Genomic DNA, 55,613 nt, shown 5'->3' with positions numbered 1-55,613 from the left:
ATGGTGACGCTGTTGCCTCGTCCGGGGTCGAAGGTGTACCCGGTTGCGGGGACGAGGGTGTCGAACGCCGTGCCGTCAACGGAGCCGGACAGGGCCAGCGTCTGCGTCCGGGCGCCCCACGACGGCGGGACCGCTACCACGATCCGCGTCGCCGTGGCCGCCGCGCCCAGGTCGGCCTGCAGCCACTGGGGGAACGCGTTGTTCGCGCTTTCCCAGTACGTGTCGGGGTTTCCGTCGACAGCGTTCCCCGCCCCGTAGTTCTGGGTGTGACTGCTTTCGGTGGTCGTGCGGCCGCGCGCCAGGTCGGTCGGGCCGCCGCCCGTGGTCGGCAGGGGAGAGGTCGGGCGGATCGCCGTGAGGGGCAGTTGGCCTTTGAGCATGCGGCCGCCGTCGGCGGTCAGCCGCAGGTAGTAGTCCGACGAGCACGCCGTCCCGTCTTCGTCGAGGGCCAGCAAGCCGGAACCGGCGGGGGTCATCGCGGCGTTTTCCGCGGTCTTCGCGATCTGGTTGCCTTCGCCGTATTCGTCGAACATCGAGATGTAGATGCCCTGTACGCCGGCGCGCACCATGTTGTAGAACTGGCGCCACATGAAGTCGCCGTGGGCCCGCTGGCGCGCGGAGACGTCGCCGGGCAGCACGCACGGCTGGTAGTCGATGCCGTGGGCGGTGCAGTCGGCTTGGTCGGGCACGGTGAGGTTCTGGTACGTCCAGTCGGAGCCGGCCACGTCGCCGATGGCGCCGACCATCCACGGCGAGAGCATGTCGAATGCGTGGTAGACGCCACTGAAGCCGGGGCGCGAACCGCCGTCGCTGGTGCGCCATTCCCGCGGTACGCCACCAATGACGTAGCAGCCCTGTGCCTTGAACCAGTTGACGACGTCAAGGCAGGTGGCCGCGTCCCACGGGTGGTTGCCGTCGTTGTAGCCGAAGCCCCAGATGCAGACGACCGGTTTGCCGTTCTGGCGGGCGTAGGCAGGCGACGCGGTGTGCGCGGACATCTTCGCCGACCAGTCGGCCTTCATCTCCGTCTGCATGTTCGCCCAGCCGGTGGCGTCGTACATGATGTAGAACTTCCGCCCATGCGCCTCCGCGGCGCTGCGGACCTTGGCGGCCATCGCGTCGCGTGTGGAGCCCTCGCTGCTGTTGGGGTTGAAGCGCTGCAGGGCAGCGGTGTCGCAGCCGTTCTGCTGCATCCACAGGAAGTGCGTGTCCACGGTCTGCTGGTCGTAGGACGAGAAGAGCGTGGCGGGCCGGCCGTTGCCGAGGTTGCCGTAGGCGGTCGGGTACGTGCGGGTGTATTCGCGCATGTCCGGCCAGGCCTTGATGACGTTGTTGCCCGGCGACGGGGTCCGGCTCCAGTCCTGGCTCCAGTGCCACCAGCCGTTGATGGGCGCGCCGTCGCCGGCGCAGGCGAACCAGCCCTGGTACCCGACGGTGATCTTGCCGACGACGTCTCCCGGCGGACTGGTCGCGGCGCCGGCATCTCGCGCTCCGGCGAGGGTCAGCGCGCCCCAAGCCGACGCTGCCGCGGCCGAGCCGATGAATGTCCTGCGCGAGATCGCCACGTCGTTCCTCCAGTCCGCTGCTCACGTCCCTCGTTCGGGTGGACTGTATGCGGCCGGACAGATTGGTGCAATAGACGTACGAGTTTCCGAAATTTTCGTCGCAAACGACGCAAATTGTGCTCATTCGACGCGCCTGGGGAGTGGTCAATTCGGCCACTCCGGTCGCAAGAGGCCAGGGCCTTGGCGTTCGGTCCCGGGGGACGACCGCGCGTCCGTGGCCGAGTCGGCGATGACCCCGACGGAGTCGAGCGTGGCGGCGCGGCACGCGGTACAGCCAGTGAGTGTTGCTGTGTCGACCGGCTCGCTGTCGGGCAGTGCTCAGTCCGACAGCTCATCATGCTGGCGGTGGACGGATGTGCGCCGATGACAAGCCTCTGCTCGGTGCTGGTGCGGGTTAGGATCCGTCAGAGTGTTCGGCGGATGAGGGCCGGGCGACGCGGACGGTTTGAGCTTCTTCAGTGTCCGCCGCGGAGCACTCGGGACAGGCCCAGTGCTGCAGTGCGCACGGCGGGGGCGAGGTGGGCCGGCCGGAATCGCTCTCGCGGTACGGCGACTGACAACGCTGCGATGGCGAGGGCGCCGTCGAATACTGGTGCCGCGATGCAGCTCACGCCGAGGGCGGCTTCCTGATCCTCGTAGGCGAGCCCGGAAATCTGGGTCTGTTCGATCTCGGTGCGCAGCCGTACCGGGTCGGTGATCGAGTGTCGGGTCAGCTGCGGTAGCGGCTTTGAGAGGAGATCGTCGGCAAGTTCGGCCGCGGAGAATGCCAGCAAGGCCTTGCCCACTCCAGTGCAGCTGAGCGGCAGCCGGCCGCCAACCCGGGAGGGCAAGGGGAGCGGGTCGTGGCCGTGGATCCGCTCGACGTAGATGACCTCGTCGCCTTCGCGGATACCGAGGTGCACCGTCTCTCGCGTGGTCTCGAACAGGTCCTGCAGGAACGGCAACGCGGCATCCCGCAGGTCCAGCCGCCGCGGCACGAGCGATCCGAGCTCGAACAGCTTGCCGCCGAGCCGGTAGCCGTCGCCGCTGCGTTCGAGCAGCCCGACCTGGACGAGGTTGCTGACGAGGCGGAACGTCGTTGTCTTGCTCAGGCCGGTTCGTGCCGTCAGTTCCGTAAGACGGAACACGCCGCCGGCAGGATGGAACGTGTCGAGCAGTAACACCGCCTTTTCGAGCATGTTGCCCTCGGCACTGTTCCGTGTCATGGAACAGATTTTGGCAGATGGCTGCGACTTCGCCTATACCGATCTCGCAGCTGTCGTCGATTCATTGTCCTGGAGGTGGCCCATGTCACGCCGAAGCGCCGGAGCGATGCCATGAGCCTGGCTCCGGAAATCGGGAAAGCCGCCGATCGCCTCACGGAAGCCGGTGCGACCGGTCGGCCGTGCGCGCCGGTGCGGGAGCTGTTCGCCGACGGCGATATCGAGTCCGCCTACGCCGTGCAGCGGGTGAACGTCGAACGCGCGCTGACGGCGGGTCGGCGGCTCGTTGGCCGCAAGATCGGCCTGACCTCGCCTGCCGTGCAGCGGCAACTGGGAGTGGGGCAGCCGGACTTCGGCGCTCTGTTCGCCGACATGGCCGTCGTCGAGAGCGGTACGGTGCCGAACGGGCGGCTGCTGCAGCCCAAAATCGAGGCCGAGGTAGCGCTAGTCCTCGGTGCTGACGTGCCCCACCCCGACTGCACCCTGGTGGAGCTGTTGCGAGCGACCGAGTTCGCGCTGCCGGCCCTGGAGATCGTGGACAGCCGGATCGCAGACTGGGACATCTCGATCGTCGACACGATTGCCGACAACGCCTCCTCGGGGCTGTTCGTCCTCGGCGGCACGCCGGTCCCGCTGGATCGGGTCGACCTGCGCTCGGTGGACATGAGCATGTCCCGCAACGAAGAAGTGGTCTCCCGCGGCAGCGGGGCCGACTGCCTCGGGAGTCCGCTCAACGCCGCTCTCTGGCTGGCCTCGACGCTGGCTCACCGGGGTGAGCCGCTGTGGGCCGGCGACGTCGTGCTGACGGGGGCGCTGGGACCGATGGTCACCGCCGGCCCTGGTGACGTCTTCCGTGCCGACATTTCCGGCCTGGGCGCCGTCGAGGTCGGATTCGCCCACGATGGAGGATCACTGTGAACGCAACGAAAGTCGCCGTCATCGGGTCGGGCAACATCGGCACCGACCTGATGATCAAGATTCTTCGGCTGTCGGAAACCCTGGAGATCGCCGCCATGGCGGGCATCGACCCGGAGTCTGACGGTCTCGCCCGGGCGCGCCGCCTGAAGGTCGCCACCACACACGAGGGGGTCGAGGGCCTTGTGCGGCTGGACGAGTTCAGCGACGTCGAGTACGTGTTCGACGCGACGTCCGCCGGCGCGCACCGGCGTCACGACGAGGTCCTGCGCGCGGCGGGCCGGACGGTCATCGACCTCACCCCAGCCGCCCTGGGGCCTTACGTCGTGCCGCCGGTCAATCTGGACGCCCATCTCGATGCCCCGAACGTCAATATGGTGACCTGCGGTGGCCAGGCCACGATCCCGATCGTCGCGGCGGTCGCGGCGGTCGCGCCGGTGCACTACGGCGAGATCGTCGCGTCGATCTCCTCACGCTCTGCGGGGCCGGGCACTCGGGCCAACATCGACGAGTTCACCGAGACGACCTCCTCGGCGATCGTGCAGGTCGGCGGTGCCGCCCGCGGCAAGGCGATCATCGTGCTGAATCCCGCGGAGCCACCGCTGATCATGCGTGACACCGTCTACTGCCTGGTTTCGGCTGCCGACACCGAGGCGATCACGGCGTCGGTGGAGACGATGGTGGGCCGGGTCCAGGCTTACGTGCCCGGCTACCGGCTCAAGCAGAAGGTGCAGTTCGAGGCGGTGGCCGCCGATGACCCGCTGCGCACATTGCTCCCCGCCGGCACAGCGGACGAACCGGTGAAGGTGTCGGTCTACCTGGAGGTCGAAGGCGCCGCGCACTATCTGCCCGCCTACGCCGGGAATCTCGACATCATGACGTCCGCGGCCCTGCGCACCGCCGAGCGCATCGCCGCCCACCGCGCGACCGAGGAGACCGTCCGATGACCGGGTTGTACATCCAGGACGTGACGTTGCGGGACGGAATGCACGCCGTCCGGCACCGCTACAGCATCGAGCAGGCCCGGGCCATCGCGGCAGCACTGGACGCCGCTGGCGTCGCCGCGATCGAGATCGCGCACGGCGACGGGCTGTCCGGCTCCAGCATCAACTACGGCGTCGGTGCCCACACCGACTGGGAATGGATCGAGGCGGTCTGCGCCGTGGCCCGCCGCGCCGTGCCGACCACGTTGCTGCTGCCGGGCATCGGCACCCTGCACGACCTGCGCCAGGCCCACGCGCTGGGCATCCGATCGGTGCGGATCGCCACGCACTGCACCGAGGCCGACATCTCCGCCCAGCACATCAGTGCCGCGCGCGATCTGGGCATGGACGTCGCAGGCTTCCTGATGATGTCTCACCTGGCCGAGCCCGCCGAACTCGCCCGCCAGGCGAAGCTGATGGAGTCCTACGGCGCGCACTGCGTGTATGTCACCGATTCCGGCGGCCGGCTGACCATGGACGGGGTGCGCGATCGGTTCCGCGCATACCGGGACGTCCTCGACCCCGGAACGGAACTGGGCATCCACGCCCACCACAACCTCGCGCTCGGTGTGGCCAACAGCGTCGTTGCGGTCGAAAACGGCGCCGTTCGCGTCGACGCGTCGCTGGCCGGGCAGGGCGCCGGCGCGGGCAACTGCCCGCTCGAAGCGTTCATCGCCGTGGCCGACCTGATGGGCCTCGACCACGGCTGCGACCTGTTCCCCTTGATGGACGCGGCCGACGACCTCGTGCGTCCGCTGCAAGATCGCGAGGTCCGCGTCGACCGCGAAACCCTGAGCCTGGGCTACGCGGGGGTCTATTCCAGCTTCCTCCGCCACGCCGAGGCCGCCGCCGGCCGCTACGGCCTGGACACCCGCACGATCCTCGTGGAAGTCGGCCGCCGCGGCATGGTCGGTGGTCAAGAGGACATGATCACCGACATCGCGCTCGACCTCGCCGCGGCCAGCAAGGGGCGGCCATGACCGGTCCGAGCGCAGTCGAGGAACTGCTGGCCCGCGACGCCTGCGCGCACGCGCACGGCATCGTGGTGGAGCACATCGAGCCCGGTTCGGCCCGGGTGAGCATGTCGGTACGCGCCGACATGCTCAATCCCCACGGGACCTGCCACGGCGGGATCGTGTTCCTGCTCGCCGACACGGCACTGGGGCTCGCCTCGAACGCCCCCGACGCCCATGGCGAGGCGCCGGCGCCGGCCGTCACGACAACGGCGACCATCACCTATCCCGCCGCGGCGCGGGAAGGCGACGTGCTGGTCGCGACCGCGACGGTGGTCCAGGAGGCCACCCGGACCGGGATCTACGACGTGCGGGTCGAGCGTCGCGATGGTGCAGGCGCCGACGTGCCGGTCGCATTGTTCCGGGGCAACACGCATGCTCGGCGACATCGCCCGCCGTGTCCGCGCCGGCCAGGACGTGCCCGAGTGGGCCGCGCAGAAGGCCGTCGCGGCGCGCAAGCTTCGGCTAGGCGGTCTCCTTCTACTTCCCGAAGCCTTGTCCCGCCTATCACAACCCCCCTCGGAGCTTTAGGCCGTTCTACCCAGGACGGCGTCGGTGTCGTCATGCCTGATCGGGCTGACGTATTAAGCGACACCGGGCTCGGTCACCGATCCGACGCAACGACAGCGTTTCTCCCTGAGGGAAGCAAGTCACACTGTCGACGGGCCATCGTTGACCGTGCACGCCTACGAGGTCTCCTGCCAGACCGCGTAGGTGCTCAGGGGTTCACCTAAGCGAGTGGTCAATTCCGCCTCCGCGGCTGTCACCCCGTTGTCCCGGTAGAGCTTCAAGGCCGCGCGGAATTGGTTTGCCGCCTCCATCTCGTGGCCCATCATTGTGCTGATCTCGCCGAGATTGCGCAGCGCGTTCGCCTCTCCCTGAGCGTTGCAGTACCTGCGCTGCAGCGAGAGTGCCGCTTCGCAGTGGTGGCGAGCAACGTGGTGATCGCCGAGCCGGGCCGCGTACAAGCCGGCCGCGTTGAGGGCGTCCGCTTCCCACACCGGCAGATCCGCCGTGCGGCACAAGTGCACCGCACGGACCGCGTGATCCAGAGCCAGCCGGTCGGAGCCGCGGCGTCCCCAGGCACACGCCAGCTGGTAGTGAGTGTGGGCTTCGTCGCCGGCATTTCCGTGCTGTCGCGCCAGTTGCATGGCCAGGTGTAGGTGTTCGGCGGCCTCGTCGTGCCGGTCGAGCTCGATGAAGGCGGCACCGAGCCGGCGGTAGACCACGGTGCGGGCCGCAGGGTCGGGCAGGTGCCGCGCGGAGTCCAGCGCCGTCCGCCACACCGCGGCCTGCTCGCGGTGGTAACCCCGCCGCGTTTGGAAGGTCAACAACGCGTAGGCCAGCTGCCACACGACCGTGTGCCTCCCTGCGTCCGCCGCGGCCTGCTGAACGGCCAGCAGGTTGGCGTGCTCGGTGTCTAGCCAGGACATGGCCGCCGCGCCGTCACCCAAGGGATGCGACCGGGCGACGGCTGGGGCGAGCCGGATCGGCAGCGCGTGTGGGTTCAGCAGACGCTCGCAGGTGTAGGCGGTCTGCAAATAGAAGTCCGTGAGCCGACCCAGGGCGGCCGGGTCGGGGTCGGCACTCTCGTACTGGGAACAGGACCGGATCAGCTCGTGCATTCGGTACCGGCCGCGGGGGTGCTGGATCAGCAGGGACGCTTCTTCGAGTCCGCGCAGAGCCGCGCCGACTGCGGCGGGGCTGAGGCCGGCGAGGGCGACGGCGGCAGGCAGGCCGATATCGGCCCCGGGCGCAGCGGCCAGCAGCCGGAAGATGTTCCGGCGCTCGACGGAAAGCGCCTGATGAGACCAGGACAGGACCGCGGGCAGGCTGGCGGCCGGATCGTCGTCGGCGAGGACGGCCAGGCCCAAACGGCGCAGTTCGGTGGCGAGTTCGGTAAATGACACATCGGGGTGCATCTGAGCGCGAGTGGCGATGATGCCCAGCGCGAGCGGGAAACCGCCGCACAAGGCGGTCAACTCGGCCACCGCCGTCGACTCGGTCCGCGCTCGCGGGCCCAGCCGCCGGGCCAGGAGCGCGCGGGACTCGTGCTCGGTCAGAACGTCGAGGTGCAGCTGGCTGGCTCCGTCTGCGGTGGTCAGCCCGGCCAGCCGCCGCCGGCTGGTGACGAGAACGACGCAGCTCCCGCTTCCGGGTAGCAGCGCGCGGACCTGATCGGCGTCGGCCGCGTTGTCCAGCACCACGAGCAGGCTCCGGTCGGCCGTGATACTCCGGAACAGGGCGGTCCGGGCGTGCGGGTCGGCAGGCAGCCGGTCCGGATCCGCCCCCAGCGCGTCGAGGAATCCTCGTAGCGCCACCGCCGGCTCCATCGGGCCGCTGCGGTCGGCGCGGAAGCCACGAAGGTCGACGAACAGCTGGCCATCAGGAAACCGCCCGGTGTTGCGGTGTGCCCATTCGAGCGCCAGCCACGTTTTGCCGATTCCGCCGGCTCCGCTGACGACGGCGATCGGGCTCGTGTCCGCCGGCGTGGAAGGCTCGGCCAGGAACTCCGTCAAACGGGCCAGAGAGCCGTCGCGGCTCGTGAACGGGCCCGGCCGGGGCGGAAGCTGCCGCGGTATGGGCGCGGCCGGCTGCGGAGCCGTACTCGTGAGATCGGCATCGGCGTTGAGCATGCGCTGGTGCAGTTCCCGTAGCGCGGCGCCCGGCTCGACCCCCAGTTCGTCGACGAGCCGGCTGCGCACCCGGTGGAACTCCGCGAGGGCTTCCGCCGGTCGGCCGGCGTGGTAGCGAGCCAGCATCAGCTGCCCGGCCACCCGTTCGTCCAACGGATGTGCCGCGGCGCGGGCTGTGAGCTCGGCCAGCAGCCCGGCGTGCCGGCCCAGGCGGAGCGCCAGGTCGATGCGGTCGGCGTCGGCGGTGAACCGTTCCATCGCCAGGCCTTCGCGCACCGCGGCGAGCCACGGAGTGTCGAGGTCGGCGAAGGCGTCGCCGGACCACAAGGCCGAAGCCTGCTCCAGGAGGCTCAGAGCGGTCTGCTCGTCAGGTTCGCTGCGGACGCGACGGACCAGGTGGCGGAACTCATGCAGGTCGACGCGATCGGGTTCGACCAGCAATGCGTACCCGCCGCCCCGGCGCTGCAGGTCCACGCCGCTGCCTGGGGGCAGCTGCCGCCGCAATCGGGACACGTAGTTGCTGATCACCTGCCGGGTGCGCAGCGGCGGCCGGTCGCCCCACACCCGGTCGACCAGCTGGTCGGTCGACACGACCAGGTTGGCCTCCACCAGCAGCACCGCCAGCACGCACCGCTGCCGGGCGTGGCCGAGGGCCAACCGTTCGCCGTCGACCCAGGCTTCGATCTCGCCGAGCACCCGGAAACGAAGCATGTCGTCAGCCCCGCGCCTGGCGGCTGACCAGGCGATTCCGCCGGGATGGTGTGTTCACGATGAAACCGACAACCAGGATCTTCGACGTACTCAGTACATCCGGCATCTGAATACCTCCCCAGCTACGGGAGTAGCAGGTGCGACGCTGTCGGGGGTGATCTCCTGCTCGATTCACGCTAACGGCGGAGTGGTCCGGCCGGCACGTGGGGGTGTAACGCCGAGAACGAATTCAGTAGTGAAATATTGTTTGCGAGAGGGAATCCATGAAGCATCGACTGACGCGTTCCGCATTCCTCGTCGCGTTGGCCGCATCGGTCATCGCGGCGCCGACCGCCATGGCTGAGGACACGGCATCGGCAGGCACCGCGCAGAACGGCAAGTACTGTTCGTTCCAGCTCGACAAGGCGCCAGCGGGAGAAGTTTCTCCCGTGGCGGCTAAGGCCTGTTCCGACGAGTCTATCGAGCAGGCCAGAACCGAGATGTACCGGCAGTACGCCGCGAAGAGGCGAGCCGACGGCGACGGCGTGGCAGCCACCTACACGCTCATGCACTGGTACCAGAATGTCAACTACAACAGAGATCGACAGGGCGCCTACTGGGAATTCTGGGCAGGCGCTCCCTGCGACACGGCTGGATACCGGATTGATCCGGACACTTTCTGGCAGTTGAATCTGAGTTCAATCGCGGGCAACTACGACTGCTTCGTGGCACGGGTCTACAACATCGCACTGAACAGCGCCGCGGACTTCAACGTCCACGTCGACCGCGACGGCCGCTGGCTGGGGGCTTACAGCGACAACGTTGGCCGGATACAGATTCACGCATAGCGCAACGGAGCGAATACAAATTAGATCGCGATGCACCGGAATCATCAGTCTGCGAGAAAGGAATGACGATGGGAAGGTTGCTGGCAAACGTCGCGCTGACGGCCACAGCGGCAGGCGCGCTTCTTCTAACAGGCGCCGGTGGCGCTCAGGCGTATCCGCAAGGCTGTTCGACCGTGAGCGGGTCGAACTGGGCTTCGGCGTTCTGCACGGTCGGTACCGGCGCGTTCCGCATCAAAGTGACCTGCCGAACGCCGTCGGGAAGCACCTACTTGCGCTACGGTCGTTGGGCGACGCCGGCGCTCGATGTCAGCGATGCCGGCTGCAACGCCGATGATTGGGTCACCAACGTCACGGTGGAAAAGCGCAATCCCTGACCGCTCCGCCGGATCACTGACCGCTGGCCGGCAGCGGAGACCAGGCCTGGGCCCTTGAGACTTGGGTCGCTGTCGGCCGAGATCGTCGCGCAAACGCCGGTCACGCATGAGAGGTTCGACGAATTGTCGCACTGATCTCCGGTAAGCTCGCTTGCGGTCATTGGGCCAGATCTCGCAGCCGACCACCTGACCTGCGGCTGGGTCTCGGATCGCGACGGTGAAGCCAACGGCCGACATGACGAGCGCGTCTGCCCCCGTTTGTCGTGCATGGCCGCTGCCACTTCGCTGGTCTCACGAATCAGTGCTGACCGTGGTTGAGATTTCGCCTGGGGCGAACACCGTTCGCCAAGACGTCAGGCTCGAAGGGCATGCAGCTCTACGCCGCCATCGACGCCGACGACCCCGCTGTGCCCTCGGCGTACGCGAAGAAGCTCGCGCAACAGGCCCGGTAGCCGTCCAGTTTGTACTCATACGCCCAGTCCGGGCCTTCGCGCAGCCGGCCGCCGTCGGCCTTGGCCAGCATCGGCTCGACCCAGTCCGGCACGCGGGAGGAGTTGCGTGCGGCCATGGCCAGCCTCCCGGGTCCGAGACGTCGTCGCTTGGGTTTTGACGGTAACCCGGTTGGCCTAGCTCCGCTGTGTCTGCACTGGTCAACACCCTGATCGGTGACCTTAGGTGCGCCTCTCCAGCGCGAGGGTTAGTGGCTCGCGATGCGGTCAAGCACGATGAGGTCCCAGCCAGCCGCGATCATGAGCTCCCCGCTAGGTCCGAACGCTACGGCGCTGATCACGCTGAAGTCGAAGACGGCAACTTCTTCGCAGGCGGCGAGGTCCCAGACCCGCGCCGTGTTGTGGTGGTCGGCGGTGACGGCGACGGGGCGACCGCCGATGTGGGTACAGGCCACCGCACGCACACGACTGGCGTGGCCGGTGAAAGTGGTGAGCTCGTCCCCGGTGGCGAGATCCCAGACCCGTACGGAGTGGTGCCGGTCGGCCGTGACGGCGACGGAGTGGCCGTCGAGGTGGCTGCAGGCCACTGCCTGCACCGGGCCGGTGTGGCCGGTGAAGGTGGTCAACTGCTCCCCAGTAGCCAGGTGATGGCCTGATGCTGCACGGGCAGTGCTTCGTCGAACTGGCCCGCCGCCCGCAACAAAAGCGAGGTTGCCCAGCGCCCGCGCTACCCGGTGGTCGCCGGTTTGACGGTAGAGCACCGCAGCGTCCCGCTGCGCTACCAGGGCCTCCTTGAATCGCCCGAGCTGCTGGTACACGTCCCTAGATTTGTTCAGCGCCTGCGCCTCGATAGAGCTCTAACCGGCCTCGCGACTCAGCGAGCCCGCCTGTTGGTGGGCCTCGACGGCTTCATCGAACCGCCCGAGCGCGGCGAGTACTAGCCCGAGATTGCTGAGCCCTTGCCGTTCAGCCCGGCTGGAGCCGAGTACACGGTTGATCGCGGCGGCCTCTAGGTGCGCCGCCGCGGCTTCGTCGAACCGTCGCGCCGCGCAGCGCAGACCGATGTTGTTCACCGCCAAGGCCTCTTTGGACCGTCTCCCGCCTCCGGCAGACAGCCACGGCGCGTTCATGCCGCGATCATTTCCCCGAACTGCCGCCGCTCCGCAACGCCATGCCGAGGTTGCTCGGCACCGCTCCCTCCTGGCGCCGGTCACCGAGCACTTCGCGAGCGAATTCCGATCGCCGCACGCGAGGCCGGAACTTAGGCGGGCACGTTCGGGATCGCGGCCAGGCCACATTGGCGCGACGTTGACTATCGCGCCGCCGCGTTGGAGCGCAATCAGCGCGTGCATCAGGTACAGGAAGGTCCGCACCAGGTTGACGTGAACCATCCGCTCGAACTCGTCCAGGGTCGTCTGGTCGAGCAACCCGTGCGAGGACATGCCGGGGTTGTTCGCCGCGAAGTTGAGGCCGCCGTAACGCCGCGACTGTGCGCTCGACGGCAGCCCGGACCGATTCTTCGTCGGCGATGCCAACGGCGGCAGGCAATGCTTCGCCGCCGTCCTTGTCGATCATGGAGGCGGTCTCGGCCTCGGCGTTCCCGTCCGATCTCGAGCACGGCGACCGACGTGCCTTGCCGAGCGAACTCGACTGCGACCGCGCGGCCGATCCCGCTGCCTGCGCCGATCAGCAGTCCACGCTTGCCGGGCACGGCGCTCACGACAGCGCGCTCACCTGGTGCGGGCCGGGCGCGGCGAACGCCTCCGCCAGTGTGTCGGTGTCGGCCACGGCGAATTGCAGGATCGCGGTGGCAATCAGCGGCGGGATGGCCTCTTCGCCGGGATCGGACATGCCGCTGGGCCGTGCCCGACTGCACGAAACCAGTGTCGAGTTCGCCCTTAGAGTCGCACACTCAACCATTCGTTATCTTTTGCAGATTGTCACACATGAAACCCTTCACCGGGAAACTGTTAGATAAAATCGGCCAGCTCGGCTCGAATTTGATCGATCTCGCTATCCGCTGCAACGCAAACAGTCCGAAAAGAGACGTCAGAATTTCCTGGCTTATTTAGAGGATTCGCCCAATGTTTCGCTGCCTGCAAAAGAATTCGGAAGAGGTCCTGCCTGTAGCTTGGTTCCTTACTCAGAAGTCGCGTCGCACCCTCAATGATAACCACGTACCGATCCGCTGGCAGCCACGACAGGTCGCGCAAACAGTCGGACAGGGCATTCCAATTCCACCCAAACCAGGCCGGAAAATTAAATGCCGCCGAAAATTGAGCAAAGACTCCGTCGGCATCTACGGCACTTGCGCCATCAATTCGGGCGACCGCAAGAAGACCCGAGGGAGGTAAGACCTCCGCAATCGTCGACCTTTGAGTGCCAGACAGGAGCGTTACACCCGCATTCGACTCTTCCCACATACTTGTTTCCTCATCGTCCCGGTCGTGCCACGATAAAAGTCTGGTAGTGCGTCGGCGTGTAGTAGATCGAACCGTCAGATCCGGTCACTATTCGTTCACCGCCAGGCTTCGGGTTATTGGCCGATTGTACCGTACCCCACTCTCGGTAAGTAATTGGGTTTCCCCTGTTGTCAATCAATGGGAGGCGATATGCAGTGCTTCCGGGTCTGCCATTTTCATAGGTTCTTGGAACAATAGGGCCCATGTGTTGAGGGCCTGCGCCTTGAGCTTCGACACCATACTTTTCAATATCACTGATTACGGCGCGAGATTCGGCGGGGATCTCAGTCGGCAGCCAACCCCCAAGTCGCGACGGATCGCCCAGGATATCGCCGATATTACATCTACATCCGCGGATTCCGGCGATCGCGTCTCCGACGATGTTCGCCTCAGTTGCCTCTGTACTTATGAACAGATCCTCATAGAAGCCACCGATTCGTGCCGTGACCAGCGCGTCGCCGGTTGCGATTGCCATCCAGGAGGTAAAAACGGTTCCTTCGGGAATAATAGAAAGGGCCAGCAGTCCACAAGGCTCGAATGCAGCGCAAAGGGCAGCGCCAAGAACGGCCCCTTCCACTATCGCCAACGAGCCATAGATCGCACTCAGCTCGTTGAGCGCCTGCGCTGCTGCGTTGAAGGCCAGGTCGGTGGCGAAGGTGGGGCTGGTCTCGGCGGCGATGCACTCACGTTGGAACGCCTGTCCCATGTTTTCGGTGTGCCGGCAGAGCCAGTCGTTGTCCAGGATGCGCATCGCTTTGTCGGCGTCGGACATCTGCGCGAACTGGATACATTCGTCGTAGCCGATGCCGCCGGGGAGGCTCTTGCAGTGCAACAGGATGATGCCGTTCGCTTCCTCCTGCTTCCGCTTGACGGTGGCCAGCGCCGCGGACACCGCGTCGCTGGCCGCGGTCTTCGCCTTCTCAGCACTGTCTCCCGCCGCCAGAGCACTGTTGAAGGCGTCGCGGGCGGAGTTGTAGGCGTCCGAGGCCATGCGTGCGGCGAAGTTTGCCGACGAGTTCGCCCACGCCGCCGACATCGCGGCACTGCGCGAAGACTTCTGCGCGTTCGCCGCGGCAGTGTTGGCAGTCGCCGCGGAACGCGCCGCCCGGGTGGCGGCGTCCTGGGCGGCGAGGGCCGACTCGTGCGCCTGCTGCGCGCTGGCCGCGGCTTGCTGCCGGTCATTTTCGGCCTGTTGGGCGTAGCCGGCGGCTTCGGCGGCGGCGCCGCGTGCGGTGGCGGCGACCTGCTGGGCCAGATCGGCGTTTTGTGCCGCGGTTTGCGCGGTCTGCATAGCCTGGGCTAGGTAACCGGAGACCTGGGCGTCGTGGGCGGCAGCATCCTGGTCCTGCTGGGCCGCGGTGTATTGGCCGGAGGTGAGGAAGTCGTGGACCATCGCGGGGGTGCCGTCGAGCGCGATTTGGGCGGCCGCCTTGAGCTCCGGTCCGCTGGTGTCGGCGGCGAGGATCTGGTTGGCCTTGATCCGGTCGTCGTTGACTGCGTTGGCTGTCTTGCCGGAGTCGAGGAACTGGCGCAGGGCCTGGTCGGTGTCGGCGTCCAGAGCCTGCTGTGCGGCGGCCTGGGTCGCAAAGTTCCCCTCCCGCTGGGCTTGGGCGAGGATTTGGTCGACGGCGATCCGGTCGTCGAGTTCGCGGCCGGGATAGTCCTGGCTGCGCAGGAACGCCTGGACGTCGGCGTCCGTTCCGGCCAGGGCGGTGTCGGCCGCCTTCTTAAACCCGTCGGATGCAGTCCGTTCGAGGTTGGCCAGGGTGACGCGGTCGTCCTGACCTGCGGCGATCGCGAGGCCGGTGCGGATGAAGTCCATCGCGATGACGTCCGGGCCGGCCAGGGCATTCTGGGCAGCGGCCTGGGTCCACGGGCCACCGCTGGTGGCCAGAGCCAAGGCTGCCTTGCGGGCGTCCGATAACGCGAGCGCAGGGTCGGTGCCCAGAGCGGTCGCCTCGGCGATCAGTCGGTTCGTCTCGGCCGCGCGTAGATCGCTCTGTGTCTTGTTCCAGCGGTCGGCGATGGACACCTGATCGGCGGCGGTGCTCAGGCGGAGGGCGAGTTCGTCGTCGCGCTCGTATTGGGCCGCGAGGCGGGCGGCATCGGCGGTCCGGGCAGCGTCGTAAACGGTCTTGGCCTGGTTGGCCGCGGTGATGGCGGCTTGAGCGGCCTGGGTGGCGGCGTTCGCATGGGTAGTGGCGAGGTTGGCCGCTTCGGCGGCGTTGTGGGCGTGGTTGGCGGCATCCAACGCAGCCGCTGCGGCGGCGTCGGCATCGGTGGCAGCCCGTTCCGCGGCGGCTTGGGCGGCGTAGGCGGCGCTGGCGGCGGTGTCGGCGAACGCACTCGCGGCCTGCGCGGCGCGTGTGGCCCGGGCGGCGTTCGCGGCCGCGCTGGCCGCGGCCTGCCGCGCCCGGGCAGCTTGGGCCTTGGCCACCGAGGAGTTCTTACTGGCTGCTTCGGCCGCGCGGGCCGCGGCTGCGGCGTTGTTGCCGGCGGAGCCGGCCGCGGAGATCGCGTTCTTGGCCGCAGTGACTGCGTCACCAGCGGACTTGGCCGCCGCGGCCGCATCTCGAGCGCCTCGGGCGGCGTCTCGCGCGGTTTCCGCGGCCTGGCGGGCGGTATCGGCGTTTTTCGCATCGGTCGCTGCGGCGGAGGCAGAGTTGTAAGCCTGAGATGCCGCCTGACCGGCCTTGGTCGCCGCTGTCGCCGCGCGGGTGGCGGCCCCGGAGGCGACGCGGGCGGCGACGCTGGCCGCGTTCGCCGCGCCGACGGCTTCGCGGGCGGCCGAGGCGGCCTTGTCGGCGGCGTCGGCGGCTTGCACCGCCGCGGCGGTGGCGGCGTTCGCGTCGTTGTGGGCGTTCGCGCTCGCGGTCGCCGCGGCCTCGGCGGCTTGCTTGGCCAGCTGGGCCTCGGTCACCGCCCGCGCCGAGGCCTCCTTGGACGCCTGGGTTTCCCGCGCTGCTTCTTCACCGGCGTCTTTGGCCGCAGCGGCCAGCTGCGCGATCGTGGATGTTTCCAGGTCACGGGCTTCGGCGATCTCGCGATCGTGGTTGAGGAACTGGGCGTAGGCCGCGAGGGTGTCGGCGTCGAGGGCCCGCTGCGCGGCTACGCGGGTCTCCGGGCCGCCGGCGGCCAGGGCCTGGTCCACCCGGATCCGCTGGTCGAGCTCGTAGGGGCTCTTCCAGCCGGTGTCGAGGAAGTCCTGAATGGCGTCGTCGGTGTCGGCATCCAACGCCACCTGTGCGGCCTTCTGCAGTTCCGGGCCGCCGGCGGCCAGCATTTGATCGACGCGGATCCGCCGGTCGATACGCGACGGCAGCTGAATGCCCGAGGAGAGGAACGCGGGGATCGCCGCGTCGTCAGTCGCGTCGAGGGCGTGCTGGGCGGCGTCCTTGATGGTCGGGCCGCCGGAGGCCAGCATCTGGTTCACGCTAATCCGGTCGTCGACCTTCCGGTCCTGCGGCAGCTTGACGGACAAGAAAGACGTGATGTCGGCGTCGGTCCCGACCAGCGCCGCCGCCGCGTCCGCCTTCACGGTGGGGCCACCCAACCGCCACAGCTGCACGACCCGATCGCGGTCGGTCATCGGTGGAGCCGAGGTCTCCGGCGGCGGCTCGGAATCAGCCAGCGCGGCCGGCGCAGTCAGCATGCCCGCGAACAGCGCGACGACCAGCAAGACCAGCCCGACGACAGCCCGTCCGGATTCCCGGCATGCGAACATCACCCAGCTCCCCCTCATGTGAACGAGCACTCATCCGCCGAATGGCGTACGCAACCCCCGATAAGTCGCCGCAAAACGACAGCGTCATCCACGTTAACCAGCCGCCGTCATGCAGAGAATATGACCTAGATCACTCACGATTCTTGTAATAATTCTACCTTTGATCCGATAGGACGGGGCGGTGCGAGCTGCGTAAAGAACCACGAAAACGGACGTATTGGACACTGGCAAGGAGGGCTTCCTCTCGAGGCACTGCTTGGTATCGCACGGCGCTCGCAGTTGCAGCCTCGTCGGAGCAGACTCATCGGCCGGGGCGGATCTCCGAACGAGACTCTGGCCAATCCACCTCGGTTGTCGAACGACTGACTCCTTGCAGAAACCTGATAGACGGCACCGTAGCGATGTCGGCGCCTGCATCGATAGGCGTCGTCACCGCGCCGGCCGCCGGGTCGGCCTCGCGAGTGAGGTGCCAATTTCCAGCTTTCACCGAGACGAGTGCGCCGCAATCTGGCACAATGAGGAGAATCCTATGAGGAAACGACTTTTACTGATCGCGAGCGCACTTGCCGCGGCTATCCTGCCCGGCAATTTGGCCGCCGCAACCACGGCGAACGCCGCCACCCTTGACTCTGACCAGCAGGCGTCACTGGTCGAGGACTACGCCTACCCCGACGCGGCGGCAATCCAATCGACGTACAATGTCACGCTGATCTTCGGTGATGGTCATCTGATTTTCGCGGACTGCGCCACACCGCCGGAAGAGAACATCGGAGTCCTCCGGGTACGGACTACCAATACGTCCGTCGGCACGGACGGAAGAATATGCTTCAAAATCCTCTCGACACCCGCGCAGCTGTCACTGAAAGTACCCGCAGTCTTCGAGATACGGGGCGACGGTCAAGTGGCCGGCACCGGCCATCAGGTGCAGGCTGAGCTGACCACGGACGCCGGGCAACACTCGACGGTTCAGGTGAACCCGAGCGGGAGCACCCCCGTCGGCGTCGGAGCGAAGCCGGGCGACCCGCCGACCACCCTGCTGCAACTGACCGCCGCCGCGCCTGTCACGGCGGCCAGCCCCGCGATCAGCGGTGGCTCGTCGGCCCCCGACGGTGCGTACCCGTTCGTCGGACGGCTGGACGTCGGACATCCCGGTGCCGACGGACGTTCGTGCAGCGCCACCCTGATCGACAGGTCCTGGATCCTCACCGCGACATCGTGCTTCGCCGACACCGGCCTCAAGCCCGGGGCGCCTCCCCAACCCACCACCGTCACCCTGGCCCGCACGGCCACCAACGCCGGACGGACCTCACACGTCACCTACGTGACACCGAAACCGGGCACCAATGTCAGCCTTGGCCTCCTGGACGCCCCGATCACCGACATCACACCGCCGACACTGAGCACAACCGCACCCACCCCCGGCGAAACCATGACGGCAGTCGGGTATGGCCGCACTGCAGACACCTGGGTGCCCGACCAGGCCCGCGTCGCAACCATCACCGTCGACACCACCACCGACACCACCACGACGATGACCAGTGTCGACGGCATGGACACCTGCCAGGGCGACGCCGGCGGCCCGGCACTGCGCCAGACGGGGACCACCACGGAGCTGGTGACCCTGCACAGCACGTCCTGGCAGCACGGCTGCCTGGCGGTCACGGAAGCCCGCCAGGGCGGCACCGAAGCCCGGATCGACAACATCACCGACTGGATCCGGCAGCAGACCGCGACCACCACCATCCGCAACGCCAACGGCCTCTGCATGGACCTCGGCTCCAACGCACCCGGCACCAAGGTCATCACCGTCACCTGCCAGGCCGCCAACGCCAGCCAGCGGTGGCGCGTGCTCGCCGACGGCACCATCCGCAACGACAACGGCCTCACCATGGACATCGGGACCACCACCGGCGGCGCACCAGTCGTCACCGCGACCACCCAGCCCGGCAGCACCGGCCAGCAATGGCTGGCCTCCCCTGACGGCACCCTCCGCAACCACAACGGCCAGTGCGCCGACATCGGCGCCAACAGCAACAGCACCCCGGTCATCCTTTCCACCTGCAGCACCGGAAACCCCAGCCAACAGTGGGCCATCAGCGACTTGCACGCGCTCAGCGGGAAGATCCGCAACCACAACAGCCTGTGCATCGACCTCACCTCCAACGCGCCTGGCACCGGGGTGACCATGGCGACCTGCCAGCCAGCCGGATGGGCGAGCCAGCAGTGGGCCATACCGATCGACGGCACGATTCGCAACACCAACGGCCTGTGCATGGACCTGGCATCCAACGCACCCGGCACCCCCGTGGTCATCACCACCTGCCGACCGGGTGGCTGGACCAGCCAGCAGTGGCGCCTCCTGACCGACGGCACCATCCGCAACTACAACGGCCTGGCCATGGACATCGGCACCAACTCCGCCGGCACGCCCGTGATCATCGCCACCGCCCAGCCCGGCAACCCCAGCCAGCAATGGACCCTCACCGACCAGAGCTGACGACCGCCTCGAACGCCCACGACCACAGAGCTTTGCGTGTGGTCGTGGGCGTTCCTTTGGTCCCCGAGTCGGTGCCGCGATCAAGAGCAACCAGGTTGACCAGCTGGCCTCCGTGGACGTCTCAGATCCAATAGGCGTAAAACGCGCGCACCACCGCGTCCGAGTGCCGGACACTGCGCGCCTCGTACCAGTCGCCAAGGTGCCGTTTGCCGGTGACCGGGATGATCGTGCCGACCGACCGCGCAGAGACGGTTCGCACCAACGCGCGTGGCTTAGCTAGAGCGCATCAATCCTTTGACAGCCGCTGTAGCGCATCCCTCGCGAGCTGGGCTGGACTCACCGCGATCCCAGGTGGCTACGTCGCCGCCAGCGCACCGCGCCACCACAAAAGTAGGTCTCTGCAGCAGGTTTCTCGGAAGCTGCCGAAGTCGGTAACTTGCCGACCGTGACCGGCGTCCTCGTCCGCGTGACCGGTCGCTAGAGTTCCGCGGAAGGGGGATTCACATGTCAGCGTCATCGGACGATCCCGAGTTCTTCGACGAGCTGATGCGAGCTGAACTCCGCAATCAGCCCGTCAGCCGCTACGCCATCGCCACGTTCGTGTCGGGTCTGCTGGGCGGGCTTTTCGCGCCGGTATTTGCCGTCGTCGCGGTGGCCCGGATCAGGAAACGCCGCGAGCGGGGGCGGGCACTGGTGATCTGCGGACTGGTCGCTTTCGCCTGCTGGCTGGGCTTGCTCTCCTACCAGGCCGCCACCGGGACGGCGTGGTGGCGCCCGGCGCCCGGAGAACAGCTGCCCGCGGGCGAGGCGGACGGGCTCGACGTCACCGCGGGCCAGTGCTTCTGGTCCCCGACGGGCTCCGGCGAGGTTGACGTGCTGCTGACTTCCTGCACCGACCGCCACACCGCGGAGGCGTTCGCCGTGCTTCCGCTCGCCGAGGGGTCGATGCCCGAGATCGGCGAGTCCTACCAGCAAACGCTGGACCGCTGCACCGCCGTCGCCCACCCGATCCCCGGCGCACGCGTCCAGGTCATGACACCGGCCACTGAAACGGGCGGCAAGCACCAAGCGGTCTGCTACTACCGCTTCGCCGCAGAAATGACCGCGCCCGCACGGTGAGCTAGAAGTCCGCCGGTTTGGTGCAGGCCACCTGGACGAGGCCCGTGCTGTGCCGGCAACGACGTCGGTACCTTCTATAAGGAGTAGAGCATCCTCGACAGCGACGGCTACTTCGTCAGCTCAACCTGAGGCGCTGCACGCGTTTGCTGAATCAGGGGTCGGTTCGCGAACGCCTGAGTTCGCGCACCGCCCCTGCTACCGTGCACCCATGACCGTGATACAACGGGTTCACCGCACCGTCGCCGTCTATCCCGGCATATTCTTCCTCGCTAACATCACCCCGGCCGGCAACACCGGGATGCCCAACGATCTCGTCTACGGCCTGCTCGGCACCCGGCGACATCTGAGCGTTCGGCCTCAACGGCATCGCCTTCGTCAGCGCATTCCAGTCCCACGTCACCACCGTCAACATGGAATTCCCTGCCGAGCCGCTTGATGCGCCGGATCGGGTGAACGAGCCGCTCGTTGCGACCCACCACGGCACTTTCGCCTTCACCGGCAACGGGCTGCAGTTCGAGAACCCCGACTACATGCAACCCGAGACCCAGTTCACCGGGCCCATCTCCGGCCACCGCGACATCGTCGTCACGCGCCGCCTGCTGGTGTCGCCGGCCACCTTCACACCGCCGCTCGACAACCCCAACCCCACCGGCCTCGAGCATTGGACGATCACCGTCCATCCCGGATACGGCGGCGCGTAGGACCGCCACCCAATCCAATGATCAACCACGGGACAGGGCTGACCGCATTCTGTCCTCCGCTGCTGCCCGCTCGGGCAGTGACGAGACCTGCGGCGCCAGCGCGTGCCCAGCGAGGTTTCGTCGGGGTGCTCGACCAGTCCGTCGCCGCCGATCTTGGCCCGCTTGCACGACCCTGACGCTGGATCGGCGTCCACATGGACGAAAGTTCAGGTAGGGAGGCAATTTTTTCTTGCGGAGCTGGGTAAGTTGTGCGCGGGCCCGGTCGTCCCTTCCCCCTCGACAACCGGGCCCGCCTTGAAGCCGAGCTGCCTTTCACGTTCTCGCGTTGGGAGGCGTGATGGGGCGGATCGTGTCCGTGCACGGCACCAGCCAACTCATCGACGAGAGAGCTCAGGGCCGGAAGCGGGTGCACTTCCGGCCCTGAGCGTGGTGCGCCGTTACTTGCGCAGGAGTGTGGTCGGGGATTCGACGAGGGTCGCCGGACCGTGCTGGGTCAGCGGTGCGGTGACCGCGCTGGTGTTGTAGCGCTCGCCGCGGGTCAGCGGTGTGCTCCCGGCCAGCTGGGTCAGCCCGGTGAGCGAGGCGAGCTGGGTCACGTCGGACACTCCGTTCAGCTGCGGCGCCCGGGTCGGAAGAACTCCGTCGACGCTCGGCAGCAGCCCGCCCAGTAGCGGAAGCCCCGCCGTGGGCGTGTCCGCGCGCCGGTCGTCGGTCGGCACCCGGGCCGGTTGGACCGGCGCCACCAGCTGAACCGCCTCGGCCCGGGCGGCGGAGGTGCTCAGGCCGGTGACCCGGGTGCCCGCTGCGGGGTCGAGGTGCTGGGTGGTGACGGTTCCGTGCAGCGGCAGCACCGGCAGCGGGCCGTCGACCGGCGTGACCGTGGCCCGGTCCGACACCGTGCCCGCCATCGCCGTCAACGGCACGGTGACCGGCAGAACGGGCAGGTCGGTTGCCGCCAGCTCACTGCCCAGCGGCGCGTTGAGGTCCTGTTCCGGCAGGTCGCCGCTGACCTCAGCGCTCGGCGCCGGATTGTGCTGGAGCAGGTGTACCGGCACCGTGTGCAGGACCGCCGCGGGCACAGGAGCGTCGGCGACCGGGCCAGGGCGCTCCTGGGTAGCGGGCAGCGCCGTGTTGAAGGCCTGGACCGGGTGCCGCAGGTCCACGCCGGTCACGGTCTGCTGCAGCGGCTGCGCCACCTGAAGGTCGTCGATGGCGTCGTTGACCGGATCCACGACACTGTGCAGCCCGGGGTTGGCGTGGAGCTGGTCCAGTGGCGAGTCGGGCTCATCGGGGGTGACGGTCTCAACTGCGGAGGCGCTGCCGGTGCCCACCATCAGCAGGCCGCCGCTGAGCAGCGCGACCTGCAGGGTCCGCTTCGTCTGGATACGCATGACAGATACTCCTTCGATCAACACAATGGAAAGTGACAAGTGGTTTATTGGACAGCGATAAGGCGCGTCGACGGTGAAGCGTCGGCAACGGAAGGCCGAGCGGCTCCGATCGCGAATATCCGCGATCGGTCTACCGCCGTGACAACACCCGATACGTGCAGGGGCGAACTGCGACGCGGGTTGCGGCCGGAAGGCCAGGGTTGTCAGTCCGGCGTGACGCCGGGCCGGATTTCCGCCGATGTCACGGCTCGGCGTAGGACGCCATTTCGGCGATGCGACGGCTGCGGGCGTTCCGCAGCAGTTGGCTGCACCACGTCACCGCAACTGCGGTCGTGGCCGGCGGTGGAACCGGCACTGGCCGGAACCACGCAGGACAGCAGCGACGATCGTCCGGCAAGCCCATCCGCGCCGTGATCGGATCGATGGTCAGCGTTCAGCTGACCGACCATCACGGTCGTGGCATCGCGAACCGGGATCGCCGCCGCGGAGAGGCTGACCCATCGTTCCCGCGGGCCACTATTCGCCGGTGCGCGCGTGCCGTCGTTCGGCCCCGCGGTATCGGGACCGACGGGCGACTTGTCGACGTGGTCGCGAGGGCCATCGGCCGGCGCGACCAGCCACGTCAAGTCCGTCGCCGCCACGGCAATGCGCCCGGCCGCCAGGACGGTGGCGGGAACCGAAGCCACCGCGCGGGTCACGCTGGTTCCGAGTACCTCGGCCGACCTGGCCGTCGGCGAGACCGCCTCAGGCAGGTCGCGCACACGGGTAACGGCGCGCGTCGCTACGTCGTGAGTGCGCCGGACCACGGGAACGGAGCCAGCCGCCTGCGCAAGCACGGGCGGCGATGGGTCACCGATGATTGTCACGACAGCCGGGGAACCCGACTCGATCGGTGCGTCCGTGACCTGGGTGATGGTGCTGGCCGACGCGGTGGCCGTCAGCCACGCGATCGCGGAGACCGCAGCAGCGCCCCCGATCGCGACCAGGGCGCGCGCAAGGATCCGACCGGCGTTCACCGTGTCGCCTCCCCGCCTCGTCGCACCCGTCACGATCACGATCCCGCCCGTTCACCGAATCTTCTGCCATCGGCGATCAATCATGCCGATTCGGCCGAACCACGATAATCACACGCGGTTCACCAGCGGCCCCTGCCCCGCTTTTTGGGCTACGCGGACCTGGACTCGACCGTTTAGCACACCGACACCCACGTGGCCTGCCAGCAGAAACGCGCTCGGCTGAAGTCAAATGAGCGCACTGAACACACACCGGCAATTCACTCGAAATAGGTACAACAACACTGGATTTCGGTGATGTTTCCGACACGATCGGGGGTTCTGTGCGTGAATCGCAGCCGCGGCGCGCACCCTCTCCACCGACGACGTTTCCACACACGCCTCATCCGACGTCGTCAATCCCCGTTTCGCTCTCACGCCGAGGAGACCTCAATGATCAAGAAGATCGGCCTGATCACCGCCGCCCTCGCCGCCGGCGCTTTCCTCACCGGCGGGATCGCCTCCGCCGACACCCCCGGCGACTACGGTCAGGTCGGCCTGGTCAACCTCAACAACACCGACGTGCTGCACAACCTCAACGTCACGCCGGGCATCTGCGGCAACGACATCAACGTTCTCGGCGTCCAGGTCCCGATCCGCGACTCACTCAACGGCATCGGCGTGCCGATCCTGTCGCCGGGCGAGCACGAGGCCAGCGGCGAGACCCCGTACAACTGCGCCGCCGGCGCGGTCACCGACGGTGGCACCAGCCAGGGCAACTGACCCCGCAGCAGGGTCAACATGTGGGGGCGGGCACCTGCGCGGCACCCGCCCCCACATGAGGGCCCAAGAGATGTACGCGCCCGGCGCGTCGCCTCCCTCCGCCGACTTCTTCCGCGGTACCCGCTTCCGCGCAGGCGGCCCAGACGGTTCGCTTCGATCGCAGCTTCCGGACCACGCCGAAGGTGAAGTCCCGCTCCAGCTCGGCACCGCGCGCCGACAGGACGGTGCAGCCGGCTTCCCGGGCCGCAGTCCGCAGGTACCGCAGCAAAGTCGTCTTGCCGAGCCCGGCGGCCGCCTCCACGGCGACGACCCCGCCACCGTCGGCCACCAGCGCACGCAGCGACGAATCCAGCACGCCGATTTCGGCGTCGCGCTCCAACGCCGCCCCCCCGTTACCTTTTCGTAGTTCCTGTTCAAGGAGCTGTGGTCGCCAGGCCCGGCATGACTTACGCCCCCAGTCGCTCGCATGATCCGGGGGGTGGTGTCACCGGGTCTGGTGGCATCGACCGACCGCTGATAGGGACACGGCCACCGACTGGGTAGGTCTCGTCGTAACGTGGGTGCCGGCGCTCGATGCCTGATCGGTGACCACCCATGGCGGACGAAAAGGCTTGGTGGATGAGCAGCAGTTTCGGGGTGTTCCTCGGCCTGGACGTCGGCAAAGATGCCCACCACGCGGTCGGTCTCGACCCGGACGGGAAGCGGCTGCACGACGCGCCGCTGCCCAGCACCGAACCGAAGCTGAAGGCCCTGTTCGACAAACTCGCCCAGCACGGACCGCTGCTGGTCGTGGTCGACCAGCCCGCCACGATCGGGGCACTGCCGGTCGCGGTCGCCCGCGCGGCCGGGCATCAGGTGGCCTACCTGCCCGGCTTGACGATGCGTCGCATCGCCGACCTCTACCCCGGCCGCGCGAAGACCGACGCCCGGGACGCGTTCGTCATCGCTGATGCTGCTCGCTCGCTGCCGCACACGCTGCGGCCGGTCGACGTCGGGGACGAGGCGTTGGCCGAGCTGGACGTGCTGGTCGGGTTCGACGACGACCTGGCCGGCGAGGCCACCCGCCTCAGCAACCGCATCCGGGGCCTGCTCACCGGCATCCACCCCGCCTTCGAACACGCCATCGGCCCGCGGATCAGCCATCCGGCGGTGCTGGAGATCCTCTCCCGCTGCGGCGGCCCGACCGGCATCGCCAAGGCCGACCGCCGCAAACTGACCGCGATCGCCAAGGCCCACACGCCCCGCATGGGCGACGAACTGGTCGAGGCGATCATGGTCGCCCTCGGCGAGCAGACCGTCACCGTCCCGGGCACCGCCGCCGCCGACACGGTTCTGCCCCGGCTGGCCGACAGCCTCAAAACCGTTCTGCAGCAACGCAAGCAGGTTGCCGAGCAGGTCGAGGGGATACTTGATGCGCACCCTCTTGCCGGGGTCCTGACCTCGATGCCCGGCATCGGCGTCAGGACCGCCGCCCGCATCCTGCTCGAAGTCGGTGACGCATCCAACTTCGCCAGTTCCGGGCATCTGGCCGCCCACGCCGGCATCGCCCCCGTCACCCGCAGCTCCGGCACCAGCATCAAGGGCGAGCACCCGGCCCGGACCGGCAACCGCCAGCTCAAACGCGCGTTCTTCCTCGCCGCCTTCGCAGCCCTGTCGGATCCGGTCAGCAGGGCCTACTACGACCGGAAACGGGCCGAGGGCAAGAAGCACAACGCCGCCCTGATCTGCCTCGCCCGCCGCCGCTGCGACGTCCTCTACGCCATGCTCCGCAACGGCACCTACTACCGCCACCCCGAACCCGCTCCCACCCCAGCCGCGGCTTGACAACCACATAGAGACCTCCGCATCCCGAGCGGCCGGACGTACTCCACAGCGCCACGCGCGCCACGCGCGCCAGTCGACCCGGCCGCCTGCTTGATAGCTTCGACTGGTGACCTCACGGAACTTCGAGATCTGCATCGACGCGAACGACCCCGACCTACTGCGGCCGTTCTGGCGCGCCGCGCTGGGCTATGTCGACCAGCAAACCCACGAAGGCGCGCACGACCTCGTCGACCCGCAGGGCAACCGGCCGACGGTGTGGTTTCAAACCGTGCCGGAGACCAAGACCAGCAAGAACCGCTTGCACCTGGACATCCGGGTCACGCCTGAGGAACGCGACCGGATCGCCGCCGAACTGGTCACCCTCGGCGGCACCGTCGTGGCGGTGCACGCCCGGTTCACCACGCTGACCGATCCCGAAGGCAACGAACTCTGCCTCAAAGCACACTGAACGCCCCGTCTCAGCTTGACAAGTTCCATAGGGACACCCCCCCAGCGCCGGCGTTCCCACCACCGAGGACACAGGTGCCGTTCCGGTGGCCCGGGATACCGGGCGTCACACGAAGGGTGTAGTGGCCCGTTTGGTACACGCCCGAACCGGCTTCCCGGTTGCCGTTGCCGGTGCCCGGAATGTTCCGAGCTGCCGGAGTCCCCCGCACCGGCCGTAAGTTGGCCGGACAGTCCGAAGAGGGGGAAGTACATGATCACGGGCAGATTCGCCCGGTCGGCTCGCGCTGCCAGCGCGCTGACCGCGGCATTCACGATCGCCGGCGCCGCCACCGCGGCGCCCGCCTTCGCGGAAACCGGGCCGGACCTCAAGATCACGGCCACTGTCGAGCAGGGACGTTGGCTGCCGGGGGACGCCGTCCCGGTCGAAGTGACCATCACCAACACCGGTGACGCGACGGCGACCAAGGTGCACGGTGCCGCCTACACGCAGTCCGGGCCGTTCTTCTACGTCCCGTCGGAACCGTGGGGCGACCTGGAGTTCCAGGGCCCGGGCGGGACCTTTGCGCCAGGGGAGAGCCGGACCTACCACCTGCGGGGCAGCGTCAGCACCCTCGAGCAGGGCAACCCGGTCGTGGAGTTCACCGCATCCGGCGAGCTGGACGTCCACTACGCCGACAACTCGACGCTGGTCACCGTGCCCTTGCTGCCGAAGGAGACCACCGACCGCATCGCCGGGCACCTCTTCGGCGACCGCGACCGCGACGGCAAGCCGTCCGCGGGTGAAGTGAACCTCGCCGGCGCCGAGGCGCACGTGATCGCGAACGGGATGTCCCACGACCTGGTCGCGCTCACCGACGCGGCCGGCCGGTTCGCCTTCGACGCGCTCCCGGTGTCGTCGAGCTACTCCCTGCACTTCGAGAAGGTGCCCGGCGGCTGGGTGACCCCGCCGTCCCTGCCCCAGCTGCGGCTGGACGGCAGCGGCGCGAACACCGCGCTCGAGGTCGCGACGATCCGGCCGCTGAGCGACGTCCTGACTGAAACCATCACCCTCGACAAGCAGAGCTACGCCGTCGGGGAGACCGGGACGGCGACGGTCACGCTGCAGAACACCGGCGACCAGCCGCTGACCGACCTCTACGCCGGCTGCGACCCGGGCGGGTTCGGGCAGGAACTGGACGTGCCGCACGAGCAGTGGGGCGCCTTCGACCCCTGGCACCCGGCGGGCAAGCTGGCGCCGGGGGAGCGCGTGGTGCTGAAGGTTTCGGGCAAGGTGCCGGAGCGGGCCGCCTACTTCGGCCGCACCGGGCTCGGCTGCTACATCGACGACGGCAAGACCTACAACTCCGGCCCGTACACCTTCGCCGGGGCCAAGGTGCCGGGGAAGAAGGCGGACGCCAAGGGCCGCGTGTGGATCGACAAGAACGGCAACGGGCAGCCGGACGCCGACGAAGGCCTGGCGAAGACGACCGTGGCCCTGACGGAGGACGGCGGTCACGTCGTCTCACTGGCACGGACCGACGCCGCGGGCTTCGCGACCTTCACCGATGCCCCGGTGGGGAGTTACCACGCACGCCCGCTCGGCCCCTGGACGACGATCGGCGACACGGTCGTGGACGTCACGGCCCCGCCGTTCAGCCTGGGTGACTGGAGCCTGCAGGTGGCCCGGCGCTGACGGCGTCAGGACCGGCGTCCTCGAGAGGGGGCGTCGGTCCACGCCGCGCGGCACTTCGGCGCCTCGGTCGGGGCCGAGCGTCCGGCTGTCGCAGGTCTTCCCGCTGATCTACGTGCTTCTCGCGATCCCGGCGGGTCTCGCGCTCGACCAGTCCCTCCGGTCGGCCCTCGTCGCAGGCGCGGCCCTCACCGCCGCGGGGGCGTTCCTGAGGCCGGTCGCCGACGATTTCACCTGGGCAGCTCGATCCGACCGGCCAGCATCCCGGCAACGGGCGGCCGGGCGACGAGCACCAACCCGTCACCCGGTACCGACTCGGCGTGCTGGCTCGAGACGTCGAGATGGGCCCATTCCGCGAGGTGGCGGGCGGAGGGCTCGTAGCTTTCTTGCGCGCGGCAGACCTCGCAGAGCGTGCCGTGCAACCGGTAGCGGTGACTGTAGGACTGAAGCTGGCCGTAGAGGCCGAGATCAAGACGGTGCCACGCAAGCAGACGCGGGGCTTGGCGGTTGCCGGTCGGACCGGGATCAGACCGCCGAACTCGCCCCGCGCACCCGACCGGACAGCGCTGACGGGCTCCTCGTCGATCATCGTCCGCTCCGCGATGGCCCTGGCCGGTCCGAGCGCCACAGCTGCGGCGTGCGGCTCATCCGGCGACCTCGGCCAGCCCGCGGCCGGTCGTCGGCTGGCCGGCGGCGACGGCACCGCCGGGGCCCGGCAGGTGCAGCGCGACCTGTCGTGGGCGAGCCGCGGCGCCGCGGCCGCGGGCGATCGCGACGAGCTCGCGGGCCTCCAGGTGGCCGAAGCCGTCGGCGGTGAGGCCGTGCCATCGGCGTTTCGAGACGCGGAGCTCGAGGTCCGGGCCCGGCCACGCGCCCGTGGTGAGCAGGACAGTGCCCCGGTTGCGGACGCGACCGGCCAGCCGACGCACCAGGGCCGGCTGGATCCCCCTGGCCGCGGTCGAACCGAGCACGACCAGATCAACCCGTCGATCAAGGCCGACAGGACGGCGGCGACCTCGGCGCCCGGGTTCGGTACGAGCGCGACCCGGTCGAGGTCGACGCCCAGCTCGGCGGCCGCGGCCACCCCGACGTCCGGCATGCCGGCGATCGCCGCCCACGATCCTTCGCGAGTGGCTTCGGCGAGCAACGCCAGCGTCAGCGCTGTCGAGCCACTCACCGACACCGCGCTGCCGCGGCGCAGACCATCCGGCAACAACCCGGTCAACGCCGGCGCCACCGGCAGAGAACCGGCAGAGGCCGGAGTATCCGGGCTGGGCTGGCCGGGTTCAGCAGCCGGCGGGCGCCCATCAGCCCTCGACGCCGCGTCTACAACCAGTGCACCATCGTGGAACGCTGCTTCAACCGGCTCAAGCAACTTCGCAACCTGGCCAACCGCTACGCCAAACGCGCCCCCACTACCAGTCCGAACTCACCATCGCCGTCATCGCGCTCTGGCTCCGATGACTTGCAGGGCAGCTCCTAACTAACGGACTCGAAGCGGGACCGACGGCTGGCGGACCGAGGGGGCGCCTCCGGAATGCGTGCCGGACGTCAGGGCGGCTGCGCTGCTCGGGCGCCCGGCGCACCTGCAGCAACAACCCCAAATATGCTCGCGGCCGTCAGGCGGTCACGACCTCGCACTCATCAACGATGCGGGCAAAGAGGCTGAGCGCGGCAAGCTGTTCGAGAGCAATCTGCTCCTCCCATTCAACATCGTCGTGGGAAGCTGGGTTACGTATGGCCCAGACGCAAGCCTGGCCAAGCTGAAGGGCTCCCCGCTGGCGGCTCTGGACGCTCTCGTCGGTCGGATCGTCAGGGAGACGGAGGCGGGGCCTTCCCGGCGCGGGATCGCCAGCGGCAAGCACCTCCTGAATCAGCTTCGCATCTGAGACATCGCGTCGCCCAACCTTCTGCTGCAGTTTGGCATTGATCGACGTCGCTGCGGCTTGAACCGCCTGACGGAAATGCTGGGAAGACCATAAAGTCTTGGCGGAGTCCCACACCCATGGATGCAGGCTGTCCGCAGGCAGTACTGGAGAGTCCGGCGCGAGCCGGACAGCCCACTCGCTTCGATCAAGCGCAAGACCGAGGCAGCGCTCGGCCTGCGCTTTCGCGTCGTACTCGGGTGGCTGATCCTCGTCTAGCCACTCCAAGGTGAACTTCTTCGCTAGCGAAGGCGACAATGCGTTCATGATCGTCTTGATTGTGGCTTCACGCCTCCGCAAGGCTGGCATGCAGTTGTCGAGCGGCCGAAGCTTTAGAGACTTGTCGCACAGCTCGATGAACGACTCTAGCTTCTCTTGAACCCATTGGACATCCACGAGCAGCAAGTCTATCGGCCGCGCCGCCTCCGACGTGCGCGACATACACCCACCCTCCCGCTTCTGGTGAAACGCGACTCTACCGCTAACCCTATGGCCATTCTGGTGGTGGTTCGCCAGCTCGTCGTTGTCGTTCGGATGCGTGAGCAGGTTTGCGAATCGCGCGCAGGTTCGGAATATCGGTATCGAACGTCGCCCGTGCGTCGACGAGCTCTTGCGGCTTGCTGAAGACCTAAATGATCGAATTGCTCAGGTCTTGCAGGCGTGCCAGCTCGGCTCTCGGACACACGCACTATTTCCGCCTGGCAACGTGTGCGTCTGCATCTTGAGAGCCGGCTGTGGGTGCGGTGGCGTCCACTTGAGCACCCACGGCGCAACTTCAGGTCTTGACGATCGGCTGGCTGCGTTCGGCAGGCTTGGGCTGAGAGGCGAGTACGGCGAAGCCGCTGATGGTCATCGAACCGTCGAGGACAAGCGACCGGATGCTGGCGGCGATCGGGTCGCAGCACCACACCGCGAGGACGCCGTGAATGCCGCTGTATGAGCTCGCGAAGAAGTCGACTGCCACGACGGTGCCGACGCCATAGCCGAGGGTGCTTCAGAACCTACCGGCGGGACGGGAGTGAGGTGCTGCCGTCGGCACGAGTTCGTGGTGGCCCATGAGGCAGCTCTGCATCTTTAGTTGTCGGGATGGCCGAGCCCGGCCGCGCATGGATCTTCGCCGCGTTGGCTCGAATGGGTGAACTTCCTGCGGTGCGCTCAGGACTTTCTGCAGGTTGGTGGCCTATTCGTGAGTCCCTACGGTCGCTACCTCTCTTTGCACCAGTAGTCCGGGCGTTTGCCGGGCACGTACGGGGCGCGTAGCAGCTTGGCGACGAATCCTTCGTGGCCGGTGGCGGCGACGGGGCGGCACGATCGCGGCGTTCATCGCCGACACGGTCGTCGAGGGCGGCGTGCTCGCCGAGAAGATCAGCACGCGCATCGCGAAGATCGTCGAGAAGCTGGAGAGCCTGGCGAAGGGCGCGGGCAAGTCGAAGGCAGCCCTCGAAGGCGCGGCGAACGCGCTGAAGAAGGTGGGCAAGGGCGTCGACAAAATCGTGGACAAGAGCGTCACGGCCGCGGGCACCGAGCGCCGGGCCAACGAGCTCAAGCAGGCGGGCAAGGAGGCGAAGTCCGCCGAGGAGACGGCCGAAGGCTGGAAGGACGCCTGGCGGGACAAGGTCCCCGGCGGCGACAAGCTGGAGGGACCGGGGCAAGGCGTACTCCGAAGACGGCCGCAGCGTGCTCAAGCCGGGTGCGTGGGAGGAGACCGGCGGCTATCCGGGGTGGAAGCCCGCGGACACGATCGGCGTCGTGACCGAAGGCCGCCGGCAGGAGAACGAGCAGTACGACCGCTACCGCGAGGGCCAGGAGGCGTATGAAAACGAGCACCCCGAAGGCGAGGGCGAGTGATCGAGCCGACCGAGGTGGAGCTGGCCAACCGCAACGGCCGGCTCCACCCGTCGCGACGCGGGAAGCTGCTCGACTTCAACTTCTGGACGGCGGCGGTGCTGGTCGTCGCCGGGCTGGTGCTCGCGGCGATCGCGGTCGCCGACGGCGCGGCGGCCGCCGCCGTCCCGATCCTCGCGGTGACGGCCTGGTTCGCCTTCGTCTGCGGACGGCGGCTGGCGGAGGTCGGCAGGGGGCGGGTCGTCGTGATCACCGGCTGGACCCACGACTTCGGGAAGGTGCACGGCAAGCGGCCCGAACGCGGGCAGTACCCGATCTACCTTTACACCATCATGGAACGGATCTGGTTCACCTACCTGGTGGTCCAGGACCGGAGCTTCCGCCTCGACGATCGCGAGCTCCGCGCGCGGATTCAAGCGGAGCGGACCAATGCCGTCTACCTGACTCCGCGCACGAAGACGCTGATCAACGTCCTGCCCGCCTAGACCGCCTTGCTCAGGGCGTCGAACTCGGCGTCGGTCAGCTCGATGTCGGCGGCGGCGACGTTGTCCTCGAGGTGCGCGACGGACGACGTCCCCGGGATCGGCAGCACGACGGGCGACCGCTTGAGCAGCCAGGCCAGCGCGAGCTGCGACGGCGAGGCGTCGTGCTCCTTGGCGAGCGTCGTGAGCGGGCTGTCCGGCCCGGCGAGGGCGCCGGTGGCCAGCGGGAACCACGGGATGAAGGCGATGCCGTGCTCGGTGGCGTGGTCGAGCAGCGGTTCGGCGTCGCGCTTGGCGAGGTTGAAGAGGTTCTGCACGGAGACGATCTCCGCGGTCTTCTGCGCTTCCTTCAGGTCGCCCACGCTGATCTCGGACAGGCCGATGTGCCGGATCTTGCCTTCGTCCTGCAGGTTCTTCAGCTCGCCGACCTGCTCGGCGACGGGCACCTTCGGGTCGATCCGGTGCAGCTGCAGCAGGTCGATCCGGTCGACGCCGAGGTGCCGCAGGCTCAGCTCGACCTGCTGCCGGAGGTACTCGGGCCGCCCGACGGGGATCCACTGGTTCGGCCCCTGCCGGGTGAAGCCGGCCTTGGTCGCGATGACGAGGTCGTCGGCGTAGGGGTGGAGGGCTTTCTTGATCAGCAGGTCGGCGACGAAGGGGCCGTAGGCGTCGGCGGTGTCGATCAGGGTCACGCCGAGTTCGACGGCGCGCCGCAGCACGCGCACGGCTTCGTCGGGGTCCTTCGGGTCACCCCAGACCCCCGGCCCGGTGAGCTGCATGGCGCCGTAGCCGAGCCGGGTCACCGGCAGGTCGCCGCCGATCGTGAAGGTGCCGGAGTTCTTCGCGCTCATCGTTCGTCCCATCATCGGTCGGAAAGCTCCACCGGGTGCCAACCCGGCGGGGCCCCGCCCGATTCCCGGGTGCGTTCAGGAGTTGCGCGGGAAGCCCAGGTTCACCCCGGCGTGTGACCGGTCCGGCCACGGCGACGTCACGACCTTCGTCCGGGTGAAGAAGTGGAACCCTTCCGGTCCGTAGGCGTGGCTGTCGCCGAACAGCGAGTCCTTCCAGCCGCCGAAGGAGTAGTACCCCACCGGGACCGGGATGGGGACGTTCACGCCGACCATCCCGACCTCGACCTCGTTCTGGAACCGCCGGGCCGACGCGCCGTCGCCGGTGAAGATCGCCACGCCGTTGCCGTACGGGTTCGCGTTGATCAGGTCCAGCGCGTCGTCGTACGAAGCCGTGCCGCGGCGTTCCTGCAGGAGGCCGAGGTCGATCTGGCCGGCGTCGTTGTAGACGACGATCTCGCCGTCGATGACGGCCGGTTGGCCGTCGAGGGCGGCGGTGAGGACGCCGGCGAGGTCGGCGAACTCGTGGGTGAAGTCGGTGCCGTTGCGGCTGGTGAGCACGGTGGTGCCGTCCGCCAGCATCGGCGTGATCCACTCGGGCACGCGGGAGGAGCCACGCGCAGCCATAGCCGGCCTCCCGGGGTCGAAGGATCATCGCCTGGCTCGACGGTGAGTTGATCAAGCGGTCCGGTCGTCGCCATGCCGTGCTCATTCAGCAGCCTCAGCCTGGGCCGATGACTGTGGGAAGGTCGGGGCCGAGTCTTAGGCGGCGACGCGGGCGAAGGTGCAGTAGGTGTCGGCGGTGCCCATGCACCCGTACGTCGGAGGGGTGGCCGCCGATCCCGCAAGGGTCCTTCAGGCTTGCCGCAGGGTGCGTTGCCGGGGTCGGCGTGGGTCGCGCACTCGCCAGGTCATCCCCAGCCACCAGATACCCAGTGCTGCAAGTGAGCCGCAGAGAACGACGATCGTCGCGGCGAAGGCCACGACCTCACTGAGGTCGTAGAACGGGTCTTCCGCGGTCGCGAGCCAAGCAGCCGTTTGGTAAGTGACCACCACGGCGAGGGTGATCGGCCAGTGGCGCAGCGACACCACCACGCGCCGTCCACGGCTGGGGGCGCGCGCGGGACGGCGCGAGGCGCGGGCTTGCCACCGGCCGCGGTAGAGGACTTTGCTCAGCAGCGTCGACAGCACCAGTCCGCTGAGCAGGCCGAGCAACAGTGAGAGCCCGGCAAGCCCGTTCAGGATCTCCGTGCTGTGGCCGCTGCCCCAGGGCCGAGCGTGCGGGTCGGACCAGCCCGTGGTGAACGATCGGGCGGCGACGGCCACCGGTACGAGGATCAGCAGCCACAACGCGATCAGGCCAGTGAGAAACCAGGCGTGCAACCGCACGCCGATGCCGGTGACGGCCACCTTGGCCGACCCGGTCGCGAAGTACTCGCCGCTGCGGGCGTCGAAGTCCGAGCCCGCACCCAGCCAGACCATGATCATTGGTGCGCTGGTCATGACCGCCATCATGAGCACGAAGACGATCGACCCGGTTCCATCCACGTCACCGGACATCCCGAACAGCTGATCAACGGCGTGGCCGGTGCCGGCGAACCACAGGATGGCCCCCAGCAGGAACACGAGATCCACGGTGAACAGCGTCAGGCAGACCGCTGCGATGGTCAGCCGCCACCGCACCGGCGCCGTCCGGTAGGCCAGCGAAAACCCGATCCCGGGCAGGAAGACAGTGCCGGCGATGAGCCACAGCGTGCCGGAGGCGCCGTCCAGCTGCTGGGTCGAGTCGTAGGTCAGCCACTGCCGGCCGAAGGACCCGGTCAGCCGATCCCCGGTGCTCACCACCAGCGCGACAGACGCAAACACCACCAGCAGCAAGCCCGCAAGCACGGGCAGGACTTCACGTCGCGACATCGATCCTCCCACCAGCCAAAGCTGGCAAAAGATTCTCCCAGCAAAAGCGAATAAGCAAGCATCCCAAACCGGTCGAAACAGAAAGACCGGACCTCGTCATCCTGGCAAAGCACACCGCTGCTAAGTACCGTGCGTCCAGTTCCGCATGACGATCGAATGGGAATGCCGAGATCGTTGAGGCGTCCGTGCTTCCGATGAGCTGAGCATGTACGCGCTGGCCTCGCCGGCGACCCCGAACGCGGCGACGCTGCGCACGTCGCCCCCGCGGTCTGGCACGGGTCAGCGTCGACGGGAAGGTCATTGCGATCGGTTCGCTGCTGTTTGGCTGTAGTCGAGATCAGCGGCGGTCGTTACGACCTTCGAATGATCCGGAGCACGCAAGCGCCGGTTCCCCGGAGCCCAGCGCAGCGAGGACGTGCTCGCGTGGAACACGCCCCCGCAGGCTGCAGCGGTTCCGGCCAGCACGGCCTCCCTCCCGGCGCGGCGGCCGAACACTTCGACTCGGTCCCGGCCGTGCTGCTCGAGGTCGGCTCCCGCGTCCTGCGGCTGCGGACGGACACGCTGCGCGCGTGGCTCGACGGAACGGGACCGGAGAACGTCGTACCCCGGCGACAACACGAACGGCGCACCCGCAACCACCGGAGCCACCCGGACCAGCCGACGCCCACCCGTTGACCCCCGACGGTGGCCTTTTCCACCTGCGCAGGCGTCGTGCGCACCCGCCATCGTTCCAAGATCGTCATTAGATCGACGATGGTGCGGTCAGTGACCGCTTACACACAAGTTGAATTGGAGAGACGGTTTGCGTCTGACCGTAGACCGGTCGGTTGTGTGCTGTGTTCCCACTGGCGGTACCACCCTGTCGTGCTCGGGACGCCGTGGGGAAGGCAGCGTGTTCACTTCCCGCTGACAGCCGCTGCCACCAGGGGAACAGGTGTTCGATTCTAGGCCTCGTGACGGCTGAGTCAACCGCAACCGGTCGAACTCACGCTCCGGCCCGCAGCGCAGGGCGAAGTTGACCAGGGGTTGTCGCCATCGCGGCATCGGTTCGCCGCCGAGCACGGTCTCGTCTTGGCCGTCCGCACCTGGCCAGCCGGCTTACCGCGGGAGGGCGAGCCGGTGCTGTAACCGGTCGGCATCGGCGGTGCGGTTTTGGGCTTGGTACAGGTCGAGTGCTTGCTGCCAGGCGACACGAGCCTGGTTGTGGTGCCCCAGCAGGTCGTGTGTCTGAGCCAGGTGGTCGAGAGTGTTGGCCTGCTGATATGTGTTGCCGAGGTCACGAAAGAGCGTTAGCGCCCGGTGGTAGTAGTCCAGGGCTTCGGCGTGCTGCCCGACGTGGTGTGCGATGTAACCGAGGCTGTCAAGCGTGTCTGCTTCGTTCTGGGGGTCCGGGTGGTCGCGGTGCAGGGCGAGCGCGGCTTCGCAGTGGACGCGGGCCTGCGCGTACCGCCCAAGCTGCGCCTCGTACCAGCCCATACCGTTGAGCTCGTATGCCTGCGCTCCGGGATCGTCGAGGACTCGGAACAACTGCTGTGCTTGCGTAGCGTGCTCGAGTGCGCGTTGGTGATCGCCCTGTAGCGTCCATCCCAACGCCAGCCCGCGGTGGGCGAGGGCTTGGTTCGCAAGGTCGTCGACGTGCTCGGCCAGGGTGAGCGCGCGCTGGTGATGCTCGATCGAGTCACCGTATTGGCCCAGCCAGCCACGAGCATGACCGAGAAACCGATGTGCCTGCATTTGAGCCGCTTTATCGTTCAGGCACGCACTCGCGGCGAAGCCGACCTGCCACACAAGCAGGTAGTCCTGGAACCGGCCCCGCCGCTGGCGGAACGTGCTCATGGTCCAGGCGAGCTGCCAGGCTTGGAGGTACCAGTTCCGCTCCGCAGCGAGGTTCTGAACGGCCAGCAGGTTGTCATGTTCGACCTCGAACCATGCCATCGCCGCACTGATGCTGTCGAAACGACGGATGACACAGCTGCAAGGATGTCGCAGTCGAGGGTGATCTCCCCGACGCTCGCGTGTTGGACCGTCTCGGTCAGGGGCTCGTGCACGCCCACCACGCCGGAGTCCCGCAGCGCCGCGAAGTCACCGCTGCGGGTTCGGAGCTCGTCGATCAGTGCGGCCAGGCCGGCGTCCTTCGGATAGCGAGCCGACGCCGCTCGCAGGTAGGGCACGAAGGCCGCGGGGTGTCCGTCTCCCGGCTCACTGCCTGGGGGGATCCGGCGGGGTTCGACGAAGGACCACCACACCGCGTTCCTCCTGAAGTCGTGTGGTGTAGGCGGGCTGCCGAACAGCGCGGCCCACAGCGGATTCCACGTGATGAGGTTCCATGCGGCGTCGTACACGCTCAGTGGTGTGCTCGTCAGCCGGTCCAGCAGACGCTGGACGCCTGCGGACACGTGGTCGGATACCTGCCCGGGGCCGGGCACTGTCTGACCGGCGAGCACGAACAGGGTGCTCACGCTCCGCTGTCGTCAGTCGCAACGCACGAGCCAGCGTGGACAGTACTCGAGGGGACGGATTGGTCGACCTGCCCTGTTCGGGCTGCACGATGTAGTCGACGAACAGGCCGGCGAGCAGGGCGAGCTCCTCACGCCGTAGGCCTGGCGCGCGCCGGTGTTGGTCGCCTGGCAGGCCGACCTCGTCGAGTGGAACAGGCCTTCGATCTGGGCGCGGGTGGCGAGATCGTGCTACGGGCGAGTGTTCGTCCTCAGCCGGGACGAATCTACTTGCTTGACAAAGCACATAGCGTGGAGAAACATGTACTTGCAGAAGCAAGCAAGCAGGGAGGGTCGATGGAGTTCGGGATCTTCGGGGTCGGCGACGTGACGGCGGACCCGGTGAGCGGGATCACGCCCACCGAACACGAACGGATCCGGGCGCTGACGCGCATCGCCGTCCACGCGGAAGAGGCGGGCTTCGACGTCTTCGCGATCGGGGAGCACCACAACCCACCGTTCGTGTCGAGTGCCGGCGTGGCACTGCTTGCCTACATCGCGAGCCGGACCAGGCGGATCACGCTGTCGACGTCGACCACGCTGATCACCACGAACGACCCGGTGCGGCTCGCCGAGGAATTCGCGATGCTGCAGCACCTCGCCGAAGGCCGGGTGGACCTCATGCTGGGCCGGGGGAACACGCCGGCGGTCTACCCGTGGTTCGGCCAGCACATGCGGGACGGAATCCTCCTGGCCATCGAGAACTACGGATTGCTCCGACGCCTGTGGGACGAGGAGGTCGTGGACTGGCAGGGACGGTTTCGCACTCCGCTGCAGAACTTCACCGCGGTGCCGCGGCCGTTGAACGGCAAGCCCCCGTTCGTGTGGCACGGATCGATCCGGAGCCCGCAGATCGCGGAGCAGGCCGCGCGCTACGGAGATGGTTTCTTCGCGAACAACCTCTTCATGCCGTTCGAACACTTCATTCGTTCCGTGGACCTGTATCGCGAACTGTGGAGCGCACACGGTCACGGCCGTCCCGAGGAAGCGATCGTCGGGCTCGGCGCGTCGCTGTTCGTCAAGCCGAACTCGCAGGACGCATTTCGCGAGTACGCACCGTACTACTACGGGCATCCCGTCACTTCGAGCGCCGGGCCGTTGGAGGAAGCCGTCGTGCGCACGGGCGCCACCGTCGGAAGCCCGGCGCAGGTCGTGGACAAGATCCTCTCCTTTCGCGAGCACTTCGGCTCGTACCAGCGGCAGCTTTTCGGCATGGATCTGGGAGGAGTGCCGGAGGCCACGGTGCACGAGATGCTCGACCTCGTCGGCGCCGAGGTGCTGCCCCAGCTGCGACGGGAAACGTCCGCCGCTACGGAATTCGCCGGGAAATAGAGGACATGATGGCTGAAGACGTGCGCAGCAGAGCCGAGGTAGCTTCGGTCGGCAAGCCCGCCGAGGACTTCGCGCGGATGGTCTGCGATGGGGAGCTCACCCAGCGGGCGGCGGCGTGAAACTCGGACTCGCCATCGCGGATTACAGCTGGGACAGGGCGGACATCCGCCCCACTTTGAAGTCCATCGCCACCACCGCGGAGGACGTGGGTTTCACCCGCGTCGCAGTGATGGATCACGTGTGGCAGATCGGCGTGGTCGGCGTTCCCGAGCAGGAGATGCTCGAGGCATACACCACGCTGGGCTTCCTGGCCGCCGTGACGTCCCGGGTGGAGCTGCTCACTCTGGTCACCGCGGCCGTCTACCGGGAACCAGGCCTGCTCGCCAAGATCGTGACGACCCTTGACGTGCTGACCGGGGGGCGAGCGTGGCTCGGTATCGGTGCGGCGGCGGGCTTGAACGAGCCCGAAGCCCGCGGGCTCGGACTGCCGTTCCCGTCGACGACCGAACGCTTCGAACGCCTCGAGGAGGCGTTGCAGATCTGCCTGCAGATGTGGAGCGCCGGCGAGGAACCGTTCCACGGCAAGCACTACCACCTCGACCGCACCCTCAACTCGCCGCGGGCCGTCCGACAACCGCCCATCCTCATCGGAGGTTCGGGAGAACACAAAACTCTGCGGCTCGTTGCGCGATACGGCGACGCGTGCAACCTCTTTGCCGGCCCCGACATCGCACGCAAGCTTGACGTGCTTCGTTCCCACTGCGCCGACATCGGCAGGGACTACGACGAGATCGAAAAGACCGTGCTTCTGCCCCTGGACCCCGGACCCGACCACGGCGAACGGCTGCTCGACCAGCTCGGCCACCTCGCCGGGCTGGGCGTGGACTGCGTCTACGGGCCGGTCCGGAACGCGGAAACCATCGCACCGCTGGAAATTCTCGGTGAGCGCGTGATCCCCGCCGCCTCCGCGCTGTGACCGGACTCGGTCACAGCGTCACCAATCCACCTGCACCGAAGACCGTCCGAACCCGGGCGGTCACCAACCCACCGAACAGGAAATCCGTCATGGGTGACATTCGTACCTACCAGTACTTCGCCGGTGGCAAATGGCTCGACGCCGAGGCCGAGCCGTTCGACGACTACGAGCCCTACACCGGAGAGGTGTACGCGCGAGTCGCGAACACCGGCGCCGCCGAGGCGAAGATCGCGATCAAGGCCGCCGCGGACGCCTTCCCCGCATGGGCGGCCACGACACCCGCGGAACGAGCGCAGCTGTTCTTCAAGGCCGCGGAGATCGTGCGCCGCAGACGTGATGAAATCGCCGGCATCCTGGCACGGGAGACCGGCAGCACCTTGCCGTTCTCGACGTTCCAGCAGGACGGGGTAGCGGCGACGCTGGAGCAGGCAGCGAGCTGGGTCTACCTTCCCAAGGGGGAGGTGCTTCAGTCCAACCTCCCCGGCACACACTCGATCGGCGTGCGACGCCCGCTCGGGGTCGTGGCCAGCTTCACCCCTTGGAACGGCGCGAACATCCTTTCCTGGCGGGCGACCTTGTCCCCTCTGGCGGCGGGAAACACCGTCGTCATCAAGCCGTCGGAGTTCGCTCCGATTTCCGCCGGCCTGATGGTCGCCGAGATCGCCGAGGAGGCTGGTTTCCCCCCGGGCGTGATCAACGTGCTGCCGCACGCCCCGGGCGCTGCGGCCCCGATCGCCGACGAGTTCTTCGCCAGCCAGGACGTCCGCGTCATCAACCTGATCGGCGGCGTGCCGACCGCGCGGATGCTCGCGGAGCGCGCCGGGCGAGCGCTCAAGCGGACCGTGCTGGAGCTCGGTGGCTACAACCCGATGATCATCCTCGACGACGTCGACGTCGACTACGCCGTGCGGATGGCAACCTTCGCTTCGTTCTTCCACCAGGGCCAGATCTGCCTGAACACGCGGAAGATCATCGTGCAGCGCGGGATCTACGACGAGTTCCTCGCGAAGTTCGTCGCCCGCACCAAGACCCTGCCCTCGGGCGATCCTCTGAACCCCACCACGATCATCGGCCCGCTGGTGACGCAAGCTGCGGTCGATCGCGTACAGCAGCGGGTCGACGAAGCTGTCGCGAAGGGCGCCACCTTGCACACCGGCGGTACTTCCGATGGGCCGGTCTACCAGCCGACGGTGCTGACCGACGTCTCTTATGACGCGACCATGTCCAACGAGGAAACCTTCGGGCCGGTCGTAATCGTCGAAGCGGTCGACACCCCGGAGGAAGCGGTGGAGGTCGCCAACCGGGTGGAGTACGGGCTGACCTCTTCGATCGTCACCCGCGACACCTACCGCGGCTTCGAGCTGGCCCCGAAGATCCTGCACGGCATCGTCAACGTCAACTCGCCGACGGTCAATGACGAAATCCACGCCCCGATGGGCGGTGTCCGCGACAGCGGCTGGGGACGGACGGGGCCGGACAGCATCGCCGACTTCACCGACGTCATCTGGATCAACGCCACCAGCGAGGAGCGCCGGCTCCCGTTCTGAGGCTTCGGCGAGACCGATGCCGGCCAGTTGCACCACTCACAAGGAGTCACTCATGGCCACACCCCCTGAAGGCCGGTACACCCTCGACCCGGCCCGTTCGTCGATCGCGTTCACGACGAAGCACATGTTCGGTCTCGGCACGGTGAAGGGCACCTTCGCACTACGCGGAGGGCAGATCGTCGTCGGTAAGACGATCGCGCAGTCCCACGTCGAAGCATCCGTCGACGCGGCCAGCTTCTCCACCGGCCACGACAAGCGCGACGACCACGTCCGCAGCAAGGCGTTCCTCGACGCCGGCCACCACCCGCTCATCACGTTCGAATCCACCGGTGCGCGCAGCGCCGGACCAGGCTGGGTGGTTGCCGGAGTGCTCACCGTGCAGGGCATGCGCACCGAGGTGGAGCTGACCGTGGACAAGGTCACCCCCTCCGGGGGTGAATTCACTGTCGCCGGTTCGACGGTGATCGACCGCTACGCCCACGGCATCACGGCAATGAAGGGCATGGCGGGTCGCCGTCTCACCATGACCTTCACCGCCACGGGCCGGTCTGTTTCGGTCCCGGCCGGTGACAGCTCTGCGGTCGGCAAGGCTCGGCTCTGACCCGGAGAATCCTTTACCCCGACGTGCTGGCGACAGATGTCTCCGAGCGCGAACGAAAGGAGGGAGCAAGCGCGCCGACGTCCGGCGCACAGGCGGAAGGCCTCGCACCCCAGGTGCTCTCCTGAGCGGTGGCCTTCCCCCTTGTTGGGTGTGCCGGCACCGTCGGCCGGTGCAGCGTCTCGATCACACGGAAGGTGCGTCACCATGACGATGATCGTCGACTTCCATCACCACCTCTTGCCCGACTTTTACCGGGCTGCCACCGAAACCAGTGGTGTCTTCGCGGGTGGTGTGCGGCCCGCCAAGTGGAGTCCCGAGGTTTCACTGTCCTATCTCGACGACGCGCAGATCGATCTTGCGGTGCTGTCGATCAGCACGCCGGGAGTGCACCTGGGCGATGACGAGCAAGCGCGTGGACTTGCTCGTCGATGTAACGAGTACGCCGCCGATGTGGTCCGCACGCATCCCTGCCGCTTCGGCTCGCTCGCCATCTTGCCCTTGCCCGACATCGAGGGGGCGTTGGCCGAGCTGGAGTACGCGCTCGACGAACTCGGTGCCGACGGTGTCGCGCTCTTGACCAATGCGCGAGGAGTGTACCTGGGGGATGACCTGTATCGCCCGGTGTTCGATGAGCTGCAGCGTCGCAAGGCATTGGTCCTCGTGCACCCGACAGCGTCTCCCGATCCGAGTGCACGCGATCCGCGGATACCCGACACGCTGCTGGACTTCGTGGCCGACACCTCGCGTGCCATCACGAGGATGCATTTCAGCGGCACCTTCGCCGCCACCCCCGACGTCAAGTATGTGATGTCCCACGCCGGCGGCACCGTGCCCTACCTGGCCACCAGGTTCGCGATCATCGACGAGATGGACGTCGTCCCCGGTGCGGACCAGCGTGGCAGCGCCGCGGACCTCTTCCGGCGGCTCTACTGGGACACAGCACTGTCCTGGGGTGACTCGACCCTGCGTACGCTGCAGGACGTCGGCGAGACCGACCGGATCGTGTTCGGCTCCGACTTCCCCTTCCTGCGTCGCGACCTCGCGGTGTCCTGCGTCGATCGAATCCGGACCAGCGACGCACTCAGCGATGACGGCCGGGACGCGGTGTACCACCGAACCGCAGAGACCTTGCTTCCGCGTTTGCAGGAGTCGCCGCGATGAATGCGGCCGACTCAGGCACCATCCAGTACGCGGGCAAGACCGTGCCGAGGATGGGCTTCGGTGCCATGCGGCTGCTCGGGCCGCGGCTTTCCGAACCGGCTGACCGGCCGGGGGCGCTCGCAGTGCTCCGCCGGGCGGTGGAACTCGGCGTCCGGGTGATCGACACCGCCTGGTACTACGGGCACGACGTCTCCAACGCGCTCATCGCCGAAGCGTTGCAGCCGTACCCGGAGGATCTCGTGCTCGCGACCAAGCTGGGCGCCCGGCTGGTTTCGGGGAACCGTCCAACGTCGGCTGTGCGCCCCGATCAACTATGCGAGGGAAACGACCGCGATCGTCGTGTCCTCGGGCTCGACACGGTCCCCGTCACTCACCTGCGCTGGCCCGGCGGCACTGCTCCGGTCGACGGGGTGTCGTTCGAGCAGGCCTTCGAGACCATGCTCGACATGCGTGCGGAGGGCCGGATCCAGCACATCGGACTCTCGAACGTCACGCTTTCCCAGCTGGTGTGGGCGCACGCGCACTCTCGAATCGCCAGTGTGTCCAACGTCTTCAGCTTCAGCAACCAGTCGGGCGCGGAGGTGCTCGACTTCTGCGAGAAGGAGGGCATTCCGTACCTGCCGTGGGGACCCCTCGAGTTTGGCGACGGCGTTCAGGACGGGCAGCTCGACCGAGTGAGCGAGCGGAATGCGGTCACCCCGGCGCAGGTCCGCCTCGCCTGGCTGCTGGCGCGTTCAGCGGTGGTGGTCCCCATCCCGGGTACGGGCAGTCTCGCTCACCTCGAAGAAAACATCGCCGCCGGCGCCATCCCGGCCGAGGCGGTAGCGGGCCTACGCTGAACCACGCTGCGGTGGCCGGCTCGGCTCACCCGAGTTGTGCGGGCCGGCTGCCGTAGATCCAGTCAAGCCGGTAGGGGTCGAACCCGCGGCCTGCTGCGAGATCTGTGTCGCGGGCGGCCTGCTCGCTTCCGTCGGGAAGGTGGAAGAAGACGTTGTTGTCCCAGGACATCCGCTGGATGCGGCTGGTGTGGGCAACGCGGGCTGCTTCGTATCGGTGCAGTCCCGCTTGCAGGTCCTCGCCGAGGACCGTTCCCAGGAGGGTGGCGTCTTCGATCGCTTGGGCGGCCCCCTGAGCCATGAAGGGCAGCATGGGGTGCGCGGCGTCGCCGAGCAGCGTGGTCGACGAGGTGGACCACTTCGTCAGCGGTTCCCGGTCGTGCAAGGCCCAGCGGAAGACCGGTTCGACGACCCGCTCGAGCAGCGTGCGCACGGTGGGAGACCAGTCCGCGAAGTAGGACCGCAGCTTGTCGGGGTCGCCGGGTGCTGTCCACGACTCTCCCGTCCAGTTGGCTTCCGGGACCACGCACACCAGATTCAGGTACTTCGGGCCGTGCCCCACCGGGTAGGCGACCAGGTGGCAGCCGGGACCCAGCCAGTTGCGCACGCTCAGGTCGTCGCCAGACCTGACCGGTACCAGCGCACGGTAGGCGCACATCCCGGAGAATCGAGCAGCCGCGTTGCCAACGGTCGTCGCCCGGACGACGGAGTGAATGCCATCGGCGCCGAGGATGAGATCGGCTTGTTCGCTGGTGCCGTCCGCGAAGTGCACCCGCGCTCCGAGGGGGTCGACTGCGGTGACTGTCCTGCCGAGCTGTACGACCTCCGGAGGTAGGTGCGCGCTGAGCAGGGCGATCAGATCCGGGCGGTAGACGGTGCAGTAAGGGGCTCCGTAGGTCTCGGTCATCCGATCGCTCAACCGCCACTCGGCCAGCACTTGGTCGTCGCGCCAGCGCAGCATGTGCATCGTCTCGGGGGCGAAGGCCGCTTCGGCCAGAGCGGTGCCCAGGCCGAGGTTTTGGAGCGCACCTGTCGCGTTCGGCCCGAGTTGGACACCGGCGCCCACCTCTCCGAGGCCATGCGCCCGCTCCACGACCTGGACGAAGTGCCCTGCGCGACGCGCGGCGACCGCAGTGGTCAACCCGCCGACGCCGCCCCCGACGATCAAGATTCGCATGAATTCAGCATGCACCTGGTAATAACGCGAAAGCAAGAAAATATCGTTAAACGCGTCGTGTCAGCTACTGCGCCTCCGCGGGAGGAGCGTCGGGCCCGGGTTGAAAACCGCCGCGTCGGCAGCCGTTTGCCGAGGTTGCGAGCAAGGTCAAGTGGGTCCGGCGCCGAGCACCTCTGTTCTGAATCTGCCTCGGACCGGGCGTGGACAGCACATGGGGGAGGAGGAACTCCGGCCTTCGTTTACGTGTCTTCGATCCCGCCGGGGCGAGACGCGCGCAGGGGATCAGGGGACAGGTCCTCCGCGATCTCCGCGAGTGCCGGCCCCAGTTCGCGCAACAGCCGGGGGAAAGTCGGTCGATCACGCGGTCCCGGGCACTGGCGAGGTGGGCGGGGTAAGCGGCCTCGAGGCGGGCGAGGCCCTCGTCGGTGGCCACGGCCACGAATCCGCGGCCGTCGCCGTCCGCGCGCTGCTTGGCGACGAGGCCACGCCGTTGCAGCGTATCGACGATACGGGTGATCCTGCTGGCTGACAGTGCGGTGGCGGCCGCCAGTTCGCTCATCCGAAGGCGGTGATCCTCGGCTTCGGACAAGTAGACCAAGACGGCGTAGTCGGTGATCGTAAGCCCGGTCTGGCGAAGCAGGTCGTCCTCGAGCACACGTGGCAGCGCAATCATCACCCGCTGTAGCGATCGCCACAGCAGTTCTTCCTGGGCAGTCAGTCGTTCGGCCGTCACGGGGCGATGGTAGCTTGCCTTGCCAAGCAAGATAACCGGCTGAGCCGACGTGTCGCGTCAGGGTGCAGGCCGAAGGAAGGCTCTGGCTTCATGTGGCCCAGCGTCGTCGGCTGATGCTTGCAGGAGAACCTGGGCGTGTAAGGCGACAGTTTGCTTGCTTGGCAAAGCAGCAAAGCTGTGCGGCCTCGATTCACAGAGCGGCCGCGGGCTCCGTACGTCGTGGCAGGCGCCGGCCCGGTCGCCGTTCTCGTGGCCGGGCCGGCACCGTGGTGCCCGAGGCAGGCGCAGCTCAGCCCGCGGTACCGGCGTCCCATGCTGCCTGCATGTCCGGGTAGATCAGCCGCTGGTCGTCTGGCAGGGCAGCTTTCGTCGCGGCGGCCCGGTCGTCGGCCAGAATCTCTTCGTGACCGGCTTCGATTCCGTCGAGAGTGCGGTCCACGACCTGGCGGGGGGCTGGTCTTCGGCAAATCCACATCGGCTGCCATGTCAGTGTCGATGAAGCCCGCGAACACTCCGGCGACGAGGGTGTTCTGTCGGCGGAGCTCCACCCGCGCGGCGTTGGTCAGTGACCAGGCGGCGGACTTCGACGCACCATAGGTGCTGTTCAGCGGCATCGCGAACCACGAGACAACGGACAGGATGTTGATCAGTGCGCCGCCGCCGTTGCCGGCCAGAACGGGCGCGAACGCGCGGCACATGCGCAAGGTGCCGAAATAGTTGACGCGCATGGCCTCCTCGGCTGCTTCTGTATCAGGCGCGGCCAGGAGCGGCACCATCCGCATGATGCCCGCGTTGTTGATCAGGATGTCCACGTCCGAGCAGCGCTGCGCGGCGGCCTCGACCGTCGCCGGATCGGTGATGTCCAGTTCGACCGGCGTGACTCCCTCGACCGTGATGGCCGAGGTGTCCCGGGCGCCGCCGTAGACGACCTTCGCGCCCCGCTGCAGCAGGACTTCGGTGAATTCGCGGCCCAAACCGCGATTGGCTCCGGTAACCAGGACCCTCGCGCCTTCAACGGAAACACCCATGGTGACTCTCCTTCTGAACGCTTCTTGCCGATCGTCGTGGTGCGTCCGGTCTCAGCTACGCCGGACGCCGTGCCTGTGTGCCAGCGTGAGCACCAGCGCCGCTGCGGCCACGACCCCGCCGGCGAGCGCGACGAGGTGGGCGCCTGCGGTATCGATGATCAAGGCGCCGGCGAGAGCGCCGAGGGCGATCGCGCCGTTGTAGGCCGCTACGTAGAGTGAGCTCGCTGCCTCGGCGTGAGCGTCGGACGACTCGCTCTCGCGGAACACCCAGGTCTGCAGCAGTACCGGTAGTGCGCCGTAGGAAGCGCCCCACGGCACGAGCAGTGCGATCACAGCCCAGGTCGTGCCCCCAGCGGCGTACATGAGCACCACGCTGATCGTCAGCACCGCCAGGGTGCCGGTCAACGTGCCCGTGAAGTTCCGCCTGATCAGCGGCGCCACCACGAACGTGCCGATCACCCCGGCTGCGCCGTAGAGGACCAACAGCAATCCGATCGAGCCGGACGAGGCGCGGGCTACCTGGGTGAGGTACGGGCTGATGTAGGTGAACAGCAGAAAGGTTCCGGTCATGATCAAACCGGTGACGCCGACTGCGACGCGGATCGGTCGGGCGCGCAGGGCGTGCCGCAGTTCATTGAGGCCTTGGCTGACCTGCGACGTCAGGGGTGGGAGCAGCCAGCCGGCGATCACGGTAGCGATCAGGCTGACCCCGGCCAGCGCGGCGAAGGCCGCGTGCCAGCCGACGTTCTGGCCCGACCAGGTGGCCAGCGGTACGCCCGCCACCTGGGCCAGCGCAAGCCCGCCGATGACGATGGACGTCGCGCGGACGCTGTGCTGGTCGGGCACGAGCCGGACGGCGATCCCGGAGGCGGTCGACCAGAAGACGCCGATGGCGAAGGCGACCAGGACCCTGGCGAAGAGCAAGAGCCAGTACTGCTGGGCCACCGCACCCAGCACGTTGCCGACGGTGCAGGTCAGCAGGAGCGCCACCATCAGCAGGCGGCGTGAGTGTGCGCCGGTGAGCACCGTCAGCGGCGATGCGGTGATCGCGACCACGATGGCGAAACCGGACACCAGGAGACCAGCGGCGCCTTCGGAGGTGCCGAGACCGCTCGCAATCTGGGGGAGTAGTCCCACAGGTGCCAGTTCGGTGCTGACGAAGCTGAAGCAACCCAGGCCCAGGGCTGCAACCGCGAGCCAACGGCGCCAGCTGCCGTTGCCTTCGGCTGGGGAGGGGCTGGGTTCCCGCGTTCGTACCTCGTCTTGGACAGCCACGTCATTTGCCTCCTTCGGTAATCCAACTCCAACGATGTAGTTGCTTTCTCGATCCACCTTAGGTGGCGGTTACGCAACTCGCAACCACAACGTTGGAGATGCGGTACGCTGTCGGCATGGCATGGAACACTGCGGAGACTCGCCGTCGCTTGCAGGAGGCGGCCGTTGTGGAGTTCGCGCAGAGCGGCCTGCGCGGTACCCGCATCGAAGCCATCGCGGCACGGGCGGGGGTTAACAAGGAGCGCATCTACAAGTACTTCGGCAGCAAAGAACGCCTCTTTTCCGTGGTGCTCGCCGATGAACTGGCCGGCATCGCCGCTGCTGTCCCTCTGGAGACCGTCGACGGCGATGTCGGCGAGTTCGCTGCTCGGTGCTTCGACTACCACTGCGAGCACCCGCAACTGGTCCGCTTGCTGCACTGGGAGGCGCTCGAGTTCGAGGGCGACGCTGTTCCCGACGAGGCAGTTCGGCGCGAGCACTACCAGGAAAAGGTGGCGGTCTTCGCACGTGCTCAGGCCAAGGGTGTGCTCGACGCATCCGTGGCGCCGGCCGACACAGTGTTCATGATCCTCGCCGTCGCGGCGTGGTGGGCAGCGGTGCCGCAGGTGGCGCGAATGGTCGCGGGGCCGGTCAAGACCGACGCCGATCTCGACGCGCGACGCCGCAGTGTGGTCGAGGCGGCGCGGAGAATCGCCGGCGTCGGCTGAGCATCGCGCACTGCGCCATCGGCTCGGTGGATAGTGCTCGCGTGAGCCGTGCCAGGCTCACGCACGTCCAGGAGCCTGCTCTCGGAGGCTGCCGCAAGCACTCGACCCATGTTGCCTTCGTGAAGCAGGTCAGGGCATGGGCGAAGGACGCCACCCCGCTCGGAATCGCGTTGGATGCAGCAGAGCGACGATTTGCGGGCTCTGCGGAGCCGCTGGGCGCGCGGATCGTGAATGCCCTCGATGTCTGGCTTGGCCGGTTCGTCGGCATGAGCATAGAAGCAGGCACCGGCGAGTTGCTGGAGGCGAACGATTCCCGGCTCGGCACGATGTATGACGACTACCGCGCTGCCTTCCGGCAGCGGCTGACGACCCTGCTGGCGGAAGAGGGACGGCAGGGTGCCGAGACTGCGGCCGGCACCGCGGAGATGGTGCACACTCTCGCCATCGGGTGGAAGCACGAGGCTGCCGACCGCACCGAGTACGTCGACAAGCTGTCCAGGGCAGTGCGGCTGCTCGGCCTGGTGCAGGACGTCTCACAGGTTCCGGAACCGGATATCCGAGAAAGGACGGCCATGTCTCGCATCACCACCCAGTTCGGCAGGAATCCACAGCGGCTGAAATCGTCAAGGGCGTAAACGGGCTGTCGTGACCGGCGCCAGTTCCGGTATCGGTATCGAGACCGCAACACCGAGGCCGGTGACCGTGTCGCGGCCGAACTACGCGCTACCGGCTCGACAGTCCACGTGCGACAGCTTGATCTTGCCGATCGCAGCAGTTCACGCAGTTCGAGCGCAACAGTGCCGGTCGAGAAATCCGGTTCGTCACCAACCACCTCGGCCACTTCGAACTGACATCGCTTTCTCGCCGCGGCCGAAGGGAACCCGGGTGGGGCTGCTGAGCTCCAGTGGCCACCTGATCAGCCCGGTCGTCTTCGACGACCTCGACTTCCGGTTCGTCGTTATGACGCGATGCCAGCATACGGCCAGTCGAAGACAGCCAACACGTTGTTCGCCGTCGAGTCCGCGAAACGCTGGGCGCAAAACGGCATCACCGCCAACTCGCTCATGCCGGGCAACATCGCCACCAATTTGCAGCGTCACGTCACCCCGGATACGTTGACCGACAATGAGGGTTTCGACACGATCCCGCGGTGGTGGCAGGTGTCACTCGACCTGCTCGACCTCCGCTGAACAGGGCACGTCGGTCACCTTTCTTGCTGGAAACGTTGCAACAGGACTCGGACGACGGCCTTCGCCGCAACGGCGGCCAGAAGTGTCGAGTGAGGTTGCGGTGGGCGTTCGCGCGTCGCGGGCGGGCAAAGGTCGAACCTCGGTCGGCTCAGGGGACCAGCAGGATGCGACCGCCGACGGAGCCGCTTTCGAGGCGGCGGTGGGCTTCCGCGGCGTCGGCGAGGGGAAGCTCCTCCAAGTGCATGGCGAGCAGTCCCTGCCGGAGGGGCTCGAGTACTGCCTTGGCGGCTGCCTGGGACTCGTCTGGATGAGCCGGGCAGTAGGAGCCGGCGGAAAAGCCCATCACCGCCAGGTTTCGGTGCCACAGCGTATTCGAGGGGATCGTGTGGCCCCAATCGTCGCTGGCGTTGCCGACCAAGACCATCCGGCCCATCGGAGCAAGCAGCTCCAATGCGTCAGTCCGGGCCTGGCCGCCGACCGCGTCGATCACGACGTCGAACTGGTCGGTGCCGACGGCGTTCGGAAGTTCTTCGTTGGCGGTGATCGCGTCGTAGGGGAGGGTTGACTCGCGGGCTTTCGCCAGGGAGCCCTGTCGTGCCGTGCCGACTACGCGCGACGCACCGAGAGACCGAGCGACCCCCGGGAACGCGGACGCAAGGCCACCCAGGGCGCCCAAGACCAGGACGCGTTCGCCGGCCTTCAAGTGTGCCGCCTCGGTCAGTGCGAGGTATGCGGTCGTAGCGTTCGGCACGGCGGCCACTGCCAGTGCAGGATCCACGCCACCGTCGAGGCTCACGGTCATTGCGGCGTCGACCACCGCCACCGAGTTGTAACCACCCTCGCCGCCGGTGCCGGAAAGGGTGACAACGGGCTCGCCGATGCGGAACCCCTCGGTTCCGGCGCCCAGTGCGCGGATTGTCCCGGCTACTTCCAGGCCTGGGACGTAGGGAGGCCGAGGCAGTCCCGGAACGTCCTTGTACCGGCCTTGGCGCAGGTGGACGTCGATCAAGCCGACAGCAGCGTGGCTGACGTCGATAGACACCTGTCCGGGACCGGGGACCGGGTCGGGAAGCTCGGCGAGCTCGAATACGTCGGGGTCTCCGAATGCGGTGACTACAGCGGCTTTCATGGTCGGCCTCCTCAACGTCGGAGGGCGGTCCTCCGAGGATCTTCAACGCAAGTCGATTGCGTTAAGTTCACTGTAGCACTAACGCGCGTCACATGCGTTAAACTGGGGTCATGTATCGACGGGCTCGTTCGCCGGAGGCCAAGCTGCAGCGGTCGGAGGACCTTCTCGATGCTGCTCGTGTGCTGGCCGCCGAGTGCGGCGGAGTGCGGCACGTCACGCTCGCCCGCGTGACCGAGGCTGCCGGATTGCACCCTTCGGCGGTCCGGCGCTATTTCGCCAGCAAGGAAGAGCTCTTGCTCGAACTGGCCGAGCGCGGCTGGGAGGAGTGGCGAGAGGTGGTGGCGGGGCAGGTCGATGAAGGTGAGGGGCTGGAAGCGGCCGAGGTGGGGACCGTGCTGGCCCGCACTCTGGCGCGGCTGCCGTTGTTCTGCGACCTGCTCACGCATGTGGCCTTGAGTCTCGAGGGCGAGGTTGATCTCGATCGTGCCCGTCGGTTCAAGGAGAATTCGTTCGCGGCCCATGACGCGATCGTCGAGGCGATCGTTGCGGCCAGTTGCCTGTCTGCCGCCGAGGTGCGAGACCTGATCACGGTGGCGATCGGCCTCGCGGCAAGTCTGTGGCAAGTGTCGCACCCGACTGACACGCTCGCTGAGCTTTACTCGCGCAATCCCCGTTGGGCGCACGCCGCGTTGGACTTCGAACCCCGTCTGACTCGCTTGCTCGCGGCCGCTGCCGTAGGCCTGGCTGCCGGCGCGAGGTAGGCCGCAAGTCCTTGTGGTGACACGTTCCGTCCGTGGTCTCCGCGTGCGTTTGGCTGGTAGAAGGCTTGTACCTGACAGCGGGCCGCGTTAACGCAATCCGAGTGCGTTGACAACGCAATCTGGTTGCGTTAACGTCGGGTTGTCGGCCGTGAAGCCGAGCTTCCGCTCTCGTTCGCCTCCCGCGCTTGCCTGGCCGGGTCACTGAAGGCTCTGAATGCCTCCGTCCCGACTCATGGTGGGCAAGTCGTTTCAGGCAACCAAAAGGAGAAGAGATGGCACGTGAAGACGACGTCCGTTATCTGCTGGACCGAATCGCAATCCAGGACGTCATCGCCAAGTATGGCCTGGGGCAAGACCTGCACCAAGGCGACAACGAAGACCAGAACCTGATGCGCCAGTGGTCTGAGGTGTTCGCGCCGGACGCGGTCATCGACGCCGCCGATGTCGGTGAAGGCGACCAAATCGGGCTGGGCGACTACGTCGAGTTCATGCGCGGCGAGGAAGGCAAGGGCACCGAAGGGCTCGGCCGCGTATTCGGTCGATGGCAGCATCGCGAAGGCCACGCGACTGTCACGATCGACGGTGACAGGGCCACCGCGACCTCGCCGTTCTTCCATACCCACCAAACTCGGGACGGTCAGGCCAATGTCATCCACGTCGGCCTGTGGCACGACCGTCTGGAGCGGCGCCCGGAGGGGTGGCGCATCGCCCACCGGCGCCTGGAAAACGGATTCTTCACCACGTTCGCACGCGTCGCCGAGCCGCGCGACCTCATGAGCCGCTGACCGCCGCACCATTCGGGAAAAGAGAAAATCATGCAAACCGTAGCCAAGCACTTCATCGGCGGACGCTTCGTGGATTCGCACGGCACCGATGTTGTCGACGTGCGGAACCCGGCAACCGGCGAGCTCATCGGCCGATCGGTCCGCGGTGACGCCGTCGACGCCGAACGGGCTGTCGCCGCGGCCAAGGCGGCATTCCCGGCGTGGTCACAGACCACGCTCGACGAGCGCAAGCAGTATCTGCAGCGAATCGCCGACGCGATGACCCGGCGCCTGGAAGACCTCGTCACAGCGACGATCGCGGAGTACGGCGCGCCGATCTCGTTCGCGCGATACGTCATCACCCAAGCCCGCGACTTCTTCGTGATGGCACAAGACGTGCTGGTGCCGGAGAACTTCCAGGAGAGTCGGGGCAATGCGACGGTCACCAAGGTGCCGATCGGGGTGGCAGGCCTGCTGACGCCGTGGAATGGCAACCCGTGGTTCGTCGCGGGCAAAACCGCATCAGCCCTCGCTGCCGGCTGCACCGTCGTCGCCAAGCCCAGTGAACTGAGCACACTCGAGGCCCAGATCCTCATGGAATGCTTCGACGAAGCGGCGCTGCCGCCTGGCGTGGTCAACATCGTCAACGGCCCAGGCGCGGTCGTCGGCACCGCCATCACGCGCAGCCCCGACGTCCAGAAGATCTCGTTCACCGGCTCGACGAAGGTCGGCAGGCAGATCAGCCTGGACGCCACCGAGACGATGAAGCGCGTCACCCTCGAACTCGGCGGCAAGTCGCCGACGATCATCCTCGACGACGCCGACATGAGCAAGGCGATCACCTTCGCACTGACTGCGGGCTTGTTCAACACCGGCCAAGCCTGCATCGCCGGAACGCGGATCCTCGTTCCCCGCAGCAGGATGGCGGAGGCCGAGACCGCCCTCAAAACCGGCGTGGAGTCGCTGAAGATCGGCGACCTGAACGCGCCGGACACCGTCGTGCAGCCGATGGTCTCGGCGGGCCACTACGAGCGCGTGCAGTCCTACATCCGCAAGGGCGTCGAAGAAGGAGCCGAAATCCTGGTCGGCGGAGAAGGCAAGCCGGAAGGCTACGAAGCCGGGAACTACGTGCGCCCCACCGTCTTCGTCGGCGTGACCAACGACATGACGATCGCCCGCGAGGAGATCTTCGGCCCCGTTCTCTCCGTGCTCACCTACGAAGACGACGATGACGCAGTCGCAATCGCCAACGACACGGACTACGGCCTGCATGCCTACGTCTACGGCGAGAACCAGGAACGAGCTCGCGCGGTCGCGAACCGGATCATCGCCGGCCGAGTCATGGTCAACGAGATCGTCGATGACCCCGTGAACCCCTTCGGTGGGTTCAAGATGTCCGGCTTCGGGCGTGAGTTCGGTGTGTACGGGCTCAACGCCTACCTTGAGCCACGCGTGGTTTACGCGGCTGCCTGAAAGCGCCCGCGGAGCCTGGCCACGCGGCTCGATCGTCGTGGCCGGGCTCCGCGGCCGCGCTTCGCACGTGGCACAGCGGCACGAGTCCCGGTGGACGCGGTGTCGCGCCCCTGCTCAAATCCGGTGATGCTCTGCCGACATGGCCGCCAAAGGCACTCTTCACGCCGGGCGGATGCGGGCAACCGCGGTCGAGAGATTGGCTTCGATCTGCGTCAACGCAGTCAGCAAGGGGGACAGGTCGGCCTCGGCGAGATCGCCGACGGTCGCCGCTTCCAGGTCGCGCCACATCTGTTCGACCTCCTCGCGCAAGGCGCCGCTTGCCGGGGTGGAGGACACCAGGGTCGCACGGCCGTCCTGGGGGTCGGGTGTGCGTTCGACCAAGCCGGCTTTCTCCAGCCGCTGCACCATCCTGGTCATGGTCGCCGAGTCGGAGTCCAGCACCGTGACCAGTTCGGTCTGACGCACCGGACCCGAAGCCCACAGGTGCATCAAAAGCAGCTCTTGACCGCGGTGCAGTCCGATGTCGCGGAGCAGATACCCCGCCAGCATCCGGTGCAGCCGGACCACCCGGAACAGCTGGTGGCTGACCGGTCCGCTGCGCTCCGCGCCCGGGATTCTTCTCGGAGATCGTTCGTCTGACACGAGTACATGCTCCACTTCTGCGCCGGCCCGACCTCGAATACCCCTCGTCAGTGACCTAGGTCACAACGGGGCGCGGAATTCTTCTTCAACTTACCTGTTTAACCAGGTAAGTTCGCGTATGCGGCGCGACACGGCGGAGGAGTGCAGTTGAGCGACAAGAAAATCATCGCAGTGCTGGGAGCGACAGGTGCTCAGGGCGGGGGTCTGGTCAGGGCCATTCTGGGTGGTGCCGACGGTCCGTTCACGGTGCGGGCCATCACGCGAGACGCGGCCTCGCCGAAAGCCGTCGCGCTGGCCGACCGCGGCGCCGAGGTCGTCGAGGCGAGCCTGGAAGACGAGGATTCCCTGCGTGCGGCGTTCGACGGTGCACACGGCGTCTACGCGGTGACCAACTTCTGGGAGAGCATGTCCGCGGACGTCGAGCTGGCGCAGGCCGCACGGGCCGCAAGGGCCGTGAAAGCGGCGGGTGTCGCCCACGTCGTCTGGTC

General features: G+C 67.5%; 55 protein-coding genes and 3 pseudogenes (2 of these 58 cut by a window edge). 29 read left to right on the top strand and 29 right to left on the bottom strand.

What is annotated here, in order from left to right; translation table 11 throughout:
* Positions 1–1,565, bottom strand: the 5' portion of a protein-coding gene (locus ACH54P_RS14200) for a glycoside hydrolase family 99 protein (protein WP_489912849.1). The gene continues 100 nt to the left of window position 1, outside the view; 1,565 of the gene's 1,665 nt are visible here — the first part of the coding sequence; its start codon is at positions 1,563–1,565; its stop codon lies off the left edge, out of view.
* Between the two features lie 455 nt (positions 1,566–2,020).
* Positions 2,021–2,770 carry an IclR family transcriptional regulator gene (locus ACH54P_RS14195; protein WP_489912848.1) on the bottom strand — a complete coding sequence of 250 codons (750 nt, stop codon included), beginning with the start codon at positions 2,768–2,770 and terminating at the stop codon, positions 2,021–2,023.
* A gap of 75 nt (positions 2,771–2,845) precedes the next feature.
* Between ACH54P_RS14195 and mhpD the strand changes: the two genes are divergently transcribed.
* The 4 genes from mhpD to ACH54P_RS14175 are packed head-to-tail and all read left to right on the top strand — an operon-like array spanning position 2,846 to position 6,412.
* A complete protein-coding gene (mhpD, locus tag ACH54P_RS14190) occupies positions 2,846–3,685 on the top strand; it encodes a 2-keto-4-pentenoate hydratase (protein WP_489912847.1) in 840 nt (279 codons plus the stop codon).
* Positions 3,682–4,629, top strand: a complete 948-nt coding sequence (locus tag ACH54P_RS14185; RefSeq protein WP_489912846.1) for an acetaldehyde dehydrogenase (acetylating) — start codon at positions 3,682–3,684, stop codon at positions 4,627–4,629. The genes mhpD and ACH54P_RS14185 overlap by 4 nt, the downstream gene beginning before the upstream one ends.
* Positions 4,626–5,645 carry a 4-hydroxy-2-oxovalerate aldolase gene (dmpG, locus tag ACH54P_RS14180; RefSeq protein WP_489912845.1) on the top strand — a complete coding sequence of 340 codons (1,020 nt, stop codon included), beginning with the start codon at positions 4,626–4,628 and terminating at the stop codon, positions 5,643–5,645. Before ACH54P_RS14185 ends, dmpG begins: the two co-directional genes overlap by 4 nt.
* On the top strand, positions 5,642–6,412 hold the full coding sequence (locus ACH54P_RS14175; protein WP_489912844.1) for a hotdog fold thioesterase: 771 nt from the start codon (positions 5,642–5,644) through the stop codon (positions 6,410–6,412). The genes dmpG and ACH54P_RS14175 overlap by 4 nt, the downstream gene beginning before the upstream one ends.
* Here ACH54P_RS14175 and ACH54P_RS14170 read toward each other — a convergent pair.
* Positions 6,365–9,025, bottom strand: coding sequence for an AfsR/SARP family transcriptional regulator (locus ACH54P_RS14170; protein WP_489912843.1), 2,661 nt, complete (start codon positions 9,023–9,025; stop codon positions 6,365–6,367). The genes ACH54P_RS14175 and ACH54P_RS14170 overlap by 48 nt on opposite strands.
* A 263-nt stretch (positions 9,026–9,288) precedes the next feature.
* Here ACH54P_RS14170 and ACH54P_RS14165 point away from each other — a divergent pair, with 263 nt between their 5' ends.
* Together ACH54P_RS14165 and ACH54P_RS14160 are read left to right on the top strand one after the other, a co-directional pair.
* The gene (locus ACH54P_RS14165; RefSeq protein ID WP_489912842.1) at positions 9,289–9,852 is read left to right on the top strand and encodes a hypothetical protein; all 564 of its coding nucleotides are present in this window, start codon (positions 9,289–9,291) and stop codon (positions 9,850–9,852) included.
* Positions 9,853–9,920: 68 nt separating this feature from the next.
* On the top strand, positions 9,921–10,226 hold the full coding sequence (locus tag ACH54P_RS14160; RefSeq protein ID WP_489912841.1) for a hypothetical protein: 306 nt from the start codon (positions 9,921–9,923) through the stop codon (positions 10,224–10,226).
* Between the two features lie 376 nt (positions 10,227–10,602).
* Here ACH54P_RS14160 and ACH54P_RS14155 read toward each other — a convergent pair whose 3' ends face one another.
* The 6 genes from ACH54P_RS14155 to ACH54P_RS14130 form a co-directional block, all read right to left on the bottom strand.
* Positions 10,603–10,794, bottom strand: coding sequence for a hypothetical protein (locus ACH54P_RS14155; RefSeq protein ID WP_489912840.1), 192 nt, complete (start codon positions 10,792–10,794; stop codon positions 10,603–10,605).
* A gap of 129 nt (positions 10,795–10,923) precedes the next feature.
* Positions 10,924–11,493, bottom strand: a complete 570-nt coding sequence (locus ACH54P_RS14150) for a WD40 repeat domain-containing protein (protein WP_489912839.1) — start codon at positions 11,491–11,493, stop codon at positions 10,924–10,926.
* Positions 11,494–11,532: 39 nt separating this feature from the next.
* Complete coding sequence (locus ACH54P_RS14145; RefSeq protein ID WP_489912838.1) at positions 11,533–12,210, bottom strand: tetratricopeptide repeat protein; 678 nt, start codon at positions 12,208–12,210, stop codon at positions 11,533–11,535.
* A gap of 181 nt (positions 12,211–12,391) precedes the next feature.
* Complete coding sequence (locus ACH54P_RS14140; protein ID WP_489912837.1) at positions 12,392–12,526, bottom strand: hypothetical protein; 135 nt, start codon at positions 12,524–12,526, stop codon at positions 12,392–12,394.
* Between the two features lie 119 nt (positions 12,527–12,645).
* The gene (locus ACH54P_RS14135; RefSeq protein WP_489912836.1) at positions 12,646–13,098 is read right to left on the bottom strand and encodes a barstar family protein; all 453 of its coding nucleotides are present in this window, start codon (positions 13,096–13,098) and stop codon (positions 12,646–12,648) included.
* A gap of 10 nt (positions 13,099–13,108) precedes the next feature.
* Entirely contained in the window at positions 13,109–16,861 is a 3,753-nt protein-coding gene (locus ACH54P_RS14130; protein ID WP_489916432.1) for a hypothetical protein, read from the bottom strand.
* A 529-nt stretch (positions 16,862–17,390) separates the two neighbouring features.
* On the opposite strand from ACH54P_RS14130, the gene ACH54P_RS14125 reads away from it, so the two are divergent.
* Together ACH54P_RS14125 and ACH54P_RS14120 are read left to right on the top strand one after the other, a co-directional pair.
* A complete protein-coding gene (locus tag ACH54P_RS14125) occupies positions 17,391–19,358 on the top strand; it encodes a ricin-type beta-trefoil lectin domain protein (RefSeq protein WP_489912835.1) in 1,968 nt (655 codons plus the stop codon).
* 504 nt (positions 19,359–19,862) lie between these two features.
* Positions 19,863–20,477: a hypothetical protein gene (locus ACH54P_RS14120; protein WP_489912834.1), complete on the top strand. Its 615-nt coding sequence runs from the start codon at positions 19,863–19,865 to the stop codon at positions 20,475–20,477.
* Positions 20,478–20,628: 151 nt separating this feature from the next.
* On the opposite strand, the gene ACH54P_RS14115 is transcribed toward ACH54P_RS14120, so the two are convergent.
* Positions 20,629–20,889 (bottom strand): hypothetical protein, encoded by a 261-nt coding sequence (locus ACH54P_RS14115; protein WP_489912833.1) that lies wholly within the window; start codon positions 20,887–20,889, stop codon positions 20,629–20,631.
* Between ACH54P_RS14115 and ACH54P_RS14110 the strand changes: the two genes are divergently transcribed.
* Positions 20,888–21,178, top strand: a complete 291-nt coding sequence (locus ACH54P_RS14110; RefSeq protein ID WP_489912832.1) for a hypothetical protein — start codon at positions 20,888–20,890, stop codon at positions 21,176–21,178. The two genes, ACH54P_RS14115 and ACH54P_RS14110, sit on opposite strands and share 2 nt — an antisense overlap.
* Positions 21,179–21,615: 437 nt before the next feature.
* Here the strand turns inward: ACH54P_RS14110 and ACH54P_RS14105 are convergent, their stop codons facing one another.
* Positions 21,616–22,569, bottom strand: coding sequence for a hypothetical protein (locus ACH54P_RS14105; RefSeq protein WP_489912831.1), 954 nt, complete (start codon positions 22,567–22,569; stop codon positions 21,616–21,618).
* Between the two features lie 203 nt (positions 22,570–22,772).
* Complete coding sequence (locus ACH54P_RS14100; protein WP_489912830.1) at positions 22,773–23,585, bottom strand: hypothetical protein; 813 nt, start codon at positions 23,583–23,585, stop codon at positions 22,773–22,775.
* Between the two features lie 429 nt (positions 23,586–24,014).
* Here ACH54P_RS14100 and ACH54P_RS14095 point away from each other — a divergent pair, with 429 nt between their 5' ends.
* Positions 24,015–24,344, top strand: a complete 330-nt coding sequence (locus ACH54P_RS14095; RefSeq protein ID WP_489912829.1) for a hypothetical protein — start codon at positions 24,015–24,017, stop codon at positions 24,342–24,344.
* Positions 24,345–24,357: 13 nt separating this feature from the next.
* Here ACH54P_RS14095 and ACH54P_RS14090 read toward each other — a convergent pair whose 3' ends face one another.
* Entirely contained in the window at positions 24,358–24,723 is a 366-nt protein-coding gene (locus tag ACH54P_RS14090; RefSeq protein ID WP_489912828.1) for a hypothetical protein, read from the bottom strand.
* 239 nt (positions 24,724–24,962) lie between these two features.
* Between ACH54P_RS14090 and ACH54P_RS14085 the strand changes: the two genes are divergently transcribed.
* The 3 genes from ACH54P_RS14085 (at position 24,963) to ACH54P_RS14075 (ending at position 28,287) form a co-directional block, all read left to right on the top strand.
* Positions 24,963–26,168, top strand: coding sequence for an IS110 family RNA-guided transposase (locus ACH54P_RS14085; protein WP_489912827.1), 1,206 nt, complete (start codon positions 24,963–24,965; stop codon positions 26,166–26,168).
* Between the two features lie 106 nt (positions 26,169–26,274).
* On the top strand, positions 26,275–26,616 hold the full coding sequence (locus ACH54P_RS14080) for a VOC family protein (RefSeq protein WP_489912826.1): 342 nt from the start codon (positions 26,275–26,277) through the stop codon (positions 26,614–26,616).
* Between the two features lie 249 nt (positions 26,617–26,865).
* Positions 26,866–28,287 (top strand): SdrD B-like domain-containing protein, encoded by a 1,422-nt coding sequence (locus ACH54P_RS14075; protein WP_489912825.1) that lies wholly within the window; start codon positions 26,866–26,868, stop codon positions 28,285–28,287.
* Positions 28,288–28,514: 227 nt separating this feature from the next.
* Here ACH54P_RS14075 and ACH54P_RS14070 read toward each other — a convergent pair whose 3' ends face one another.
* From ACH54P_RS14070 to ACH54P_RS14055, 4 genes and pseudogenes are all read right to left on the bottom strand, one after another.
* Positions 28,515–28,706, bottom strand: coding sequence for a hypothetical protein (locus ACH54P_RS14070; protein WP_489912824.1), 192 nt, complete (start codon positions 28,704–28,706; stop codon positions 28,515–28,517).
* A 222-nt stretch (positions 28,707–28,928) separates the two neighbouring features.
* Positions 28,929–29,521 (bottom strand): annotated as a pseudogene (locus tag ACH54P_RS14065) (hypothetical protein).
* Positions 29,522–29,903: 382 nt separating this feature from the next.
* Complete coding sequence (locus ACH54P_RS14060) at positions 29,904–30,650, bottom strand: TIGR02391 family protein (RefSeq protein ID WP_489912823.1); 747 nt, start codon at positions 30,648–30,650, stop codon at positions 29,904–29,906.
* Positions 30,651–30,984: 334 nt separating this feature from the next.
* Positions 30,985–31,173 (bottom strand): hypothetical protein, encoded by a 189-nt coding sequence (locus tag ACH54P_RS14055; RefSeq protein WP_489912822.1) that lies wholly within the window; start codon positions 31,171–31,173, stop codon positions 30,985–30,987.
* Between the two features lie 385 nt (positions 31,174–31,558).
* Here ACH54P_RS14055 and ACH54P_RS14050 point away from each other — a divergent pair, with 385 nt between their 5' ends.
* Together ACH54P_RS14050 and ACH54P_RS14045 are read left to right on the top strand one after the other, a co-directional pair.
* Positions 31,559–32,026 (top strand): hypothetical protein, encoded by a 468-nt coding sequence (locus ACH54P_RS14050; protein ID WP_489912821.1) that lies wholly within the window; start codon positions 31,559–31,561, stop codon positions 32,024–32,026.
* 27 nt (positions 32,027–32,053) lie between these two features.
* On the top strand, positions 32,054–32,539 hold the full coding sequence (locus tag ACH54P_RS14045) for a hypothetical protein (protein ID WP_489912820.1): 486 nt from the start codon (positions 32,054–32,056) through the stop codon (positions 32,537–32,539).
* Here ACH54P_RS14045 and ACH54P_RS14040 read toward each other — a convergent pair.
* The 3 genes and pseudogenes from ACH54P_RS14040 to ACH54P_RS14030 all read right to left on the bottom strand — a co-directional run bounded on the left by ACH54P_RS14040 (position 32,536) and on the right by ACH54P_RS14030 (position 35,298).
* Entirely contained in the window at positions 32,536–33,387 is an 852-nt protein-coding gene (locus ACH54P_RS14040) for an aldo/keto reductase (protein ID WP_489912819.1), read from the bottom strand. The two genes, ACH54P_RS14045 and ACH54P_RS14040, sit on opposite strands and share 4 nt — an antisense overlap.
* Positions 33,388–33,462: 75 nt before the next feature.
* Positions 33,463–33,774: pseudogene (locus tag ACH54P_RS14035) on the bottom strand (aldehyde dehydrogenase family protein); the annotation flags it as partial.
* 465 nt (positions 33,775–34,239) lie between these two features.
* Positions 34,240–35,298, bottom strand: a complete 1,059-nt coding sequence (locus ACH54P_RS14030) for a hypothetical protein (RefSeq protein ID WP_489912818.1) — start codon at positions 35,296–35,298, stop codon at positions 34,240–34,242.
* 423 nt (positions 35,299–35,721) lie between these two features.
* Here ACH54P_RS14030 and ACH54P_RS14025 point away from each other — a divergent pair, with 423 nt between their 5' ends.
* Positions 35,722–35,973 (top strand): hypothetical protein, encoded by a 252-nt coding sequence (locus tag ACH54P_RS14025; protein ID WP_489912817.1) that lies wholly within the window; start codon positions 35,722–35,724, stop codon positions 35,971–35,973.
* A 423-nt stretch (positions 35,974–36,396) separates the two neighbouring features.
* On the opposite strand, the gene ACH54P_RS14020 is transcribed toward ACH54P_RS14025, so the two are convergent.
* From ACH54P_RS14020 to ACH54P_RS14010, 3 genes and pseudogenes are all read right to left on the bottom strand, one after another.
* On the bottom strand, positions 36,397–37,233 hold the full coding sequence (locus tag ACH54P_RS14020; protein WP_489912816.1) for a tetratricopeptide repeat protein: 837 nt from the start codon (positions 37,231–37,233) through the stop codon (positions 36,397–36,399).
* Positions 37,131–37,640, bottom strand: coding sequence for an MmyB family transcriptional regulator (locus tag ACH54P_RS14015; RefSeq protein WP_489916430.1), 510 nt, complete (start codon positions 37,638–37,640; stop codon positions 37,131–37,133). The genes ACH54P_RS14020 and ACH54P_RS14015 overlap by 103 nt, the downstream gene beginning before the upstream one ends.
* 169 nt (positions 37,641–37,809) lie before the next feature.
* Positions 37,810–38,040: pseudogene (locus ACH54P_RS14010) on the bottom strand (hypothetical protein); the annotation flags it as partial.
* A 50-nt stretch (positions 38,041–38,090) separates the two neighbouring features.
* On the opposite strand from ACH54P_RS14010, the gene ACH54P_RS14005 reads away from it, so the two are divergent.
* The 6 genes from ACH54P_RS14005 (at position 38,091) to ACH54P_RS13980 (ending at position 44,249) form a co-directional block, all read left to right on the top strand.
* Positions 38,091–39,125, top strand: a complete 1,035-nt coding sequence (locus ACH54P_RS14005) for a CE1758 family FMN-dependent luciferase-like monooxygenase (RefSeq protein ID WP_489916428.1) — start codon at positions 38,091–38,093, stop codon at positions 39,123–39,125.
* A 115-nt stretch (positions 39,126–39,240) separates the two neighbouring features.
* Positions 39,241–40,101 carry an LLM class F420-dependent oxidoreductase gene (locus tag ACH54P_RS14000; RefSeq protein WP_489912815.1) on the top strand — a complete coding sequence of 287 codons (861 nt, stop codon included), beginning with the start codon at positions 39,241–39,243 and terminating at the stop codon, positions 40,099–40,101.
* The gene (locus tag ACH54P_RS13995; RefSeq protein WP_489912814.1) at positions 40,098–41,648 is read left to right on the top strand and encodes an aldehyde dehydrogenase family protein; all 1,551 of its coding nucleotides are present in this window, start codon (positions 40,098–40,100) and stop codon (positions 41,646–41,648) included. The genes ACH54P_RS14000 and ACH54P_RS13995 overlap by 4 nt, the downstream gene beginning before the upstream one ends.
* 52 nt (positions 41,649–41,700) lie before the next feature.
* Positions 41,701–42,249: a YceI family protein gene (locus ACH54P_RS13990; protein WP_489912813.1), complete on the top strand. Its 549-nt coding sequence runs from the start codon at positions 41,701–41,703 to the stop codon at positions 42,247–42,249.
* Positions 42,250–42,453: 204 nt separating this feature from the next.
* Complete coding sequence (locus ACH54P_RS13985) at positions 42,454–43,410, top strand: amidohydrolase family protein (protein WP_489912812.1); 957 nt, start codon at positions 42,454–42,456, stop codon at positions 43,408–43,410.
* Positions 43,407–44,249 (top strand): aldo/keto reductase, encoded by an 843-nt coding sequence (locus ACH54P_RS13980; RefSeq protein WP_489912811.1) that lies wholly within the window; start codon positions 43,407–43,409, stop codon positions 44,247–44,249. The genes ACH54P_RS13985 and ACH54P_RS13980 overlap by 4 nt, the downstream gene beginning before the upstream one ends.
* Before the next feature lie 25 nt (positions 44,250–44,274).
* Here the strand turns inward: ACH54P_RS13980 and ACH54P_RS13975 are convergent, their stop codons facing one another.
* The 4 genes from ACH54P_RS13975 to ACH54P_RS13960 form a co-directional block, all read right to left on the bottom strand.
* A complete protein-coding gene (locus tag ACH54P_RS13975) occupies positions 44,275–45,423 on the bottom strand; it encodes an FAD-dependent monooxygenase (RefSeq protein ID WP_489912810.1) in 1,149 nt (382 codons plus the stop codon).
* Positions 45,424–45,487: 64 nt separating this feature from the next.
* Positions 45,488–46,156, bottom strand: a complete 669-nt coding sequence (locus ACH54P_RS13970; RefSeq protein WP_489912809.1) for a MarR family winged helix-turn-helix transcriptional regulator — start codon at positions 46,154–46,156, stop codon at positions 45,488–45,490.
* Complete coding sequence (locus tag ACH54P_RS13965) at positions 46,153–47,184, bottom strand: SDR family oxidoreductase (RefSeq protein ID WP_489912808.1); 1,032 nt, start codon at positions 47,182–47,184, stop codon at positions 46,153–46,155. Before ACH54P_RS13965 ends, ACH54P_RS13970 begins: the two co-directional genes overlap by 4 nt.
* A 51-nt stretch (positions 47,185–47,235) precedes the next feature.
* Complete coding sequence (locus ACH54P_RS13960) at positions 47,236–48,459, bottom strand: MFS transporter (RefSeq protein ID WP_489912807.1); 1,224 nt, start codon at positions 48,457–48,459, stop codon at positions 47,236–47,238.
* Positions 48,460–48,575: 116 nt separating this feature from the next.
* Between ACH54P_RS13960 and ACH54P_RS13955 the strand changes: the two genes are divergently transcribed.
* The 3 genes from ACH54P_RS13955 to ACH54P_RS13945 all read left to right on the top strand — a co-directional run bounded on the left by ACH54P_RS13955 (position 48,576) and on the right by ACH54P_RS13945 (position 50,356).
* On the top strand, positions 48,576–49,166 hold the full coding sequence (locus ACH54P_RS13955; RefSeq protein WP_489912806.1) for a TetR family transcriptional regulator: 591 nt from the start codon (positions 48,576–48,578) through the stop codon (positions 49,164–49,166).
* Between the two features lie 119 nt (positions 49,167–49,285).
* A complete protein-coding gene (locus ACH54P_RS13950) occupies positions 49,286–49,801 on the top strand; it encodes a hypothetical protein (protein WP_489912805.1) in 516 nt (171 codons plus the stop codon).
* A gap of 333 nt (positions 49,802–50,134) precedes the next feature.
* Positions 50,135–50,356, top strand: coding sequence for an SDR family NAD(P)-dependent oxidoreductase (locus ACH54P_RS13945; protein ID WP_489912804.1), 222 nt, complete (start codon positions 50,135–50,137; stop codon positions 50,354–50,356).
* Between the two features lie 148 nt (positions 50,357–50,504).
* Here ACH54P_RS13945 and ACH54P_RS13940 read toward each other — a convergent pair whose 3' ends face one another.
* Positions 50,505–51,485, bottom strand: a complete 981-nt coding sequence (locus ACH54P_RS13940) for a quinone oxidoreductase family protein (RefSeq protein WP_489912803.1) — start codon at positions 51,483–51,485, stop codon at positions 50,505–50,507.
* A 110-nt stretch (positions 51,486–51,595) separates the two neighbouring features.
* On the opposite strand from ACH54P_RS13940, the gene ACH54P_RS13935 reads away from it, so the two are divergent.
* The 3 genes from ACH54P_RS13935 (at position 51,596) to ACH54P_RS13925 (ending at position 54,483) form a co-directional block, all read left to right on the top strand.
* Positions 51,596–52,246, top strand: a complete 651-nt coding sequence (locus tag ACH54P_RS13935; RefSeq protein WP_489912802.1) for a TetR/AcrR family transcriptional regulator — start codon at positions 51,596–51,598, stop codon at positions 52,244–52,246.
* 272 nt (positions 52,247–52,518) lie between these two features.
* Positions 52,519–53,031 carry a nuclear transport factor 2 family protein gene (locus tag ACH54P_RS13930; RefSeq protein WP_489912801.1) on the top strand — a complete coding sequence of 171 codons (513 nt, stop codon included), beginning with the start codon at positions 52,519–52,521 and terminating at the stop codon, positions 53,029–53,031.
* Positions 53,032–53,061: 30 nt separating this feature from the next.
* Positions 53,062–54,483 carry an aldehyde dehydrogenase family protein gene (locus ACH54P_RS13925; protein ID WP_489912800.1) on the top strand — a complete coding sequence of 474 codons (1,422 nt, stop codon included), beginning with the start codon at positions 53,062–53,064 and terminating at the stop codon, positions 54,481–54,483.
* Between the two features lie 159 nt (positions 54,484–54,642).
* Here ACH54P_RS13925 and ACH54P_RS13920 read toward each other — a convergent pair whose 3' ends face one another.
* Positions 54,643–55,125: a MarR family winged helix-turn-helix transcriptional regulator gene (locus ACH54P_RS13920; protein WP_489912799.1), complete on the bottom strand. Its 483-nt coding sequence runs from the start codon at positions 55,123–55,125 to the stop codon at positions 54,643–54,645.
* A 147-nt stretch (positions 55,126–55,272) separates the two neighbouring features.
* Here ACH54P_RS13920 and ACH54P_RS13915 point away from each other — a divergent pair, with 147 nt between their 5' ends.
* Positions 55,273–55,613, top strand: partial view of an NmrA/HSCARG family protein gene (locus ACH54P_RS13915; protein WP_489912798.1) — the 5' end (the start) only. The gene runs 607 nt beyond the window's last position; the window shows 341 of its 948 coding nt (coding positions 1–341); it begins with the start codon at positions 55,273–55,275; its stop codon lies beyond the right edge, outside the window.

The organism is Amycolatopsis sp. N2S4-7, assembly GCF_058119595.1.
The sequence above is the reverse complement of the archived record's forward strand: the minus strand, read 5'-3'. Positions and strand labels throughout refer to the sequence as shown.

What these genes read in the sequence shown, in the direction of transcription:
- ACH54P_RS14140 (WP_489912837.1), bottom strand. Translation starts at nt 12,526, where the DNA reads ATGTCCGATCCCGGCGAAGAGGCCATCCCGCCGCTGATTGCCACCGCG.
- ACH54P_RS13945 (WP_489912804.1), top strand. Translation starts at nt 50,135, where the DNA reads ATGCCAGCATACGGCCAGTCGAAGACAGCCAACACGTTGTTCGCCGTC.
- ACH54P_RS14135 (WP_489912836.1), bottom strand. Translation starts at nt 13,098, where the DNA reads ATGTGGGAAGAGTCGAATGCGGGTGTAACGCTCCTGTCTGGCACTCAA.
- ACH54P_RS14165 (WP_489912842.1), top strand. Translation starts at nt 9,289, where the DNA reads ATGAAGCATCGACTGACGCGTTCCGCATTCCTCGTCGCGTTGGCCGCA.
- ACH54P_RS14040 (WP_489912819.1), bottom strand. Translation starts at nt 33,387, where the DNA reads ATGAGCGCGAAGAACTCCGGCACCTTCACGATCGGCGGCGACCTGCCG.
- ACH54P_RS13935 (WP_489912802.1), top strand. Translation starts at nt 51,596, where the DNA reads ATGTATCGACGGGCTCGTTCGCCGGAGGCCAAGCTGCAGCGGTCGGAG.
- ACH54P_RS13965 (WP_489912808.1), bottom strand. Translation starts at nt 47,184, where the DNA reads ATGGGTGTTTCCGTTGAAGGCGCGAGGGTCCTGGTTACCGGAGCCAAT.
- ACH54P_RS13930 (WP_489912801.1), top strand. Translation starts at nt 52,519, where the DNA reads ATGGCACGTGAAGACGACGTCCGTTATCTGCTGGACCGAATCGCAATC.
- ACH54P_RS14060 (WP_489912823.1), bottom strand. Translation starts at nt 30,650, where the DNA reads ATGTCGCGCACGTCGGAGGCGGCGCGGCCGATAGACTTGCTGCTCGTG.
- ACH54P_RS13990 (WP_489912813.1), top strand. Translation starts at nt 41,701, where the DNA reads ATGGCCACACCCCCTGAAGGCCGGTACACCCTCGACCCGGCCCGTTCG.
- ACH54P_RS14095 (WP_489912829.1), top strand. Translation starts at nt 24,015, where the DNA reads ATGATCAAGAAGATCGGCCTGATCACCGCCGCCCTCGCCGCCGGCGCT.
- dmpG (WP_489912845.1), top strand. Translation starts at nt 4,626, where the DNA reads ATGACCGGGTTGTACATCCAGGACGTGACGTTGCGGGACGGAATGCAC.
- ACH54P_RS14115 (WP_489912833.1), bottom strand. Translation starts at nt 20,889, where the DNA reads ATGTTGACGGTGGTGACGTGGGACTGGAATGCGCTGACGAAGGCGATG.
- ACH54P_RS13925 (WP_489912800.1), top strand. Translation starts at nt 53,062, where the DNA reads ATGCAAACCGTAGCCAAGCACTTCATCGGCGGACGCTTCGTGGATTCG.
- ACH54P_RS13985 (WP_489912812.1), top strand. Translation starts at nt 42,454, where the DNA reads ATGACGATGATCGTCGACTTCCATCACCACCTCTTGCCCGACTTTTAC.
- ACH54P_RS13940 (WP_489912803.1), bottom strand. Translation starts at nt 51,485, where the DNA reads ATGAAAGCCGCTGTAGTCACCGCATTCGGAGACCCCGACGTATTCGAG.
- ACH54P_RS14175 (WP_489912844.1), top strand. Translation starts at nt 5,642, where the DNA reads ATGACCGGTCCGAGCGCAGTCGAGGAACTGCTGGCCCGCGACGCCTGC.
- ACH54P_RS14130 (WP_489916432.1), bottom strand. Translation starts at nt 16,861, where the DNA reads ATGTTCGCATGCCGGGAATCCGGACGGGCTGTCGTCGGGCTGGTCTTG.
- ACH54P_RS14085 (WP_489912827.1), top strand. Translation starts at nt 24,963, where the DNA reads ATGAGCAGCAGTTTCGGGGTGTTCCTCGGCCTGGACGTCGGCAAAGAT.
- ACH54P_RS13955 (WP_489912806.1), top strand. Translation starts at nt 48,576, where the DNA reads ATGGCATGGAACACTGCGGAGACTCGCCGTCGCTTGCAGGAGGCGGCC.
- ACH54P_RS14020 (WP_489912816.1), bottom strand. Translation starts at nt 37,233, where the DNA reads ATGGCATGGTTCGAGGTCGAACATGACAACCTGCTGGCCGTTCAGAAC.
- ACH54P_RS14075 (WP_489912825.1), top strand. Translation starts at nt 26,866, where the DNA reads ATGATCACGGGCAGATTCGCCCGGTCGGCTCGCGCTGCCAGCGCGCTG.
- ACH54P_RS14125 (WP_489912835.1), top strand. Translation starts at nt 17,391, where the DNA reads ATGAGGAAACGACTTTTACTGATCGCGAGCGCACTTGCCGCGGCTATC.
- ACH54P_RS14120 (WP_489912834.1), top strand. Translation starts at nt 19,863, where the DNA reads ATGTCAGCGTCATCGGACGATCCCGAGTTCTTCGACGAGCTGATGCGA.
- ACH54P_RS14110 (WP_489912832.1), top strand. Translation starts at nt 20,888, where the DNA reads ATGGAATTCCCTGCCGAGCCGCTTGATGCGCCGGATCGGGTGAACGAG.
- ACH54P_RS14105 (WP_489912831.1), bottom strand. Translation starts at nt 22,569, where the DNA reads ATGCGTATCCAGACGAAGCGGACCCTGCAGGTCGCGCTGCTCAGCGGC.
- ACH54P_RS13975 (WP_489912810.1), bottom strand. Translation starts at nt 45,423, where the DNA reads ATGCGAATCTTGATCGTCGGGGGCGGCGTCGGCGGGTTGACCACTGCG.
- ACH54P_RS13980 (WP_489912811.1), top strand. Translation starts at nt 43,407, where the DNA reads ATGAATGCGGCCGACTCAGGCACCATCCAGTACGCGGGCAAGACCGTG.
- ACH54P_RS14030 (WP_489912818.1), bottom strand. Translation starts at nt 35,298, where the DNA reads ATGTCGCGACGTGAAGTCCTGCCCGTGCTTGCGGGCTTGCTGCTGGTG.
- ACH54P_RS14195 (WP_489912848.1), bottom strand. Translation starts at nt 2,770, where the DNA reads ATGACACGGAACAGTGCCGAGGGCAACATGCTCGAAAAGGCGGTGTTA.
- ACH54P_RS14160 (WP_489912841.1), top strand. Translation starts at nt 9,921, where the DNA reads ATGGGAAGGTTGCTGGCAAACGTCGCGCTGACGGCCACAGCGGCAGGC.
- ACH54P_RS14005 (WP_489916428.1), top strand. Translation starts at nt 38,091, where the DNA reads ATGGAGTTCGGGATCTTCGGGGTCGGCGACGTGACGGCGGACCCGGTG.
- ACH54P_RS14170 (WP_489912843.1), bottom strand. Translation starts at nt 9,025, where the DNA reads ATGCTTCGTTTCCGGGTGCTCGGCGAGATCGAAGCCTGGGTCGACGGC.
- ACH54P_RS14155 (WP_489912840.1), bottom strand. Translation starts at nt 10,794, where the DNA reads ATGGCCGCACGCAACTCCTCCCGCGTGCCGGACTGGGTCGAGCCGATG.